We start from the raw sequence: 57,671 nt of genomic DNA on the forward strand, positions 1-57,671 counted from the left end.
CACGCCAGTTACGGGAGTGAACACTTGTACAGGTTACAATTAAATCACCTACACCACTTAAACCGATGAAAGTTAATGGATTAGCACCCATTGCGACTCCTAATCGACTAATTTCAGCTAAACCGCGGGTCATAATTGCAGCTTTTGCATCATCACCATAGCCTAGACCATGAATTGCGCCAGCTCCAATGGCAATAATATTTTTCAACGCAGCTCCAGTTTCTACCCCAATAACATCATCATTGGTATAAATTCTAAAATAATCATTCATAAATAAATCTTGAACATATTGTGCTGCTGCTTGATCCACACTAGCAGCCGTAATTGTTGTAATATCGTGACGCACCACTTCTTCAGCGTGACTTGGGCCAGATAAAACGACAACTGCTTTGCGATTTTCAGCAGGAATTTCTTCGGTTAAAATTTCAGAAATGCGCTTGTGACTTTCTTGTTCTAAACCTTTAGAAGCGTGAATAATGACAGGTTGATGTTTTACATTTTTAGCAAACTCTTTTGCAACAATTCGCATTGCTTTGGTTGGTACGACAAAAAGGGCTGCGTCACAGTTGTCTATTGCTTCATTAATATCTTTTACTGCGACAATATTTTCCGGTAACTTCACATCAGGCAAATAATGACGATTGGTGTGATAAGTGTTAATCTCATCAATTTGTGCCGGATTGTTCCCCCAAATTCTTACTTCGTGACCATTTTCAGATAAAACTTGCGCTAACGCCGTTCCCCATGAACCCGGTCCTAAGACAGCAATTTTTTGTTTCAAAATAAACCCTCCTTGATTGTAAAGTTCTCTATAACAAAACGTCATAAAAAACTATTTTTCCATAATGGAAAGGTACTACACAAACTTCATTTTAGCACAATTTGACTAACAGCTGTTAGTTAAATTAAAAAGCGGTTACTGCCGTGACTGCGGTCATAATCTTTTAACTTTTGGTTATTTTTACGCCGATAAATTAAAATCCCCCAGGCACCAAAGAACAAGATAAAAGATAACGCCTGCGAAATGCGAATCGAACCAAATAGATAAAGACTATCACTGCGCATGCCTTCAATAAAGAAACGGCCTAAACTATACCAGATGATATAACTTAAGAAAACTTCGCCTTCTTTAAAGACATTTTTATTTCTTAAAAAAATTAAGATTAAAAAACCCAATACATTCCAAACAGATTCATATAAAAAGGTTGGTTGTCGGAAATGGCCTTCAATGTACATGTTATCAATAATAAATTGTGGCAAATGTAAATTTTGCAAAAAATCTTTAGTAGTAACAGCACCATATGCTTCATGGTTCATGAAGTTTCCCCAACGGCCAATGCCTTGCGCTAAGATAATACTTGGTGCTGCAATATCTAAAAATTTCCAAATTGGAATAAAGTGATGCCGACAAAAAATAACCAGCCAAATCCCACCAGCGATTAAGCCGCCATATATTGCAAGTCCGCCAGAACGCACGTTAAAAATTTGCAGGGGATCGTTTAAATAAGTCGGCAAATCAAACAATACATAGTAAAGTCTGGCACCAATTAATGCAACAGGCAACCCAACTAACATGAAATCTGTCACATCATCAGCCTTTAAACCAACCCGGACAGCTTCTCGTGAACTTAAAAACATCGCAATAATGACGCCAGTAACAATAATAATGGCATACCAATAAATGGCTATCCCAAAAATTTCAAAAGCGACGCGATCAACTACTGCTAACATGAAAAAACTCCTATTCAATTAAATTATTACTACTGTAAACGACTTGTTTTCCCCAGTCTCATTAACTATCAGAATTTTCTTCAATCAGCTGACTTAAGCGTTGTTCAAAAGTTTTCGTTGCATCATACCCCATCGCCTTCGCCCGAAAATTCATCGCTGCAACTTCTACAATAATCGCCACATTTCGTCCTGTTTTTACTGGGATTTTAATTTGAGGTACATCTACTTCAGCAATTTGAATAGTTGTAGATGCTGAACCAAGGCGATCATAAGTTTTTTCTTTTGACCAACCTTCTAAATAAACAGCCAATTGTACTTGCATACTTCCGCGAACCGCACTCGCACCGAATAAATTCATGACATCGATAATCCCAATGCCGCGAATTTCAATTAAATGTTGTAAAATTCTTGGTGGTTCTCCCACAAGGGTCAATTCATCTTGCTGATAAACATCAACGCGATCATCTGCAATTAGCCGATGTCCTCTTTTAATTAATTCTAATGCGGTTTCACTTTTCCCGATACCACTATCACCTTGAATTAAAACACCTAAACCATAAACATCGACTAATACACCATGGACACTAGTTCGCGGGGCTAATAGACTACTTAAGTAGGTCGACATTTCGCCTAGAAGTCGGGATGTTGAAATTGGTGAACGTAAAATCGCAATATCAAATTCTTCACAGGCATCAGTCATTTCCTTTGGTATTGGCAATCCCCTTGAAACGATAAAAGCTGGTGTTTCTTCATTACACATGCGACGTAATACCATTAAACGTTCTTCTGGCATCATTCGCTCTGCAAAAGTAATTTCCTTACTTCCAAATAATTGCAACCGATCATAAGAATAATAATTAAAATAGCCCGTTAATTCTAAACCGGGGCGTGATATATCAGCAGTTTTAATTAATCGATTTAACGCTTTTTCCGAACCTGTCACTACTTCCAAATTTAATTTTTCAACCATTTGGATGACTTTGACAACTTCTGCCATATAATTCCCTCATTTCTAAAAGTATAATCTGCCTCATTTTACCATTGTATCCCTAAAGTTACTAGGATAGGCGCACGAAAAAAACAGTGACAAGTCGATTTTTACTTCTATTATAAAGTCTAAAAAAAAGACGACTTTGTAATAGATAATCTAACTTGCCACTGCTTACTTTTTTTACTCTCGGTTAAAAAGAGGCGTATAATTTTTGTCTTCGGTAATTTCCATATAAGCCGGACGCATAATTTTACTCGAATTAATCAACTCTTCTAGCCGGTGAGCTGACCAACCTACAATTCTGGCAACTGCAAACATCGGGGTGTACAATTCTTTTGGTAGCCCCAACATGTTGTAGACAAACCCACTAAAGAAATCAATATTGGCACTCACGCCTTTATATATTTTTCGCTTTTTAGCGATAACTTCTGGTGCTAGACGCTCCACTAGTGCATACAAATCAAATTCTGCTTTTTCTTCTGGCCCTTTTTCTTCGGCTAGCTTTTCTACATATCCTTTAAAAATGGAAGCACGGGGATCATTGTCACCATACACCGCATGACCAAAGCCATAAATTAATCCCTTTTGATCAAAGGCTTCTTTTTCTATAACAGCTTCTAAATAAGCTTTTACACAAGCTTCGTTTGTTAAATCTGCAACATTTGCTTTTAAGTCTTCCATCATGTTGGTAACTTTAATATTCGCACCGCCATGTTTTGGTCCTTTTAACGAACCAAGCGCAGCTGCAATCGTGGAATACGTATCGGTCCCACTAGAAGTCACGACCCTTGTGGTGAAAGTCGAATTGTTCCCGCCACCATGTTCCATGTGTAAAACTAAAGACATATCTAAAGTCTGAGCTTCTTGCTTGGTGTACTTTTTATTTGGTCGCAGCATCGTTAAAATCGTTTCTGCTGTACTTAAATTAGCTGCAGGACGATGAATGTACATGCTTTCTCCCAGAGTATAATGATTATAGGCATGGTAGGCATAAACGGCTAACAATGGAAAGACACTGATTAACATAATACTTTGTTTTAAAACATTTTCTATCGAGGTATCATCTGGCTGTTCATCATAACACGCTAAGGTCAAAATACTGCGGGATAAGTTGTTCATCAAATCACATGATGGTGCTTTCATCACCACGTCACGGACAAAATTTGTTGGCAATGTACGTTTATCTGCAAGCAATTGTTGAAATTCTGCTAATTCTTGTTCATTTGGCAGCGTTCCAAATAATAATAAGTATGTCACTTCTTCAAAACCAAAGCGACCTTCTGAAACAAAACCTGACACGAGCTGATTAATATCAATTCCCCGATAGCGTAATTCACCAATACCAGGAACTATTTTACCAGCGACTTTTTTTTCTGGATAAATCGTAGAGACTGTTGTTAAACCAGCTAAGACACCTTTTCCATCGACATCTCGCAACCCGATTTTAATGTTATATTTAGAATAATTATACATATCGATTTTATAAATATCCTGACATTGCTTTGCTAACTTTTGGTAATCGTCATTTTTAAAATCCTTTTTTCCATAAATAACATCACATCCTATAAAATTTATTGCGATTATCTGCTAAAAAATCGTTAAAAATGATTATAACACGCTTTTATTGAAAAAAACATAAATAATTTTATATTTACTTTCTTTTCAAAAAAACGTATAATTATGCTAATTATCGTGAATGGGGTGTTTTTATGAACTGGAAAAATAAGCTAAAGGTAGCAGAGAAAACGTATCGTTATTGTGATTTGAAAAAGGTTTGTGCAACATTTAATAGCGACCTAAAAAAACTACCTTATGCAATTCGCATCCTTTTAGAAAGTGTCGCCCGTAATGTAGACGAAGATATTACACAAACAGATGTAGCTGCTTTAGCCAATTGGCAAGCAGAAAAACCAACAGGAGTAATCCCCTTCAAAGCTGCCCGCGTCATTTTACAAGATTTTACCGGCGTTCCAGCTGTCGTAGACCTGGCCGCAATGCGAGATGCACTGGTAGCTCTTGGTGGCGATGCAAATCAAATTAATCCAGCCATTCCTGTTTCTCTTGTAGTGGATCATTCCCTTCAAGTAGATTGCGCAAAATCTGCAGAAGCACTGAGTTATAACACTGCAAAAGAATTTGAACGTAACACTGAACGCTATCAATTTTTGAAATGGGCACAAAGTTCTTTTCAAAATTTCGAAGTAGTTCCGCCAGAAACTGGTATTATTCATCAAGTCAACATCGAAGCCTTGTCGAATGTTGTTTTGGTAAAAAAAGAAAATGATGCTGAAGATGCGCTTATTTTTCCTGACACACTACAAGGGACAGATTCCCACACCACTATGATCAATGGCTTAGGTGTTTTAGGTTGGGGCGTGGGGGGAATTGAAGCAGAAGCAGCAATCTTAGGAGAAGCTTCTTATTTTCCAGCCCCAGAAGTTATTGGTGTAAATCTTTCTGGCACTTTAGCAGCCGGAACAACTGCAACTGATTTAGCATTGACGGTTACAGAAAAACTACGAAAAGAAAATGTGGTCGGAAAATTTGTTGAATTTTTTGGCAGTGGTTACAAAACGCTAAGTTTATCCGATCGCGCGACCATTGCCAACATGGCGCCAGAATACGGTGCCACTTGTGGCTATTGCCCCATTGATGAAGAAACTTTAGCTTATTTAGCTCTAACCGGTCGTAACGAGAATTTAATTGCGCTAGTAAAAGACTATGCCATAGCTAACGGACTTTTTTTAAACGATGCAGATAAAATAAACTACACCAAAGTAGTTGACTTAGATTTAAGCCAAGTTGAGCCATCATTAGCCGGACCTAAACGACCGCAAGACCGCATTGTCCTATCTAAAGCAGCCACAGATTTTAAAGAAAGCGTCAGTAGTACAGTTGGACCTAAAGGCTTTGGCCTGCCAGAAATTACATTAAATAAATCAGTGCCACTTATGACCTGTGACAATCAAACAAAATCTTTGCAAACTGGGGCAGTCGTATTAGCTGCTATTACTAGTTGTACCAATACGAGTAATCCCTCCGTCATGTTAGCAGCTGGCTTGTTAGCTAAAAAAGCAGTTGAAAAGGGTTTAACAGTACCAGACTATGTCAAAACTTCTCTTGCCCCAGGTTCAAAAATTGTAACAGCCTATTTAACTAAAAGTGGTCTCTTACCTTATTTGGAAAAGTTAGGCTTTCACTTAGTAGGTTATGGCTGTACAACTTGCATCGGAAATTCAGGACCTTTACAAGAAAATGTTAGTCGCGCCATTGAGGAAAATGATCTTTTGACAGCTTCAGTCTTATCGGGAAATCGTAATTTTGAAGGACGTATTCACCCACTAATCAAAGCAAATTATCTGGCCTCTCCACCACTTGTCGTAGCCTATGCACTTGCAGGAACAATGCAAAAGGATTTGACGTGCGAACCATTAGGCTACGACGCTTGTGGAAATAATATTATGTTAAAAGATATTTGGCCAACAAGTGCAGAGATTAATCAAGCGATTGCTGATTTTATCAGTCCTAAAACTTTCAAGGCAGCCTATGGCAATCTTTTTGATGCAAACGAGCGTTGGAACGCTATTAAAACCTCTGCTAGTGATTGTTACACGTGGGAGGATGACTCAACTTATATCGCAAATCCACCATTTTTTGACAATCTCAAAAAAGAGTTATCTGATGTTAGCAGCTTAACCAATTTAGCCGTTTTGGCAAAACTGGGCGATTCGGTTACAACCGATCATATTTCTCCTGCTGGTGCCATAGCACTGGATACTCCAGCGGGTCGTTACTTACAGACGCTTGGCGTTGGTGTTGCTGATTTTAATTCTTATGGTGCGCGTCGTGGTAATCATGAAATTATGATGCGGGGAACATTTGCCAATATTCGTTTGCAAAACCAATTAATACCAGAAAAAAGTGGTGGTTACACGCGATTGCAACCCACAGGTGAAGCGATGTCTATTTATGATGCTGCCATGTATTACCAGGGCAAAAATCAAGGTACCATTGTTTTAGCAGGAAAAGATTACGGAATGGGCTCTTCTCGTGATTGGGCGGCTAAAGGACCACAACTATTAGGAGTTAAAGCTGTTTTAGCCGAAAGTTTTGAACGGATTCATCGCAGCAACTTAGTGATGATGGGAATTATTCCACTCGAATATCTTGCCAATCAAAATGCTTGTAGTCTGGGACTAGACGGTAGTGAGAATTTCAGTATTTTATTAAACAAAACACCACAAGTTGGCGCTATTGTTCCAATAGTCGCTAAAAAAAGTGATGGTAGCACAATCAATTTTTCTGCTAAATTACGTTTTGATGCACCAGCTGATATTCGTTATTGGCAAAACCAAGGAATTTTACCTATGGTGATTCGTAAAAAATTAGACGCTTAAAACATTTCATAGGAGGTATTCATGGAAAAAATTTCAGTAGTAAACAAAAAATTACAAATTCCAAATCATGTTGTTATTCCCTTTATAGAAGGCGATGGCATTGGTAAAGAGATCTGGCAGGCAACGTACCCTGTCATAGATGCCGCAGTCAATAAGGCCTATCAAGGGCGCAAAAAAATTATTTGGCAAGAAGTTTTAGCTGGTGAGAAAGCCTTTGAAAAAACCGGTGAATGGTTACCAAAAGAAACATTACACGCAATTTATGAAGCAAAAGTTGCACTAAAAGGTCCCTTAACAACACCCGTGGGAGGCGGCATCCGCTCTTTAAATGTCGCTTTACGCCAAGAACTGGATTTATTTGCTTGTGTGCGGCCAGTTCGCTACTTTACTGGCATACCAAGCCCGCTGAAAGAACCAGAAAAAACAGACATGGTGATTTTTCGTGAAAATACCGAAGATGTGTATGCTGGAATTGAATTTGAAAAAGATAGCCCTGAGGTTAAAGAATTAATTGAAATTTTAACAAACCAATTTGATGTAACAAAAATTCGTTTTCCCAAAACCAGTGCGATTGGAATTAAACCAATTTCAAAAGAAGGCAGTCAACGGTTAATTGGTGCAGCAATTGAGTATGCTATCACACAAAAATTACCAACCGTTACTTTAGTTCATAAAGGAAACATCATGAAATTTACCGAAGGCGGTTTTAAAAAATGGGGCTACGAACTGGCGGAAACAAAATATGCTGATTATTGTTTTACAATGAATCAATACCAAAGTATCTTATTAAAAGATGGCAAAAAAGCAGCCACAAACGCGTTAAATGAAGCGATGACACATAAAATTATCGTCAACGATGTTATCGCTGATAATTTTTTACAACAAATTTTACTAAATCCCGCTAATTTTTCTGTTATCGCTACCTGCAATTTAAATGGTGACTACATTTCTGACGCACTAGCAGCGCAAGTGGGCGGGATTGGAATTGCCCCAGGTGCTAACATTAACTGCAATACCGGGCATGCTATTTTTGAAGCGACCCACGGGACTGCGCCAGATATTGCGGGCTTAGGAAAAGCCAATCCTTGTTCATTATTACTTTCTGCTGTCATGCTGCTCGATTATTTAGACTGCTCTAAAGCGGGTGCTTTAATCACAGCTGCCATTGAAAAAGCTCTGGCACAAGGTTACGTAACTGCTGATTTTGCTGCGATGTTACCTGCAGCAACTTTACAAACGACAGCACAATTCGGTGCTCATTTGCACAAGCTTATTGAAGAAGCATAATACAGCAAAATTTTGATAAAACAAAAACCCCGACCAAAAAGGTCGGGATTTTTTAATCATCTTGATATTTTTGCATATTGTGTTCCGTTACGATCATATTTACCAACGACATAATTACAGCCACCATAATCGCAGCGCCAAAAGATGAAAAACCAAAGTTCATTTCACCAACAAAAGTTGACGTTAACTTTAACATTGCTGCATTTATGACAAAACTGAAAAGGCCCAGTGTCAAAAACGTCAAAGGTAGTGACAATAGCGAAAGAATCGGCTTTACAAAGCCATTTAAAATGGACAAAACGAAACTCGCGACTAAAGCCATGAGCCAACTACTAACATGAACCATCCCTGGCAGTAAAACTGCCAGGGCAATAAACGTCAATGTATTCACTACTAAACGTTGGAAGTAAGTCATTAGAAATCACTCCAATCGTCATCGTCAATTTTTTCAGCTGGTTTTCTTGGACGTTCTTTAGGCTCACTGTAATTTGGATGATAGTTGCGTTTTGATTGTCCATAACCACTTTGATTACTACGCCCAGAAGGCATGATAATCGCCAGGATAATATATAAAGGAATTGTTGAGCCAACACCAAACAAAGTGAAGAACACAAAGATTACACGTACGATGGTTGGATCAATGCCGAAGAATTCAGCAATTCCTCCCAAAGTTCCTGTCAACACAACATTATTACTTGATTTTGTCAGTCTTTTTTTCATCATTCTCACCTCTATCCTCTATATAATACACTAGCATGTTTTGATTTGTCTTTTGTTTTAATCGGCATCTTTCAAGAAGATATTGCCAGTTGTAGTCGTTAATTCTACATGGGCAACTTCATCTTCACTGATACGACGAAATTGTAGCATTTGATTCATTTTTTCTTTTTTCTCTCTGACAACATCATAAGCTGACATTCGTGAATTAATACTCCCCAAACTTGTTCTGGCATTTCCTTCCACACCCAGTGTTGGTGGTAAAGCAATTTTAACATTGCCATTTACAGAGCTGGCATTCGCTTTTTTCAAATTATTTTCTTTAAAAGTTAAGCGAACATCACCATTAACCAAGGAGACTCCTAATGTTTGCGGTGTAGTCGTCATCGTTACAGTCCCGTTGACTGTTTCAATAATACTATCTAGAATGCTACCTTTAAATACATCAATTGCGCCATTGACGCCTTCAATTTCCAGCATTGTGGCATTAACCGTTTGAAATTCAATGTTTCCGTTAGTTGATTTCGTATAAACATCTTTTGCATCCAATTCTTTAACGGTCACATCCCCATTTAATAAACGGATTGAAACATGATCGTAAATTCGTTTTGGTAAATAGAAGACTAAATCAGCCCGTACTCGTTTATTGGGCACTTGAAAAGAGATATGTTCATCATCCACATCAATTTTACTGCGAGCTTCAAACGCTTCAAAAGGTGTTGCTTCATTCATTTTGCCGTAGAGTTTAATTTTAGCATCTACTTTGACGCTGTCTTCTTCCCACATTTCAAAACGAATATTTCCGTTTGCAACTTTAACATCCAAAATGCTAGCTGCTGTTTCAGGGTATTCAAATGTGTGTTCAAATTTTGTAGTCGCCACACCAGGAACTTTTAAATTGATATCTTTCCACTCCACGTTATCATTCACAGTTTCTGAAACGGTTTGGAAAGTTTGCTTTAAAAATCGACCTAAGTGGGTTCCTGCTTCAGCCATTTTTTCTCCAGCTTGATTGATTGCATCAGTTGCTTGTTCTTTCCAATCATCTGGTAAATCAATTTTAGCCGAAATCTTATCTTTGGCTTCTTGCCATTGATCTTTTTTAATGTCTTTTAATTGTGCTTCTAACGCAACTTTTTCCGCAATCAAATCATCTAAAGAAGATTCTAAATCTTTAATATCTTCTTCTAGCAATTGACGTTCGGCTACTTCTGCCTCACTTAATATTTCCAACTCTTCTTTTGTGTTGTACTCCATTAAAGCGTGGCGAACTTCGGTTAGTTGGTCTTTGACACCCGCAATTTCTACATTTAGTTCATCTAGTTCAGCCGAAGCTTTGCCCGCTTCTGTGGCTAAATTATCTAAAATATCTTCAACTTCTTTTTCGGCAGCTGATTTTTCATCAGCAGTATCATGGTTATCTTCTACAGTATTGGCATTATCGGCATGAATTGTTTTACTAGCCTGCTTGATTTGTTTTTCGTCTCTGGCAGTTGCCATGCTTTCCAGCAAATCCAAGGCTTCTTCCGTTGAAAGCACACCTTTTTTCACTAAATCCAAAATTCGTTCTCTTTCATTCATGGAAATTGCCTCCTTAATTATTATTTGCAAGTTTTCCTTACACGTATATTATGCCTTCTTTACGCCAACTTGTCATAGGACTTAAGACGTAACTTTTTCTCCACCTCAAGCCAAAGTTTCTTACACTACTAAAAACACTTGAAAAAAGCTATCAAAAGATTGTAACTGGGATTCAAACAGGATAAAATAACGGTAAACAAAGAAAATGAGGGAATTTTAATGGCTAATAAATCATCACCAAACGCCAGTTTAAACTGGCAAAAAAACATTATCTTCTTTTTATCTGGGCAATTTTTATCAGGGATTACCAGTATGGTCGTACAATACGCCATTATCTGGTATTTAACTGAAAAAACCGGTTCCGCAACAGTATTAAGTTTTGCGACTTTACTAGGGATGCTACCAATGGTTTTATTGAGTCCTTTTGTTGGCCCTTTTGTCGATCGCTTAAATAAGAAAAAATTACTCATTGTAACCGACTTAATCGTAGCCATGTTTGCCTTACTTTTATCTTTTGTTGGCACCTTTACCAAAGAGTTTCCTTTGTGGCTGGTTTTTGTTTCTTTATTTATCCGTTCTGTCGCACAAACCTTTCAAATGCCTACAATTCAATCTATTTTGCCAACTATGGTACCAGAAACAGAGCTTACCCGAGTCAACGGGCAACTTGGGATGGTCAGTTCAGCTAATATGATTATTGCCCCTGCCTTAGGCGCTTATTTATTTGCTGTTATCCCGATGAATTTTTTAATTTTATTAGATGTTTTAGGTGCTGTTTTAGGGATTAGTCTACTGTTACAAGTTACAATTCCTAAAATTAAAACGCAAGGAGAAGCGGTCCATCTTTTAACTGACAATAAGTTGGGGTTTAAACTTTTAATTGAAAATAAAGGTTTGTGGGCCATTACTTTAATCGGTACATTTTTTACTCTGCTTTTTATGCCGGCTGTAAGTATGTATCCTCTCATGACGTTAAACTATTTTCAAGGAACAATTCAACAAGCTGGTTTAATTGAAGTCATTTATTCTGTCGGAATGTTAGCTGGTGGGATTGTAATCGGGATTTTTGGCAAATGGCAAGATCGCATGAAGCCAATCTTACTAGCTTATTTTATTATCGGAATTAGCTACATTATCTGTGGTTATCTCCCAGGAAATCAAAAGGGCTTCTTTTACTTCATTTTATTAAACGCTCTTTGTGGTCTAGCCACACCTTTTTTCAACACTTTATTAATGGCCATGATTCAACAAAGTTATAAACCGCAATATTTAGGTCGGGTTTTAGGCGTGCTAAACGCCATTATGAGTATCACTGGACCGGTGGGTTTAATTTTTGCTGGCCCTTTAGCCGATCAATTGGGCGTTGAAAAATTATTTTTAATCGCTGGAGTTGGTACGGTGCTGTGTGGTTTGATAAACTTGTTTTTACCTGTAGCCCGCAATTATGATCAGACTTTAAAGGCCGCCCTTGCTAATGAAAAACAGCCAGAAGTTGACGGTGATTAAAACGAGCACCGCTACTTAGCTTTCATACTTACAAAATAAAAACACCAACAAATCATCGCCAAGCAAAATTACCTGCAAAGCTGAATTGTGGTGTTTTTAGTATGGTTAGAAATTCAAGTTACTAAAATCAAAAAATTCTAAAACTGACGTCATGACAGCAAGAAAAGTTTAGCTTAGTATTTTTATTTAGAAGCTCTCATCATGATTGGAATTTAATTCGGTGATTTTCCCGGTCGCAAGATAAACAATCCATTCACAAATATTGGTTACATAATCCCCAATTCGTTCCAAATATTGGGCAACTGACAAATAGTCGGTACCACTGATGACAGTTTCAGGATTTTCTTTCATGCTGATGATGGTTTTTTCATAAATCGAAGCATAGTAATCGTTGATCCGCTGATCCATTTGTGCAATCATACGGGCATCTTTTTCATTGGTTTTAACGTAGGCAACTAAAACATTATCTACCATTTTCTTGACGTAGTCAGACATGTCAGAAATATCTTTTTCAATTTCCGCAATCCGTGTTTCACCTTTTACGCGAATCGTTGATTTTGCAATTGAAACAGCATGGTCAGCCATTCTTTCTAAATCAGAACTTGCTTTCATGACCGTGATGATCATACGCAAATCGGTAGTTACTGGTTGTTGTAAGGCAATCATTTCAAAACTTTTTTTCTCTAGTTTTACTTCCATGTCGTTGATGGCTTCATCATTGTCGATTACTTCATTTGCCAGCTCTTTATCGTGCTTAATAAAAGCTCGCACGGATTTATGAACAGCAGAACTCACCATCATTCCCATTTCATAAAACTGGTTATGCAAGTTTAATAATTCTTCTTCAAATTGTGTCCGTAACATGTTTTCCCTCCTAGCCAAATCTTCCTGAGATATAGTCTTCTGTTTCTTTTTTACCCGGTTGTAAAAAGATTTTCTTTGTATCGTCAAATTCGATTAAATTACCATCTAAGAAAAAGGCTGTCTTATCTGAAATTCGCGATGCCTGTGACATGTTATGAGTAACCATAATCATAGTATAGTTTTCTTTTAGTTCTAACAACGTATTTTCAATCTTCCCTGAAGAAATTGGATCTAGTGCACTAGTAGGCTCATCCAATAAAATAATTTCAGGATTTACAGCTAATACGCGGGCGATACAAACCCGTTGTTGTTGACCGCCAGACAAAGATAAAGCACTGGTATGTAGTTTATCTTTGACATCATCCCATACAGAAGCCGCTTTTAAACTTTCCTCAACTACTTGATCGAGTTTTTGTTTATCTTTTTCACCCTTTAATTTTAACCCATAAATAACGTTTTCGTAAATCGAAAAAGGAAAAGGATTAGGTTGTTGGAAAACCATGCCGATTTCTTTTCTCAATTCAACCGTATCTTGTTTTGGCGCATAAATATCTTTTCCTTTATAGATGACATTACCAGTAATCGTCACGTTTGGAATTAGATCATTCATCCGGTTTAAAGAACGCAGATATGTTGACTTGCCGCAACCGGAAGGTCCGATCATCGCAGTAATTTCACCTTTATTAATTGCAAGGGATATCCCTTTTAAAGCTTCTTTTTCACCGTAGTACAAGTGTAAATCTTTTGACTGGATTATTACATCTGACATTTTATTCCTCCATAATCCTATTAAACTTGCTGTTAACCAAAGTGCCCGGAAACATAATCTTCGGTAGCTTTAATTTTCGGCCGCGTAAAGATTTTACGGGTTTCATCGTATTCAATCGCTTTGCCCAAGTAGAAAAATGATGTGTAATCACTAATTCGGGCAGCTTGTTGCATATTGTGTGTCACGATAATAATCGTATAGTTTTCTTTTAAGTTTACTAACGTTTCTTCAACCGTACCGGTTGAAATTGGATCTAGGGCACTGGCAGGTTCATCCAACAATAAAATGTCTGGTTTCATCGCAATCGCTCTTGCAATACACAAGCGTTGTTGTTGGCCCCCAGATAACGCCAAGGCACTTTTATTCAAACTATCCTTAACTTGATCCCATAAAGCGGCTTGTTTCAAACTAGTTTCTACAATTTCATCTAATTTTTTCTTGTCTTTTTCACCATGACGCTTTAAGGCAAAGGTAATATTTTCATAAATAGATTTTGAAAAAGGGTTGGGACGTTGAAATACCATGCCAATCCTTTTACGCATTTCATACACATCAACGTTTGGTTGATTAACATCTACGCCTTTATACATAATTTTACCGGTAACTTTCGTATTGGCAATACCGTCATTCATCCGATTTAATGAGCGTAGATAGGTTGATTTACCGCAACCAGAAGGTCCGATTAAAGCAGTAATCTTATTTTTTTCAAATTCTAAATCGACACCTTTAATCGCTTCGTTTTGACCATACCAAACATGTAAGTCATCTGTATATAAAGCTTTTTCTTGGTTTTCATTTAATGTAATAATGTGGCGATCTTCTAAATTATAGGCACTCATAACATTTCTCCTTGTTTAAAATGTAAGGATTTTTTCTGTCTTATTGTTAATTGGACACATTTTATGCTGAAGTCATTTTTTTGTATAGTCGTTTACCCGCTGCCCGCGCGCCGAAGTTAAAGAGCAATACCGCGATAATTAATACCGCAGAAGCTCCCGCCGAAACGGCCGCGCCGTCAGGCATAGTACCTTCTGTATTGATTTTCCAAATATGGACAGCCAATGTTTCAGCTTGCCGGAAAATACTAATCGGACTGGAAACACTTAAAGGATTCCAGTTGGTAAAGTCAAGGGCAGGGGCGCTTTGTCCAGCTGTGTAAATCAAAGCCGCCGCTTCACCAAAGATTCTGCCTGAGCTCAAAATCACCCCAGTTAAAATTCCCGTTGTTGCCTCAGGTACAACAATACGTGTCACGGTTTCCCAACGAGACAGACCTAAAGCTAGCCCTGCTTCTCGTTGCGTATAATGAACCGCTTGTAAAGATTCTTCGACGTTTCTGGTTAAAAGTGGTAAGTTAAAGAAAGTTAATGCCAACGCACCTGATAAAATCGAAAAGCCATATTCAAACTGGATAACAAAAACTAAGAAGCCAAATAAACCAACTACAACTGAAGGTAGTGAGCTTAAAATCTCAATTGACGTCCGAATCACATCTGTAATCCAATTTTTTTGGGCATATTCAGATAAATAAATTCCTGCGCCAAGAGAAATCGGAAAACTAATCAGCATCGTAATAAAAAGTAAATAAAACGAGTTAAACAACTGAATACCAATCCCACCACCAACTTGGTAGGCTTTAGAAGGTTGTGTTAAAAAATCCCATGAAATATGGGGGACGCCCCTGACTAAAATATATAAAAGTAAAGAGGCTAAAATCAAAACGATAATACCAGAAATTGCGTATAAAACGCCAGTTGCAATTTTATCAGAACGTTTTGCATTCATTATTTCAAGGCCCCTTTCTTCCCGATTAAACGAATAACAATATTAAAGATTAATGACATTAATAATAAGATGAGTGCTAATGACCATAAGACGTTATTTTCCACTGTTCCCATAATCGTATTCCCAATTCCCATCGTTAAAATCGATGTCAAAGTGGAAGCAGGCGTTACTAAACTGTTTGGCATTAAAGCCGCATTACCAATTACCATTTGAATGGCTAGTGCTTCTCCAAAAGCTCGCGCCATACCAAAAACTACGGCCGTTAAAATTCCCGGCACAGCTGCACGTAAAACCACTTTATAAATCGTTTGCCAACGCGTTGCCCCTAATGCCAGAGATGCTTCCCGATAATGTCTTGGGACTGCTTTTAACGCATCAACGGTCATCGTTGTTACGGTCGGTAAAATCATAATAAATAAGACAAATGTTCCCGCCAAAATACCAAAACCTGTGCCACCAAAGACCGAACGGACGGCCGGTACGATGACAGACAAGCCGATAAAACCATAAACAACCGAAGGAATCCCGACAAGTAATTCAATAACTGGCTGTAATATCTTTTGTCCTTGCTTTGGAGAAATTTCAGTCATAAAAACTGCTGCCCCAATGGCAAAAGGCGTTGCAACAATTGCGGATAAAAAAGTAACGATAAAAGAGCCTGCAATCATTGGAAGTGCTCCTACCATTGGTTTTCCATCTGCCCCTAATTGACTTGGATTCCACTGGGTTCCAAATAAAAAGTCAAATAGATTAATTTTATCGGTGAAAAAAGTTGCCAAACCTTTACTGGCGACAAAATAAAAAATTGATAAAACCACTAGAACAATTAAAGCGATACATAAAAAACTAATTATTTTACCTCGCGTTTCCATTTTAGCCCGTTTCGATTTGGTTAGTAGTGCTTTTTTTACATCTTCCAAAAAGAATTCCTCCTTAATACTTCACGTATTATACTCATTTATTTTTTTGTTAGAGGTTTTGTGACATACTTTCACACTTGTACAGTCTACCTCGTCAAAGTCAATTTGCTTTTAACTTATTGTAAATTTTGTGTAAACTTTACGATTTTTGCTTTTTAAATTTTTTGAGTCAAAAAAATCCTTTTCTTTTTCATTCTTCCAAATAGGCAAATATGCTGACAAATTGATAAAAAGCTTCGCAGACTCTTACTTACAATCGACAAAAGTTTGTAGCTAAAGCCTGCTTGAAGTAGTCTGCTGTAAAGCGATTTATTCTTAGGAAAATGTTATCCTATCCCTATAAAAAAAACACCTTGTCTCATAGACAAAGTGTTTTGTAAAAACTCCTTAATTAATCACATTACCTTCCCAGTCTCGTTCAACTTTCATACCTGAAACAGGAAGATAGCCTAATTTTCCGACAATATTTTTTTGGACATCATCTGATAAAATATAAGCTAAAAAGTCCTCGGTTAACTTGGTTGGTTTTCCTTTTGTATACATGTGTTCATAGGCCCAAATTTTCCAATCATTGGTTGTAACATTTTCATCAGTTGGTGTGATACCGTCAATTTTTATAGTCGCCACATCTTTTGTTACATAAGAAAAGGCCACATAGCTAATTGCCCCCGGAGTATCTGCAACAATTTGACGTACCATTCCGCTAGAGTCTTGTTCTTGAGCGCGAATAGCAGTTTTTCTATCCAACACCCACTTTTCAAAAGTTCCCCGCGTGCCACTACCAGCAGCTCGGTTTAAAATGACAATCTTTTGATTTTTACCGCCAACTTCTTGCCAATTGGTAATTTTCCCTAAAAAGATATCCCGCAATTGCGTCATCGTCAACGCATCAACACCCACACCTTTATTTACAATCGGTGTAATTCCCACCACTGCAACTTTGTGGTCAACTAAATCTTTAGCTTTAATGCCGGATTTTTCTTCAGCGAATAAATCCGAATTTCCAATTTCAACGGCACCTGATTGTACTTGGCTTAAACCAGTCCCGCTGCCGCCCCCTTGAACGTTTACAAATTTACCTGGATATTTATTTTGATATTCTTCGGCGACCGTTTCCACTAAAGGTTGTAACGCCGATGATCCTACGGCGGTAATTGACTCACCACGATCAATCCATTTTGCACAACCCGTCAGAGCCAATAATAGGCTACAAGATGCTACAAATAATAATGCTTTTTTCATCATCTGCTCCTTGTCTTTCATCCTTGTAATTTACATTACGTATTCAAGTCTTTTATCGATAGTCATTATTTTAACATTAAGTGACAGCCATTTAAATGAAAAATTTTTAGCTGCCCTTGGCAAGGGTTACAAAAATACTACCCAGTTATTTTTTACTATGCTATACTATTTTGTGAAAAGTGTCATTTGATAATTGATTCTTTCTTACTTCCCCAAAATAAGAAATACCCCAAATCAAGATTAACTTCACTTTTCACCATTTCAACAGCATTCTCCCCATATGCAGTGAAATGAAAGCAAAGACTGGCCGACTGCCGGTCTTTTTTTATCTAGAAACAAAGGATAAATTTTTACAAGAAAAAATTGGTTGGCTGCTTTAGCCCTGTCCAGCTTTTCTAACTAACTCCCTGAGCCATAAATCAAAAATTGCGCCAATGAAAAAAATTCCAGCAAATCCTGGTTTTACGGCTCAAGGCTAAATGATTCCTCAGCTTTTTTATAGCAAGGGGGAAATCAAGCGTGCCAAACCTTCTTTAAATTTCACTATCACGCTTCGTTTGTTGTACAATTCTTTTGTCACAAGCTTGGATTTTAAGGAATCATTATAGAAAGCCTGTCGTACTTTAGCCGCCATTTTCTCATCATATAATAAAGCGTTCACTTCAAAATCCAGTCGAAAAGAACGCACATCAATATTGGCTGACCCAACGGAAACAATCCCAGCATCAATAATCATTGTTTTAGCGTGCATAAAACCATTTTCATAAGTTTCAATCACCGCCCCATATTCCAATAATTCCGCAGCAAAAGAATAAGTTGCCCAATACACGAGGGGATGATCTGGTTTATTGGGAATTTGAATTTGCACATGAACCCCAGATAACAACGCTAATTTTAAGGCTTCGTGAATAGATTCGTCGGGAATATAATACGGTGTTTGAATGAGAATTTCTTTTTTTGCCATACCAATCATTTTCAAATATGTCATTTTGATTTGCTCATATTCTGAGTCAGGGCCACTGGTAATAATTTGAATTGGCACGTTTCCACTGGCTTCAACTACAGGAAAATAATCTTCTGCAAATAACACTTCATTTTTATGTTGTGAGTTCCAATCCATTAAAAATCGGTTTTGCAAAGAATAGACCGCTGGACCAAAGATGCGCAAATGATTATCCCGCCAATAGCCAAATTTCTCTACAATTCCTAAATATTCATCTCCCACATTAAAGCCACCTGTATAGCCGATCGTTCCATCTATCACCACAATTTTGCGGTGATTTCGGTAATTAATACGGGGATTGATGTAGGGGACAAAAAGAGGAAAGAATAAAGAGACCTCGCCTCCGACTTCTTTTAACTCACTAAAAAAATTCAAGCTGACTTGGGTAGACCCCCATGCATCCAACAAAACTCTTACTTTTACTCCTCTTTTGGCTGCCCTCGTTAGTGCATCTCGAACTTCTACGCCGAGATTATCACTTCGATAAATGTAGTATTGCATATGAATATGATTTTTAGCCGCATCGATATCTTGAATCAAACGATCAAATTTCTGCCGGCCATCGGTAAACAATTGTACATCATTCGTTGTTGTATATAAGGACCGTTCAAAAACAGTGAGCATATAAACAATTTGCTTAACATCCACTTGCGCAGTATTAGGATGGGGAAATAAATTCCGCATTAAGGCTTGTCGCTGCTCCTCAATTTCAACATTCATCCCAACTTTTCCTTGCATTTTCAAGTCAAAGATTTTCTCTTTGGAAATTCCCCGCCCAAAGAAAATATACAAAATGAAACCTAACACGGGAATAAACATCAAAACCAAAAGCCATGCCCATGTTTGCGCTGTTTGTTTTCGTTCTCGAAAAATGATAATAAAAGACAAAAGCATATTGGCGATTACTAAAATAGTCGATATGTTTTGGGTAAGATAATCCAACACCTTTTTTCTCCTTACTTCATTTGAATTCTCCTTATAAAGGATAGCGGACTTAGCAAACAAAGTAAAGAACAACACAATACAACTGATTTTTATACCTTATCTGAAAATTTTATACTTGCCTTATGGTCAAAAAAAAACGACCGGCTAAAAACCGGTCGTAAAGAGTTTTTAAACTTTTAGGAAACGGCGCATAGACATCACCGAACCAATTGAACCAATAACCACACCGACAACCACCATTAAAAGACAAATTTGCCAAGTAAAAGTGTCCGGTGCTAATAAACTATAGTTTGAACGTAATAAAGACGGGTTAACCCAACGGTAAACTTGATTGTAACCAAATACCATAATCAATACGGGTACGACTGAACCAAGTAAGCCAATCCAACCACCTTCTAAAAAGAATGGCCAACGGATATAACCGTTTTTTGCGCCTACTAGACGCATAATTTGAATTTCTCTTTGACGGGATAAAATGGTAATTCGAATCGTATTGGAAATTAAGAACATTGCGACAAAAACTAGCAAGACTGCTGCAGCCAAGCCCCATGTTTTAATTGCATCGGCAATTTTAAAGATTCGATCTGAGTTGGTACCACCATAATCTGCCCGGAAAACATTGCTTAAATTTCCAGCTTCTTTTGAAATTGTCTTTGTATATTTAGGATTTTCTGCACTCACAACATAAACATCATAAAGCGGATTACTATCCCCTTCAAATTGTTGCCACGCATCCCCCATCGCGTCTTGAATTTTTTTCAATTCATCAGCTTTACTAGAAAAATGTACCCCTTTAACATGATCCAATCCTTCTAGTTCGGTTTTTAATTTATCCATATCAGGTTGTTTGGTTCCAATATCAACAAAGACAGAAACGTCCACATTTTTTTCAATATCTTGTGCCAATTTCGTAGCATTCATAATAACACCCATAAAGACACCAACTAAGGTCAGTGTAATGGTAACCGCACTGACAGAAGCAATTGTCATCCAGCCGTTACGTTTTAAGCTTTTAATACTTTCCAATAAGTGGCGGAAAAAAGTTCTAATCATCGTAGCCGTATTCTCCTTCCGCTTGGTCACGAATAATGCGTCCATTTTCAATTGCAATAACCCGATGTCTAATCGTATTTACAATTGTACTATTATGGGTAGCCATTACAATTGTCGTTCCTTGTCCATTAATCCGATCCAATAGTTTCATAATTTCCCATGAATTTTCTGGATCCAAGTTACCAGTTGGTTCATCGGCGATTAATACTTTAGGTGTATTCACAATTGCCCGCGCGATGGAAACCCGTTGTTGTTCCCCACCAGATAACTCACTTGGGAAAACACGGACTTTATGTTTTAAACCAACTAAATCCAAAACTTCCATTACCCGTTTTTTGATATCTCGTGGCTTACGTCCAATTACTTGCATTGCATAGGCAACATTTTCATAGACTGTTTTTTTTGGCAATAATTTATAATCTTGGAAAACTACTCCGATTTCTCGGCGCAACAAAGGAACTTCTTTGTTTTTGATGTTTAATAAATCATAACCAGCAACGTTTAAAACGCCCTTGGTAGCTTTTTCTTCCCGATACATCAATTTAATAAAGGTTGATTTCCCAGCGCCGGAAGGTCCGACCACATAGACAAATTCACCTTGATCAATATCGATAGTGATATTACGGATGGCAGTCGTACCGTTGGAGTACTTCTTCATTACATCCTTCATTTCAATCATGGCTATCTCTCCATCTCATTTTTTTCATACCCGCTCATTATAACATGTCAATATTGCAGTAATCTTTCACAAGTTTACATTTTGATTTCATTTAAAAGAAAATTAATCCTCACCTTGACGTAGTTTCATTTTCAAGAAGGCATCAATGAAACCATCCAAATCACCATCCATTACAGCTGTGACATTTCCGGTTTCGTAATTATTACGGTGATCTTTAACCATTGAATAAGGATGAAAAACATAAGAACGAATTTGCGAACCCCAGCCAATTTCTAATTGTTCGCCTCTTAATGCAGCTGCTTCTTGTTCTTTTTTCTCAACTTCTAGTTGATACAATTTTGCTTTTAACATGCCCATTGCTTGTTCTCTATTTTTTAACTGGGAACGTTGCGCTTGACTAGCCACTACAACACCTGTTGGAATATGGGTAATACGTACAGCAGATTCAGTTTTATTGATATGCTGTCCACCAGCACCGCTAGCCCGATACGTGTCAATTTTTAAATCATCGGGATTAATTGCGATATCAATCGTATCATCTAATTCCGGCATTACATCCACCGAACAAAAAGAAGTATGTCGTCTTGCATTTGAGTCAAAAGGTGAAATCCGAACTAGGCGATGTACGCCACGCTCTGATTTTAAATAACCAAAAGCATTATGGCCTTTAATTAACAAGGTTACACTTTTAATTCCTGCTTCATCACCGGCTTGGTAATCCAATGTCTCTACCTGATAACCATGCTTTTCTGCCCAGCGGGTGTACATTCTTAAAAGCATACTTCCCCAGTCTTGGGATTCTGTCCCGCCAGCACCAGGGTGTAGTTCTAAAATGGCATTATTATGATCATAAGGTTCATCTAATAGTAAAGAAAGTTCATAAGTTTGTAATTTTTCTTTTAGCGCAGGTAATCTGGTTGCCAGTTCTGCGTTCATTTCTGAATCGTCTTCTTCTTCTAACATTTCTACCATTACCGCTAATTCTTCTTCTTCTGCTGCTAATTGATTAAACTGATCATAAGTTGCTTTATTAGCATTATTTTCATTAATAACTTTTTGCGCTTTTTTTGTATTATCCCAAAAACCTGGCTCAGCCATTTGATGTTCAGCTTGAGCAATCGCCTCTTCCAACTCGTCTAAGTCAAAGAGACCTCCTAAATGATTGAATTTGGTCTTTCATGGTACTTAACTGTTGTTTCATCTCACTTAATTCCATTGAAGATTCCTCCTGTTAAAAACAGCTTTTTGCTTTTTCTTTTTATAGTAGAGATATTTTTATGGTTCTATCATAACCAAAAGATAAGGCTGGTACAAGTCGCGTACCAGCCTTAGTCTATGAATGATTTTAACTATGCGTTTTTGCCGTGGCAATTTTTATACTTTTTACCGCTGCCGCAAGGACATGGATCGTTACGTCCAACTTTTTTAACTTGTTGTGGTTTTTGCGGTTTTACTTCTTCTTGTTCCGCTTGACCTTGTGCAACTTGCTCTCGTTGCACATTTTGACGAATCTCAGCCTTCATAAACAGACGTGTCACTTCGTATTCAATTGCCCCCACCATATCTTCAAACATCGTATAGCCTTCAGTTTGATATTCTACGAGTGGATTGTTTTGTCCGTAAGCCCGCAGGCCAATTGATTGACGCAATTGATCCATCGCATCGATATGGTCTGTCCATTTAGAGTCAACTACCCGCAAGATAACAACTTTTTCAAACTCCAATAATTGTTCTTGACTATTTAATTGCTCTTTCTTTTGATCAAAAATAGCTTGTGCTTTCTCCATTAAGAAAGTTTTCATTTCTTCGGGTGATTTATTTTCCAGATCAGCCACTGCGATACTATCTTCGTGAACAATGGCGTTACCTGCAAAATCAACAATCCCAGCTAAATTCCATTGACTCTTATCTTCAACTTGAGTATGCGCATCTACGACACGGCTAATCGTACGTTTCACCATGTTCATTAGCGTTTGTGACAAATCCTTTTCTTCCATAATTACTTCTTGTCGTTGACCGTAAATAACTTCACGTTGTTCCCGCATTACATCGTCATATTGCAAGACATTTTTACGAGTATCGTAGTTATTACCTTCAACCCGTTTTTGTGCTGATTCCACTTGTTTAGTCAACATTTTACTTTGAATAACTTGATCTTCTTCATCCAAATTCATACGTTCCATAAAGGCCTTAATTCGTTCAGAACCAAAACGTTTCATCAAATCATCTTCAAGGGATAAATAAAATTGTGAAACCCCTGGATCCCCTTGACGACCTGAACGGCCACGTAATTGGTTATCAATCCGGCGTGATTCATGGCGTTCAGTACCGACAACAGCTAAACCGCCTAATTCTGCCACACCTAAACCTAATTTAATATCCGTACCACGACCAGCCATGTTGGTTGCAATTGTGACGGCACCTTTTTGTCCGGCATTTAAAATAATTTCCGCTTCTTTAAAGTGGTTCTTAGCGTTCAAGACTTCATGGGGAACTTTTTCTTTATCTAACATGTTAGATAACAATTCTGATGTTTCAACGGCAACGGTACCAACTAATACAGGTTGTCCCTTACGGTAACGTTCTTTAATGTCTTTAACAACTGCATCGAATTTAGAATGTAGCGTTGGATAAAGCAAATCAGCTCGATCATCACGAATTACCGGTTGGTTAGTTGGAATTTGGATAACTTGCATGTTGTAGATTTCCCGGAATTCTTCTTCTTCGGTTTTGGCTGTACCTGTCATCCCGGCTAATTTTTTATACATCCGGAAATAGTTTTGGAAGGTAATGGTTGCCATTGTTTTTGTTTCATCTTCAATTTCAACGCCTTCTTTAGCTTCAATCGCTTGGTGTAAGCCATCAGAATACCGACGTCCATCCATAATCCGCCCTGTAAATTGGTCAACGATTAAAACTTTTCCTTCTTGTACCACATAATCAAAGTCGCGAATCATAATGAAATTAGCGCGTAATGCATTATCTAAGTGATGTGTTAAGGCTGTATTTTCAATATCATAAAGATTTTTTAGACCAAAGTTTTCTTCAGCTTTTTCAATCCCAGCTTCTGTTAACCCAATTGTCTTAGACTGAATATCAATCTTATAATCTTCCTCTTCTTTCAAGCGTTTGACAAAGTTATCAGCGCGCGTATAAAGTGCGGTTGATTTTTCAGCTTGTCCAGAAATAATCAACGGTGTTCTAGCTTCATCGACTAAAATCGAGTCCACTTCATCGACAACAGCATAATTTAGTGGTCGTTGCACCATTTGATTGCGATAAACTACCATATTGTCTCGCAAATAGTCAAAACCTAATTCATTATTCGTTGAGTACGTGATATCACAAGCATAGGCAGCCCGTTTTTCCTCTGGTGTTTTAGAGTTGATGTTTAAACCAACCGTCATCCCAAGAAAATTGTACAATTCGCCCATTTCTTGCGAGTCACGAGTGGCTAAGTATTCGTTAACTGTTACCACATGTACCCCTTCGCCGCTTAGGGCGTTTAGGTAGACGGGCATTGTTGCAGTCAATGTTTTCCCTTCACCAGTTCGCATTTCAGAAATATTACCATCGTGTAAAACAATCCCCCCCATTAATTGAACATGGTAAGGATAAAGCCCCAAGACCCGTTTTGCAGCTTCACGTACAACTGCAAACGCCTCTGGTAATAGCTGATCTAGCGTTTCACCTTTTTGATAGCGTCCGCGAAATTCATCGGTTTTTTCTTTTAACTGAAGATCGGATAATGCCGCCATTTTTTCAGCAAACGTTTCGACCTCATTGGCAATTTTATCCAACCGTTTTAAATCTTTTTTATCATTTTCAATTAACTTACGTATAAAGTTGGCCATTAGTGAATAATTCCCCTTCTTTGCATCAATTCTCGTTTCAATTAGAAACTCTCCCATATATTTTAGCATTAAGTTCAAACAAATGAAATACTTAGCATTAGAATCAAGAAGCTTTACTCTAATTTATTATTTTATCTTTTTTAAATAAGGGAAATAAGACAAAATATGAGAAGATATTTAACCTTTTATTTTTCGTAATCAAGCTTTTAGGTGAAATTTATTTTTATTTCACGCTATAATAAAGTTCGTGAAAGCCCATTTTGCTTATTTTACAAAAATAAGCTTACGTGCTAAAACCAAACCAAAAGGAGTGAATTGTTGTGGCTGAAAAAATTTACGCTATCTTAACGTTTTGCGGAGTTTGGTTACTTTATGTTTTTCCTTTGTACCAAGGAGCCTTAGAGTTATCTGAACCTAACAAAATGCTAAAGAGATTTCAAAAAAGCGGGCATAAATATCCCAAAGTATCCCCTTGGTATTGGCTTTTTCCCCCTTTAAAAATTCACAAAGAAAAAATCCGAGGCATAAAAATGTTGCGGGATAATATCAGCAGCAAAAAAGAAATGGATCGACTTTTTCGTTATTTCAACAAGGCGGTAGCTTGGTATTACATCGCTATTGCTGGGGTGCTAAATGGGATTGTTGCGACCCATGAACTATTCGCTGTGTTTTCTTTACAAGAGCATTTCATCTCCATGATTGTCTTTGACTGTATTTTAATTTTAGCAGGTCTTTACCATGTTCATTATCGTTTAAATGATGCCCGGAAAAATCGGCTATTAACCAAAATTTTTCAAAGTGAAAAATATAACGAATAAAAAAGCGAGTAACGAAAGTTCCCCAAAAAGCAAAAATAAAAAAAGGTTCAAGCTAGACGACTTAAGACGCCCGGCTTGAACCTTTTTATCTTTTTTTAGTTTGTTTCAATTAAACCGTATTTACCATCTTTACGGCGGTAAACGATGCTAGTGCCATTGGTTTCAGCATCTTCAAAAATAAAGAAGTTATGTCCCAACATATTCATTTGTAAAACAGCTTCTTCACTGTCCATTGGTTTTAATGATAAGCGTTTGGTGCGGACGATATCTAATGCTGCTTCTGTTTCATCGTCACCTGCTTCATTGTTAAATAAAACCGCTGCTTCTGCTGCAGGAACTGCTGTTTCACGAGATTTACGATTGATTTTTGTTTTGAATTTACGAATTTGACGTTCTAGTTTATCAACGACCAAATCGATACTTGCATATAAATCTGGTGAAGTTTCTTCTGCGCGCAATACCAAATATGGTAGTGGGATTGTCACTTCCACTTTCGCTGTTTTTTCAGTATAAACCTTTAAGTTCACATGAGCCGTTGCATCGGGCGCATCTGTAAAGTAACGCTCCAACTTACCGACTTTTTTCTCTACATAATCGCGAATAGCTTCTGTAACTTCAATATTTTCTCCGCGTACATTGTATCTAAACATAACAATTGCCCCTTTCGTCTACCACTAAAGAAGGTAAAAGGACCACTCTTTTGCCTTCTTCTTACTATTATTATAGCGAACTCTAACCTATTTGCAAAGTTAAACGCTAACAAATTCATGAATTTCTCAAATCTATTCATGACGCCTAACATAAGGCTTTAACGTGCCAATGTAAAAGTTGCAACGGCCTTTGCATTGTGGGCGTATAAAAGTGCTACGCCATGGTAAAGCGTACGTCCTGTCGTATAAACATCGTCTACTAACAAAAATTTACGTCCTGAAATTATCACATCTTTTTTGATAATGTAAGGTTGTTTTAAACCCAGCCGTTCCGTTCTTTTTTTACTTGCTTGCGGAGGATCGTGTTGTTTACGAATTAAAATATTTTCATAAGTAATCCCAGCAGCCTTCAATAGTTCTTCTACTTGATTAAAGCCACGCTCTTTTTGACGTTCTTTCGATAACGGCAACGGAACAATAATAAAGTCACGATACCTCTTTAGTGCTTGCTTTACCGATAAAGAAAACGTGTGACACAATGGATAATCCCCTTCAAATTTATAGCGATACAACCATTCTTTAAAAGCATCATTATAGTGATAAAGTGCTTGGTGATAAAGAACAAAGTCAGGATACATTTTTCGCCATTTTTGACAATCTTGGCAAAGTTCATCGCAATTTGGACGCATGCACCCTTCACAGGCGCGCTTAGCTTCAATTTTTTGAAAGCGAGCCAGACAGTCTTCGCATAATTCTTCATTTGCAAGTAACCAAGGAAAGATGATTTCTTGTATCAAAAGATTACGGCTAATTTTTTGCTGACAATTACTACATTTCATTAAGCAACCCTGCCTTTTTTGCTTGCTGATTCAAGTTTTTAGTTGTTTGAAGCGTTTTTCTGATTGCGTTTGTCATTTGCGTAAAATAAAAAACAACCTCGCTATTTGAAAAATCACCTTTACGATCCGCTCTTCTAGCAATCTGTAAGAGGGTAGCTTGGGTAAAAATTAGATGATCTGCACCAAAAACCAAAACAGAAACATTGGCAAAGGTCACACCGCGTTCCATGACAGTCGAACAGCAAAAAATTTGAAATTTATTTTGTCGCATACGTTTTACTTTTGTTTGGCGCTCACAATCTGCCGCATGCACACTGCCAACAGCGACGTCGCCTAATTCCATTTTGAGAAATTTTTCCATGGCCAACACTTGCTGTACTGTGGCGCAAAATAAGAGTAAATGATTGTGTTGTAATAATTGCATCACTTGACTTAAAAACTTCTTTTTAATTCGGTAGGATAGTGGTAATTTTTGTGTCTTGATTCTTATTAGTTTTGGAAGAGGTAACTGGCGACGATGAAATCGTGCAGGTAGACAAAATAACCCCCCTGTCTTTTGAGCAGCTTTAATTTCAGTTTCACTAGGGGTCGCACTTAAAAAGACACAAGAACCTGTTTTGTGTAAGGCATTGTTTACAGCAAAATGTAGTCTCTGATCACCAGCGTAAGGAAAGGCATCAATTTCATCAACGACAATCAAATGAAATGCTGCTTTAAAATAGAGTAATTGGTGGGTCGTACAAACCAAAAGCGAAGTTGGCTGATAGGGTTTAGCACCATAATGACGCAACCCGATTTCAAGCTTTGGAAATACAGCTTGCAAACGAGGCTGAATTTCACAACAGACATCAACACGCGGACTACAAAATGCCACACTCAGGCCTTTAGCTAAACAATAATGAAGTAAGTCAAATAACATTTCGGTTTTACCGGCTCCAGTGACTGCATAAACTAAACTGGCTCGCTGTTGTTTAAAATTTTCTACTAATCCTTGACTGATTTTTTTCTGCGCAGCAGTCAGTTGTCCGCAAAAAATCAAGTCTACTGTCTTTTTTTTCGGGTTTGCTAGTGGCAGCACACCTAAATAATGGCTAGAAGTAACGCGACCAAATGCCATACACGCACGGCAGTAATGACGGCCATCGGGCAATTGATTTTCTGATTTTAAAAATTTAGTATTGCAGCGACGACAACGTAAAAAAACTCCATCAACTGTAATCGCCTTTTGAAAAGACAGTGCTGAGTTTTTTCTTACTTCTGCTTTTGTTACCAAGTACTGATAGCCAGGATAAAATTCCATTTTTTTCACCTCAAAAATAGGTACGCAGAAAGGATAAAAAAAGGTGAACCAAACGTTAAATTTAACGTTTGGTTCACCTTTTTATACTATTATTTATTTTCGATTAACGTCATGGCTTGTTTTAAAACATTTTCGCCATTCATCATGCCATAATCGGCCATATTGATGACATCAAGTGGAATTCCTTTTGGTGCTAAGCGTTTTTCAAAGTCGCCTTTCATAAAGCGAACTTGTGGTCCTAATAACATAACGTCAACGGGTTTGCTTTCAATTGAATTATCCGCATCTGAGGCAGATACCGCAAAGACATCTGCTTCAACACCTTGTGCTTCTGCTGCTTTTTGCATTTTTGTAACTAATAAACTGGTACTCATCCCAGCCGAACAAACTAACATAATTGTTTTTTTAGCCATTTTATTTCCTCCTTATGTAATCTTTAAGCTTAACTTAGGCTTACGTCAATTATAAGATAACAATATTTTTTGTCAACGCTTACTACTTGTCCCCCGCCAGCAACCACTTGGCTTTGACGAGTTTATTAAAAACGCTAAATTCTTTATCCAAATTAACATAAACGACTTCATAGCCGGCATTTAACCATGCATACGCCCCTTTTTCAGGGTAATGATAATCATTGGCCCACCATTCTTTGGTTTTACGAGCACTTTTGGGCAGACCACTAGCAGGAAATAATAGTTCATCAAATTGAGTAAAGGTCAGTGTTACTTGCGACCCGCCATTTGTTTTCAAATAATGTGTAATAACGTCATATTTTCGTGCCATGCTGATCACCTCTCCTAATTATCGCTTAAATAAGGTTAAAAGTGCAACCAATAGCTATTTGCAACTTGTTGGTATTTTTTTTATACTAAAAATAAAAGTCAAGCTAAGGAGTACCTTCATGATAGATCACTATTTAACGATTCAAAAAGACGGGGTAGCCGAAATTGAAATTAAAAAATCTCGTTTTATTTGCTCATTAAAACGAGTGGAAACAGAAGATGAAGCTAAACTATTTATTCAACGTGTAAAAAAAGAACATTGGAAAGCTACCCATAATTGCAGCGCTTTTGTAGTCGGGGACAAAAGTGAAATCAAACGTAGTAATGATGATGGTGAACCTAGTGGAACTGCTGGCATCCCCATGTTAGAAGTGTTAGTCAAAAAAGATTTAATCAACGTTGCAGCGGTTGTTACTCGCTACTTTGGCGGGACAAAATTAGGAGCGGGGGGATTAATTCGCGCTTATTCTCATGCTGTTTCTCATGGAATTGATGAAATTGGTATCGTTGAAGGAAAACTCCAGCAAGAAGTTTCACTAACAATTGCTTATCCCTTACTAGGAAAGTTGCAAAACTACTTGGAAAACAACCAGCTAGCGATAAAAGAGACACTCTTTACCGATGAGGTAGTGGTTGTCTGCTCAATCGATGAAGAAAGTGTGGCCGCCTTTGAAGCAAGTATCACTGAATTGTTAAGCGGTCAAGTACAGTTTTTTTATGGTCAAAAAACTTATAACGAAATTTTGCTAGCATAAAAAGCCTTCGTTTATGCCAAAAAGTACGCTGTAAAAACAGCTGTACTTTTTGGCTACAAACTTAGGCTTTTATTTTTCTAAATAAAATTCAAATCGATTGCCAACATACTGGGTTCTCACATATTCAAAAGGAGCACCGTCATCTAGATACGAAACTTGACGCATCCGCAAAATTGCATCCCCACGTTTAATCTTCAAAAATTCGGCAATTTGCTCTGAAGCTAACATGGCAGAAACCGTTTGATTTGCACCGCCAATTTTTAAACCGCCTTTTTCTTCTAAAGTTTTATAAAAAGAAGTCGTAATTTCGGCTTTACTATATTCTTTAATTAAATGCTCTGGAATGCTGGCAACTTCAAAACAGATTGGAACATCATCAGCATAACGAATTCGCTCCATTCGTAAAATACCTTCTTCTGGGGCCAATTTTAATTTCTCCATTTCTGAAGAACTTGGCGCCGTCATAAAATAAGAAACTACTTTACTAGAAGGCTTTCTGCCTTGAGATAGCATAATTTCAGTAAAACTAGTCGTGCCAGTCATTTTTTCTTGGACTTTTTGTCGTGCCACATAAGTTCCAGATCCGATTTTTCTTTCCAAAATCCCTTCATCTGCCAAAGTTTGGATTGCTTGGCGCAAGGTCATCCGACTAACACTAAATTGAGTAGCCAACTCCCGTTCTGATGGCAAGCGGTCTCCGATTTGCCAGACCCCTTTTTCAATTTTAGTTTTGATTTGGTCGTGAATCTGAATATAAATTGGTAAACTATCAGACATTCATTATTTCTCCTTCAATTAAGATCACATTTGATGTAATATTTCCACTCAAATCGTATCATCATTATAACTGGTATATACCTAATTAGCAAACTTTTCAGCTGTTTTTCTTCTCCTTTATCACAAAAAAGCCTTGGAAATTAGCTATCTTTCCAAGACTTTTTTCACTATTTACTTTTACACTTTTATTTTGGTACAGATATTTACTGTCATTTTTAAACCGAAAGTTCTTCTTCTGTTAACATTTTATTGGCTGTGGCCATCATTAAACGAATTCGATTTAATTGATTTACTAAAGACACACCTGGATCATAATCAATCGCAGCGATGTTAGCTTTTGGATATTGATGACGCAATTCTTTAATAACGCCTTTACCAACTACATGGTTTGGCAAACAGCCAAAAGGTTGCATACAAACAATATTATTAACACCCGTTTTTAACAACTCAATCATTTCCCCAGTTAAAAACCAGCCCTCACCCGTGTGATTTCCAATGGATAAAACTTTGCTGGCATCTGCTGCTAAATCGTAAATAGACTGAATACCATCAAAGCGCTCTGAAGCTCGCAGTGCTTTATCCATCGGACGTTCAACCATTTCGATTAAACGAATCCCAAATTCAGCTAAAACTTTCCCTTTTTTGGCCATTCCCAAATTCTCATACTTCCAAATTTGATTGTATAAAGAATAATTCATAAAACCAATAATATCTGGAACTACGGCTTCAGCCCCTTCTGCTTCTAGTAAGCGCACAATATCATTATTGGCCGTTGGTGAATATTTCACTAAGATTTCCCCAACTACACCGACTTTGGGTTTCACGGCATCAGACAAAGGGACAGTATCAAAATCAGCGATAATTTTTTTCATATTGCGATTAAACTGGGTCAATGAACCATTGCGTACATTTTTAGCTACTTTTTTCAACCAATCTGCGTGCATTTGATCAATTTGACCTTTTTTAAGTTCGTAAGGACGAGTGCGATAAACCACCCGTTCAAATAAATCACCATATAAAAAGGCAACTACAATTCGTTTTAACATCGGCAGGGTAAATTTGAAACCTGGATTTGATTCGACTCCTTTATTTCCCATCGACACTGAAACGACTGGCACTTGTGGGAAGCCAGCATCATTTAAAGCTTTGCGTAAGAGCGGAATATAATTTGTCGCACGACATCCCCCACCAGTTTGTGTCATCATCACACTAGTATTGTTTAAATCGTAAGCACCACTTTCTAATGCCTCCACTAATTGACCAATTGAGATAATGGCAGGGTAACATGCATCGTTATTCACGTATTTCAAGCCAACATTTACAGCATCTTTATCTTCTGCAGGTAAACAAACCACATTATACCCCGAAGCTTTTAAGGCTTCATCAACTAGTCCATCTTGATGGATCGGACTAAGCATCGGCAATAGTAAAGTATGTTTTTTACGCATATCTTTAGTAAAGACGATTTTTTCTGGCTCATCGTAGCGTTTTGTTGGCGTGAAGTCTTGTTTATCCCGTTCCTTCACTGCTGCTTTTAATGAACGCAAGCGAATCCGAATCGCACCTAAATTCGAGCCTTCATCAATTTTTAGCACCGTATAAATTTTCCCATACTGGTCCATGATTTCTTCGACTTGGTCAGTTGTCACCGCATCCAAACCACAGCCAAAGGAATTCAATTGCACTAATTCAAGATTTTTAGATTTTGCCACCACACGTGCTGCCGCGTAGAGGCGGGAATGATAAACCCATTGATTTACCACGCGCAAATTACCAACATCACTTAGATGAGAAATACTATCTTCGGTTAAAACATGGAAACCTTCTTGGGTAATAACTTCACTGATACCATGATTAATTTCAGGATCCAAATGATACGGACGGCCAGAAATAACGATACCACGTTCTCCTTTGGCTTGTAACATGGCCAAAGTTTCTTCACCTTTATTGCGAATGTCTTGTTTAAAGTTTTCCAATTCTGCAAAACCATGGTGAACAGCAGCAGCCATTTCTTCTTTTGTGATCCCCAAATCTGCAAAGGTTTTGCTCAAGACCTCAATTACCGCAGCCTCATTTGCTAAGTTCAAGAAAGGATTGCGGTAATCAACTTTACCTTCGCGAATATCATCAACATTGTTGCGAATAACATCGGGATAACTTTGCACAATGGGACAATTAAAATGATTGTCTGCTTCTGGACTTTCTTGCCGTTCAAAAACCACACCAGGGTAAAAAATCAGTGGTACTTCTTTGTCAATCAAAGCTTGAATATGACCGTGAGTAATTTTAGCTGGATAACAAGCGGTATCACTTGGAATCGTTTCCATTCCTTGTTCATACAACGCTTTATTTGATCGGGGTGAAAGTTGGACTCTAAAACCTAAATCTGTAAATAACGTATGCCATAGAGGATAATTTTCATACATATTCAAGACTCGAGGAATCCCCACCACACCTCTTAGCGCATCTTTTTTCCGCAATGGACGGTATTTGAAAAGACGTTTGTATTTATAATCTATTAAATTGACGCGACGATCTTCTTTTTTAATTTTGATTTTTGCTCCGCGTTCACAGCGATTTCCTGTTATAAATTGACGTCCATCAGAAAAAATCGTGACCGTTAATTGACATTTATTTTCACACAAATTGCAATGGGTGAATTCTTTTTCAGCAGTAAACGTCGCTAATTCTTCGGCATCTAAAATCGTGCTTTCTTCAGCAATATCATAATTTTCTAATGCGATTAATGCGGCACCATAAGCACCCATTAACCCTGCAATAGAAGGTCTGACAACTTGACGCCCAGAAATTTCTTCAAAAGCACGTAAAACCGCTTCGTTGTAAAATGTTCCTCCTTGGCAGACAATTTTTTCTCCCAATTCATCAGGGCGACGAATCTTAATTACTTTATAAATGGCATTTTTGATGACCGAATAAGAAAGTCCTGCTGAAATATCGCCAACACTGGCACCTTCTTTTTGGACTTGTTTTACCTTTGAATTCATGAAAACCGTACAACGAGAACCTAAATCTACCGGCGCTTGTGATTGTGTGGCTGCAAGGGCAAAATCTTTTACATCGTAATTTAGCGATTTAGCAAACGTTTCGATGAAAGAACCGCAACCAGATGAGCACGCTTCATTTAACTGAATGGAAGATAAAACACCATCTTTAATCGTCATAGCTTTCATATCTTGGCCACCAATATCCAAGATAAAGTCTACACCTGGTTGAAAATGATTGGCTGCTTTGTAGTGAGCCATGGTTTCGACTTCGCCAATATCGACTTTCAACGCATTTTTGATGAGATGTTCTCCGTAACCTGTTACTGCTGCTTTTCCGACAAAAACATCAGCTGGCATTTTCTGATAAAGATCGGTTAAAACTGCCATGGTTGTTTCGAGTGGCTGGCCTTCATTGTTACCGTAAAAAGAAAATAATATCCGACCCGCATCATCAATTAACACCACTTTTGTTGTGGTTGAACCTGCATCGATTCCTAAAAATGCTGCGCCTTGATGTGTAGTCAAATCTTTTTCTTCTGCTGTTGCTTGGCCGTGACGTGTTCTAAATTCTGTTAACTCCGCATCACTACTAAATAAGGGTTGTAATGTATCGGTAGGCTTTAATTGGTCTTGTTGTCCATTTTCTAAGCGGTCCAATAAATTTGCTAACGTGGTAGCCTCACCTTCTTTAGCAAACAAAGCTGCCCCCATCGCCACAAATAGTTGTGGATTTTCAGGAAAAACAATATCTTCTGGGGCGATATTTAACGTCTCAACAAACCGTTTTCTTAGTTCAGACATAAAATACAAAGGACCACCTAAAAAGGCAACTTTCCCTTTGATTTTTCGTCCTGCTGCAAGGCCTGCAATTGTCTGATTAACCACTGCTTGAAAAATACTCGCTGCAATATCTGCTTTATCAGCGCCTTCATTAATTAAAGGCTGAACATCGGTTTTAGCAAAGACACCACACCGAGAAGCAATAGGATAAATTGTTTGATAATTTTTTGCCAATTCATTAACCCCATTGGCATCCGTTTTTAAAAGTACCGCCATCTGATCGATAAAAGCACCGGTACCACCGGCACAACTACCATTCATGCGTTGCTCTAATGCCCCTTCAAAAAAGGTGATTTTAGCATCCTCACCACCTAATTCAATGACGACATCTGTTTGAGGGATAATTGTTTCAACCGTTTTGGTACAAGCAATTACTTCTTGCACGAAGGGAATTTCTAAAACTTCTGCCAGACCCATCCCACCAGAACCGGTAATTTGTAAAGATACGGGAGTATCTTTGATTACTGCTTGACCTTCAGACAAAATTTTATTTGTCGCTTTTTTCACATCCGAAAAGTGACGTTCGTATTTTGCGAAAATTGTTTCATTTTTTTCATTTAAAATGACTAATTTAACCGTCGTAGAACCGACATCAATACCTGCTTTTAATTTCATATGTATCACCCTTTTTATACAACAGCTTGTTGATTAACTTACAACCCGTCTGATATAATACTCATGTCTATTTTAAATTCTTGCTCACTTTTTGACAATACACAAACAAAAGCAGTTTGTGACATAAGCAACAAACTTACGTTTTTTGTTGCTTATCTAGAAAGGAAATTTCAATGAAAAAAACTGACTTACGCGTTAAACGCACAAATAAAATGATTATTGAAGCGTTTATTCATTTGGTGGAAAAAAATGGGTATGAACAAGTTACCGTACAAGATATTGCCGATCAGGCAATGATCAACCGTGCGACTTTTTATGCCCACTACAAAGACAAGCAAGACCTGTACGAAACAATTTTCGATTATGCGCTAACCGCCTTTACCTCAGTTTTAAATCCTGCCGAATTGGTAAAAGGCAATCGGATTAAAGTCAAACAAATCGAAGTCGTTATGACTAAAATTTATCGGAATATCCATGAAAATCGCAAATTCTATCTGACGATTATGGACGCTTCGGCAAATGAAATTTTACGTAAAAAAATTGCCGACATATTAAATGAACAATATGCCGACGTCTTTAACCGTTTAAAAATTACCGAAAATGAAATTGAAGTGCCCATGGACTTTATTATCGAATATATGACCTCCATTTTTATCGGCACTTTACATTGGTGGCTAACAACAGATTCACAAATGACACCAGAACATCTGGCCAAATTGGTTATTAAACTAGTTGGTAACGGCCATTTAACTGTTTTAGGTATTGAAATTGAGAAATAAAAGGCTCTGGAGAAAATTTTTACAACTTTTTCGCCAGAGCCTTTTTTAATCAGATACTTTTCATTTTTTTAATAGTTTTTAGCCCGCCATTTAATTGTGTGCTTGGTTGGACGTGCTTTTTTTACGTCTAGTCCCTTTTTAGAAACGTTGATAAAGTAATCATCATTTTTTAACATATAACGAACTTTTTCAGCTGTTTCAGTTACAGTTTCAGCAATTTTTTCTTTGATTTTCATATGAACTCCTCCTACTTATACCTATTTTCATTGTACAAAACAATAATGAAAATAGGCGATCTTCTTTTTCATTTTAGATGAATGTAGGACTAAGAGCAAATGAAACGAGCCCATAACTTATTTTAAAGCTTTGGTGTTTTTAAACAGCGCATCGCATTTAAAACTGCAATTAAAGTGACCCCCACATCAGCAAAGACAGCCCATCCCATTGCAACAAAACCGGCAGCACCTAAAATCAAAAAGAAAATTTTGATAGTGAGGGCAAAAATAATATTTTGCTTTACAATTTTTAATGTTTTACGGGCTATTTTGATTGCCGTAGCAATTTTAACCGGGTTATCATCCATGATTACAGCATCTGCTGCTTCGATGGCTGCATCACTTCCTAAGCCACCCATTGCAATCCCAATATCAGCTGTTGCTAAAACCGGCGCATCATTAATTCCATCTCCCACAAAGGCAACCTTATTATCATTTTCACGCAATTTTTCTACATGGCTAACTTTATCTTGTGGTAAAAGACGGGCATAAACTTGATCTAAACCTAATGTTTCGCCTACACTTGCGGCAACTGCTTTGCGGTCACCGGTTAACATAACTGTTTGTTTGACCCCAAGTGCTTTTAATTTGTTGACTGCACCTTTAGCTTCTGGTTTAATCTGATCGTTTACTACCAAATAGCCAGCCAATTGGCCGTTGACTACTAAGTAAACAACGGTGCCTAAACTGCTTACTTTGGGTAAAGCAATATGATGCTCTTTTAAATATTTATCATTTCCAGCAAAAACTTCTTTTCCCTCAATTATGCCGCTGACACCAAAGCCGGCAATCTCTTTACTTGCACTTACAGCAGGTATTTTTTCATCTTTTGCCGCTAAAACTATTGAACGTGCAATGGGATGACTTGAATTTTGTTCTAAAGCACTGGCATAGGCTAAAACAGGAATTTCACTTTTTTCAACCACTACTTTAGTAACAGCAAATTCACCTTTAGTTAAAGTACCTGTTTTATCAAAAACAACTGTGTTAACTTTTGCTAAGGTTTCTAAATAATTTGATCCTTTGATTAAAATTCCGGCACGGCTAGCACCTCCGATACCACCAAAGAAACTGAGCGGCACTGAAATAACCAACGCACAAGGACAAGAAATAACTAAGAAAGTTAAGGCTCGGTATAACCATTCTTGAAAATCACCGACAAATAGCGTTGGAACTATGGCTAATAGGAGCGCTAAAACTACAACAATTGGCGTGTAGACACGTGCAAATTTTGTAATAAATCGTTCTGCTGGTGCTTTTTGACTACTGGCATTCTCTACTAAATCTAAAATTTTGCTGACCGTTGACTGACCAAAATTTTTCGTTACTTCCACGATTAAAGTAGTATCTTTGTTAATACAACCACTCAACACCTGATCACCGACGGCTACGGCTTGTGGCATGGACTCACCTGTCAAAGCAGAAGTATCCAAATAGCCACTCCCTGTTTTTACAATCCCATCCAAAGGAATCTTCTCACCAGGATTGACCTGAACCAGCTCTCCTATCTTAACTGTTTCAGGTTTCACCATTACCGACTCATTTTTTGTAACTAAACGTGCAACGTCTGGACGTACATCCATTAAGGCTTTAATATTTTTGCGAGATTTTCCCACCGCATAGTCTTGGAAACACTCACCGATTTGATATAAGAGCATAACCAATACCGCTTCTGTGTGATCTCCAATAAAAAAAGCGCCAATTGTTGCAATGGTCATCAAAAAGTTTTCATCAAAAACTTGACCAGAAAATAAATTTGTAACTGCCGTTTTCACAATGTCATAGCCGATTAAAAGATAGACGGCTGCGTACAAAATTGTATTCCAAGGATCTGTAAGTTGCAAAAAAAGTAGTAATGACAGTGCTAGCGTTGTAAGTAAAATTCTTGTCACTAATACTTTTGCGTTTTTGTTTCCATGATCGTGATGATGTTTTTGGCTAACTGTATCTTTTTTTATCATCGTTACATCTGGCTCAATTTTTTTTATAAGTTGCTTACTTGTTATCTCAATGGCTTCTGCATTTTTTTCATCGCAATCAATCGCTAAGCTTGCTTGCATAAAATCCACTTGTGCCTTACTCACTCCATCTACTTTTGCTATTGCGCGTTCGATTTTAGCGGCACAATTTGCACAATCCAAACCATTTAATTGATATTTTAATTCCATTTTAACCACTCCTTTACAATCGTTTACATGAATATATTTTCATATGTATTATAAATGAATGCAAATTCATATGTCAAGCGTAAAAAAAAGAAGTTTCGCAACTAAGCAAAACTCCTTATTATTTATCCTCTTTATCTTCTGGATGTTTGTTTAAAACATCTTGCCGAAAACGGCGATTGCCTAAAAATTTCAAAGCACACATTAACGGTTGTCGATTTTCTCCCACCAAACCAATTAATTCAATAAATAATTCTAAACCAATAGCAGTAAAGAGAATTAGCAAAACCGTCGCCCAGGTACTCGCATAATTCATTAATAAAGCAATAAAAGAAAAAACTAAGGCTAACGCATAAATTGTCAGCACTGCCCCGCGATGGGTAAAACCTAAAGAAAGCAGGCGATGATGTAAATGCATTTTATCAGCCGAAGAAATAGGTTGTTTATTAAACTTACGGCGAATCATCGCGTAAACAGTGTCTGTAATTGGCACGCCCAAAATAAACATTGGTGTTAAAATCGTGATAAATGTGGCATTTTTCAATCCTTGTAAAGATAAAATCGCAATCATATAACCTAAAAAAAGTGCTCCTGTATCGCCTAGATAAATTGTCGCTGGATGAAAATTATACGGAAAAAAACCAAGGATAGCAGCTACCAGGCTAAAGATAATAATTGCTAAAAAAACACCCGTACGCGGTAAGAAAAAGTAACTAATCAACCCGATTGTCGTTAATCCAATAATGGAAATCCCAGCCGCTAAACCATCCAAACCATCAATAAGATTGACAGCATTGGTTATTGCTAAAATCCACAATAATGTTACCGGTAAACTCAACCAACCTAATTCAAAGCGACCAAAAAATGGCAAACTAAAGGTATTAATTTCAATGCCCCCAATGAAGTAAGCCTCCAAAGCGGCTAACGTTATCCCTAGTGTCTTTTGCAGTGGGGTTAATTCAAAAACATCATCAATTAAGCCGGTAATAACAATGATTAATGCACCTAAAATCATTGGCCAAACTTTTCCAATCGGTAACGTATCATTAAATTCCCAAAGCACTGCAATCGAAAATGAAATAAAAATACTCAAGCCACCAGCTGTTGGCATCGTTTTGGTGTTAATTCTTCTCGCCCCAGGTTTATCCACTGATCCAATTTTAAAAGCCAAAAGTTTAATAATAGGTGTCAAAACCAAAGAGATAATCATTGTTAAAAAGAGCCTTATAATAAAACGAAAGGTAAAGGTCATCGTGTTTTCTCGCTTTCTTTACTTAGAAGAGTTCTTGGAATCATCTTTGCCAATTTTAGCTTCAATTTTTTTGCTAAGCTTGGTTAATGGTCCTTTCCGATCTTGAACTTCTTGTCCGGTAATATACTCTGCAATAATTGCATTGGTAATACCGCCTAAAATAATTATCGTTGCAGCCATATTCAACCACAACATTAAGACGATAAAGCTACCAATAATTTGATAACCGCTGACTTTGGCAGCGAAAAATTGCGCATACAAACCAAATGCTTGTCCCAAGACCATCCAGCCAATCGTCGCCACCACAGCTCCTGGCCAAGTGGTCATTAACTTGACTTTAGCGTTTGGTACAATCCAATAAATAATCATCATAATCGCTAGTAAAGCAACAATTGTTAGGGGCCACTTGAAGCGCTGGAAGGTGTCGATAATCTGGCCTGAAAAACCAAGTATTGGTTGTAAGCCATCTAACAACATGCGACCAAGACCTAATACGACTGTTACACCAACCATGGCGACTAAAAGTAAGACAATTACAATTACAGAAACAATTCGTACAGCAATAAAATTTTTACGATCATTCACGCCATAGGCACTGTTCATAGCCGTTTGCAGACCATTAATACTTTTACTAGCTGACCATAAGGCAGCTAGTGCTGAAATCGACAAGACACCACCAGAACCTTGGGTCAAAAGGCTTTTGATTGCTGGACCAATAAAAGTATAAACCTCTTGGGGAATAATATCTTTAACATAAGGCAAGATAGAATTTGGATCAATTTTTAGAAAAGGTAATAAATTCCCCACCGCAATTAAGAGGGGAAAAAGTGACAATAGTAAATAATACGCAACAATGACTGCGTTATTTCCGATTTGAGCATCACTAAACCGATTTTTTACAATGGTGAAAAACCGCATTAATTTTTCGTTGTTCTTTATTTTTTCAACAAACTTCATCTGGCACTCCTTTAATTTTTTTGCAAAAGAAATGTCGCTAACTAGGTAAATGAAACACTTGATAGTAAGAAAGTAATTAACAATCACGACAAACCTATCGCTTATCGAGATTGTTAATTATTTTCTTAAATTAAATTTCAGAATAAGCAAGCACCAAAAGGCACTTGCCTACTCCGTTACTCAAATTAATACGTACCTTCTTCGCCTTGGGAAGTCAAAATTTGTGGTCCTGCTTTTGTGATGGCAATTGTATGTTCATACTGACAACTCAAACCACCGTCTAATGTATAAGCCGTCCAGCCATTCGGATCCATTTTCATTTTCCAAGTACCAGTATTTACCATTGGTTCAATGGTAATCACCATTCCTTCTTTTAAGCGCAACCCTTTACCGGCTTCACCAAAATGAGGAACAGCTGGTGCTTCATGAATGGTTGGCCCAATGCCATGACCGATAAAGTCTCGCACAACACCGAAGCCTTCTTTTTCTACATAGGTTTGAATAGCATGGCCGATATCGCCAATCCGATTTCCTACTTGTGCTTGGTCAATGCCTAAATACAAAGCCTTTTTCGTAACAGCCATTAATTTTTCAACTTCTGGCGTTGCACTGCCAACCACATAAGCCCAACAAGAGTCTGACATTGCGCCTTTTAAGTCCACACACATATCTACCTTAACTAAATCTCCTGTGTGTAAAGGCTTCTTACGAGGGAAACCATGACAAATTTCTGAGTTAATGCTGACACAAGTTGCGTATTTGTAGCCTTCAAAACCAATTTGCGCGGCTACGCCACCATGGCTTTCAATAAAATCACGAACAAAAACCTCAATATCCCAACTTGTGATACCTGGTTTAATAAAATCACGTAAATGTTTGTGAACATCTGCCAACAACGCACCAGATTCTCGCATTGCTTCAATTTCTCTAGCAGATTTTAATGTAATCATACTGTCGTCTCCTTTTAAATAAAGATTCCTTTTAAACTAATCGTACAAATAAAAGATGATAAAAAAAGATTTTTTTATCTTTAAACCTTTATTATTCTACCACAGGCACCGGTTTTCGCCAAATATTCAAATAACACAATAGTAGGCAAGGTACCTTACTTTTGTTATAATCGTTACGAACTTCAGGAAAATCATGAGAAACGATAGTTTAATTTTTACTTAAAGGAGTGGCTGAAATGACCTTAGCAAAAATTGTCTACGCCAGTTTAACCGGCAATACCGAAGAGATTGCCGATGTTGTGGCAGAAGCATTAGAAAATTTAAATATTGATGTTACAGTTGATGAGTGTACACAAGTTGACGCAACCGAGTTTGAAGAAGCAGATATTTGTGTTGTCGCAACTTATACTTATGGCGATGGCGAACTTCCTGATGAGATTGTTGATTTCTACGAAGAACTGCAAGAATTGGACTTAGCTGGAAAAATTTATGGTGTCTGCGGTTCTGGGGATACTTTTTATGACGACTTTGCCAAGTCAGTTGATGATTTTGAGCAAGCTTTTGAAAAAAGCGGTGCAACAAAAGGCGCTGACTCAATTAAAGTGGACCTAAATGTTGAAGCAGAAGATATCGACAATTTAGAAGACTTCGCTAAAAAACTCGTCACAGCTTTGGGATAACTAGCTCTATTATTAGAGAAGCCTACAAACTGCCCTCAGTTCTCAAAAAATTAGCATAGGATTTTTTGAAATTGTTTCTTGTATTTTTGAAAATTTCGCATACTTTGACGAACTATTTTTTAAAGCTACACACCAAGATGATATTTGCTTGATTTCGTCAAAAAAGAACCAAAAGATTTGCTCGTGTTCTAACCAAATACTAGGTTACAAAGAACACAACTTGCATGAGGAGCTAATCTTTTGGTTTTTTTATTTTTACGCTCTAATTAATAATTAATTTCTAGTGGCTCTTTTCTTTCCACAATTTGTTTGATTGTGTCCCGCATTAAGGCAATAATTTGCTCTTCTGTTGGGTTAATAATTCCGGATGATTTCAAGGCCGCAATTCCAGTTGCGACAATCCAACAACCAGTATGCAACGATTCAATTTCACTGTCTGCCAAATCTTTAAAGGCCAAATCAGCTTTTACCGCATTAGAAAAATATTGGAAAGAAAATTCCTGCATCTCTTTTCCACCACCGTACTCTTCTAAATACATCGCCCGATACAAGCGCTTATGTTCTGTCGCAAAACCAATATAATTCAAAGCTAAATCAACAATATTTTCTCCAGTGTGTTCTACTGGAAAAATCTCAGTTGCTAAGTAATCGTGTAGTTTTTTGATCAACGCCATTTTAAGATCTTCCATGTTTTTAAATTCCAAATAAATTGGCTGTGTTGAACACTTCATTTTTGCCGCAATATTTCGGGCAGTGAAACGGGAAAAACCATCAGTAGCAACGACATCATAGGCCGCATTCAAAATCTGATCACGGGTGATTGTTTTCTTTCTTGCCATTATTTTTTAACTCCCTTTTCCTTTAGTCTTATCGTTTTTTTGTTATATTAATATTGTACCATGTTTTTTGTCTTTGCAAAAAGAAAACGACAACTATTTTTGCTTTATAAAAAATATTTTTTAAAAAAGACGATAAAACGGAAAACAAGCCCTTTCATTGTCTTTAATTTTGTAAAATGATATTATTTAAATAGTTTGAAAATTGACAATTAGAGCTATATTTTGTCACTTCTTAAAAGAATTTGGAGGTTTTTTTTATGACAGATTTTAATACCAATTTAGCAAAATACGCTGAGCTAATTGTGGCAGTGGGCGTGAATGTTTCAAAAGGCCATACCGTCGTTTTACAAATTAGTGTCGACCAAGCGCCTTTAGCTCGCCTAATCACGCAAAAAGCTTACGCGTTAGGTGCAGCAGAAGTTTTAGTCCAGTGGACAGATGATCAAATTCAACGGGAATTCTTACTTCATGCTGATGAAGAACGTTTAGAAAATATTCCTGCTTATAAAGTCGAGCAAACAGAAGACTGGCTAAAAAAAGGAGCAAGCCGCATTAGTGTTGTTTCTTCTGATCCAGGGGCATTAGCTGGTGTCGACGCCAATCGCGTAGCAACTTATCAAGCTGCTAGTGGCAAAGCAATGATGGGCCTACGAAAAGCAACACAAGCCAATAAAGTTAGTTGGACAGTTGTCGCAGCCGCTGGAAAAGAATGGGCGCAAAAAGTCTTTCCTGAACTTGAAGCTGAAAAAGCGCAAGCAAAATTGTGGGATGAAATCTTTAAAACAACGCGAATTGATACAAAAGATCCCATTGCTGCTTGGAAAAAACACGATGAAACATTACGCAATAAAGCAGAAGAACTAAACAAAGAGCAATTTTCTGCCCTGCATTATACAGCCCCTGGTACGGATCTAATTATCGGTCTGCCAGAAAATCACCTTTGGGAAGGTGCAGGTAGCTTTAACGCTCGTGGAGAAGAATTTATGGCCAACATGCCGACTGAGGAAGTTTTCACTGCCCCAGATTTCCGCCGTATTGACGGTGTAATCTCCAGTACGAAACCATTAAGTTACGCTGGTTCAATTATTTCTGGGATGAAATTCACCTTTAAAGATGGGAAAGTCGTTGATTTTTCCGCTGAAGAAGGTCAAGAAGTTTTAGCTAAATTACTAGCTACCGATGAAGGGGCTAAAAGTTTAGGGGAAGTTGCATTAGTGCCGGATCCATCGCCGATTTCACAATCGGGTATTATTTTCTTCAATACACTTTTTGATGAAAATGCCTCCAACCACTTAGCCTTGGGCTCGGCTTATGCCTTTAGTTTACAGGGCGGAACTGAAATGAGCGAAGAGGAATTAGCAGCTCATGGTTTAAATCGTAGTCAAACTCACGTAGATTTTATGGTGGGCTCTGATAAAATGAATATCGACGGGATAAAAAAAGACGGCAGCAAAGTTCCTATTTTCCGCAATGGTGACTGGGCTTAAATTTTGTAATTTTAGTTTAATAACTAAGAACTGACACTGACAAAATTATCCAGCAATCGCGATGAACCGTCATAAAAAAAGACTTTAACCAAATTGAGTAAATAAAAAGGCCGAAAAAGGTCTTTTTATTTACTCAATTTTAGCTTTAAAAAAAATCATACGAAACATTTGTCTATCTGTACTAACTTCAAGCTGAAAACATAGTAAATCAAGCCGTTTTTTGGTAAAATTTATAGTGATAGCCTACTGACTAACAGTTAGCGAGCCATTGTGAATGAGACATTCACCAGAAAGGATTGACTCCTGTGACACCTAATCGTGAAGATTATTTAAAATTAATTTTAGAACTTGGTGGCGACGAAGAAAAAATCAGCAATAAGCAGATTGTCGCCGGACTAAGTGTTTCACCTGCTTCTGTTAGCGAAATGCTATCTAAGCTGGTAAAAGAAGGTTTAGTCGAACATACAGCCTACCAAGGTGTGCAATTGACTGAAACTGGTAAAAAAAGTGCGAGTGATTTAGTCCGTAAACATCGCTTATGGGAAGTTTTTCTCGTGGAACACCTCCACTACTCTTGGAATGAGGTCCATGATGATGCCGAAGTTTTAGAGCACGTTACATCTAGCAAATTAGCCAAACGTTTAGAAGATTATTTAAACCATCCGCCATATTGCCCCCACGGAGGACAAATTCCGGCTGAAAACGCCTTGGTTACAGAGAAAAAACGGCAAACATTAGCAGATTTTCCAGTCGGGACAAAAATTAAAATCGCTCGAGTATTAGACGAGCGAGAGTTGCTGGATTATCTCGTTAGTATTGACTTAGCCATCCACGAAGAATACACCATTACTGCTATTGCGCCTTATGAAGGTCCAATCACAATTGCCAATAAAGAAAAAAATATGGCGGTCAGTTATAAAGCTGCCAACACGATTTTTGTCGATAAATTGTAAGGAGAGATCACATGACTGAAAATACTAATGTATTGTTTACCATCTTCGGTGCTACCGGAGACCTTGCCAAACGAAAGCTTTACCCATCTTTATTCCGCTTGTATAAAAAAGGAGAGTTAAGCGAATGCTTTGCAGTAATTGGCACTGCCCGCAGACCTTGGAGTGATGCACATTATCATGAAGTCGTTAAAGAGTCTATTGCTTCTTTAGAACCAACAAAAGAAGAAGCAGACAAATTTGCTAGTCATTTTTATTATCAGTCTCACGATGTTTCTGATACTAGTCACTATTCGGTTTTAAAAGAATTGACAGATACTTTAAATGAAAAATATCAACTTGGCGGCAATCGCTTATACTATCTGGCTATGTCTCCCCGCTTTTTTGGGACTATCGTTACCCAATTAAAGACAAGTGGTATGTTAGCTACCGATGGCTACCATCGCGTTATCATTGAAAAACCATTTGGTTCTGACTTTACTTCTGCCAATGATTTGAATAATGAAATTAATGAAGTTTTTGCCGAAAAAGATATTTATCGAATTGATCACTATTTAGGTAAAGAAATGGTACAAAATATCTCAGCTATTCGTTTTGCCAACAATTTGTTTGAATCTATGTGGAATCAACGCTACATTGACAATGTTCAAATTAGTTTAGCAGAAAATTTAGGTGTTGAAGATCGCGGCGGCTACTACGATCAAAGTGGGGCATTAAAAGATATGGTACAAAACCACATCCTGCAAGTTTTATCTTTACTTGCGATGGAGCCACCGGTAGCTTTCACAGAAGAAGCAATCCGCAGCGAAAAAATAAAGGCCTTAAATGCCGTACGCCTTTATTCAGAAGAAGAAGTTTATACAAATTTCATCAGAGGACAATACACAACGGGTAAACTTGGGGATAAAGAATTTATCGATTATCGTCATGAGCCAAATGTCGCAAAAGATTCTACTACCGAAACTTTTGTTGCAGGCAAATTTTTAATTGATAACTTCCGTTGGTCTGGAGTACCTTTTTATGTCCGTACGGGTAAACGCCTAACGGAAAAAGGCACACGGATTAATATCGTCTTTAAACAAGTACCAATTAATGTCTTTCGTTCTAGCACGACTGAAGTTAATACCCAAAGCGAATTACCGCCAAATGTTTTGACAATTTATATTCAACCAACAGAAGGTTTTAGTATGACGTTGAATGGAAAAGAAATCGGTCAAGGTTATTCTACAAAACCCGTAAAATTGGACTACCGCAATACTGCTGAAATGGTAGAAAACTCACCAGAAGCTTACGAACGTTTGATCTTTGACGCTTTAAATGGCGATAGTACCAATTTTACCCATTGGGATGAAGTGGCACAATCTTGGCGCATCGTGGACCGCATTCGCGCTGCTTGGGATAAACAAAAACCTGATTTTCCTAATTATGCAGCTGGTACAATGGGGCCACAAGCTGCTTTTGATTTACTGGCAAAAGACGGTTTTACATGGATCTGGCAACCAGATGAATGGTATAAAGAACGGAATTTATTAGACTAAAATTCAAATCTTTATCGTTTTAACACCAAAAAACACTCCAGTACAAAGGTCATGTTGAACCTTTGTACTGGAGTTTTCTATTTTATTTACTGGTAAACTAATGCGCGCAAAGCTTCATCAACTTTTTCCGCTGTTTTACGGCCTTCAAAAATCGCCCAAATAACTAAACTTGGCCCACGTTTTGCATCCCCGGCTACTAAAACACGTTCGTTATTTGTCGTATAATCATCGTAAACTTCAGCAACTGAAAACTGTTCCAATAAACTTTTTTCTGCCCCTAAAAAGCCCATCGCAAGTAAAACCAAATCTGCTCGAACTACTTGATTGGTTTCAGGAATTGGCTGGAAGTTTTGATCAACAGCAACTGTTTCAACCCCAATCACTTGTCCTCTTTCAGCGCCAATAAAACCTGTAGTCGAAGTGCTATAAGTCGTAATTGTTTCCCCAAAAGTTTGCAGGGCTTCTTCTTGACCGTAGCCGATTTTTCCAGTTAATGGGTATTCTGGCCACGGGTTATCGCTTGCACGTTGTGTTGGCAATGCCGGTGTGATTTCTAATTGTTTGACAGAAGCGGCTCCTTGTCGAATGGCTACAGCAATACAATCATTTCCGGTATCACCACCACCAATCACCACCACATGTTTTCCAGCTAATTTTTTGCTGGTCGCATCTTTGCCATGCTTTAAAACATCCTTGGTCGCTTCGGTTAAATAATCTACTGCAAATTGAATTCCTTGAAAATGTCGTCCAGTTACATTTAAGTCTCGCGGCACACTGGCTCCTGTCGCTAAAATCACGCGATCGTATTTTTTTTCTAAATCAGCAGCGGTAATATCTACCCCAATCTCGGTATTTGCAATAAATTTAACTCCTAGCTCTTGCATCAGATTAATGCGGCGCATAACGATATCTTTGTCTAATTTCATATTCGGAATGCCATACATCAATAAACCACCAAAACGATCACTACGTTCATAAATCGTTACATTATGTCCCAATTGGTTTAAACGCCAAGCCGCCGCTAACCCAGCCGGACCACTGCCAACAATGGCAACCTTAAATTTTGTACGTGTAACAAAGAGACCACTTTCTTTTACCCAGCCTTCTTCAAAGGCTTTATCAATAATAAAACGTTCATTATCATGAATCGTTACACCATCACCATTTAATGATTCTGTGCACCCTTTTTCACATGGAGCTGGACAAACGCGACCGGTCATTTCCGGTAGTGGATTAGTTTTGGCAAGACGTTCAAAAGCTGCCTTAAATCGCCCTTGGTAAAGGAGATCATTCCACTCTGGAATTAAGTTATCATTGGGACAACCAGAGGCAACTTTTTGTGTACCGTAAAATGTTCCTGAATGACAAAAAGGAATACCGCAATTCATACAGCGGGCTGCTTGCTCTGTTCTTTGTTTCTCAGCAAGCGGTTCTTGCAGTTCATACCAGTCGGTAGTTCGCTCTGATACGGGGCGAAAAGGATTATCTTGACGTTGATATTTTAAAAAACCAAATGGATCTGCCAAATTAGCCACGCTCCTTTCCTGCAACTGAAATTGTTACTTCTTTTTTTGTGCCGATTACTTTTTCAAAAGCGGCATGTAGCAATTTATCGCCTGCCAGTCCTTGTGCTTGAAATTCTTTTAAGGCATCGTTGACAGCGTGAAATTCCTTTGGATAAACTTTAATGAAATCTGTTTTTGCTGTTTCCCAATTTGCTAAAATTTCGGCTGCTTTTGGTGAAGCAGTATATTCAAAATGATTTTCAATCAATTCTTTTAAGATATGGTCTTGTTCGTCAATTGGATACAGCTCTACCATTTCCATATTGCAGCAAGCAGGAAAACTCTTATCTGAATCGTAAATGTAAGCTAAGCCACCTGACATACCCGCAGCAAAGTTACGACCAGTTTTTCCTAGAATAACTGCAATACCACCAGTCATATACTCACAGCCATTATCACCTACACCTTCAACTACTACTTTGGCACCGCTATTGCGGACACAAAAACGTTCGCCCGCTAAACCACGGAAATAAGCTTCTCCTTTATTAGCGCCAAAACACGCAACGTTTCCAACAATTGGTGAATTTTTTGTATCATATGCTGCTTTTTGGGGAGGAACAATAATCAAGCGTCCACCACTTAATCCTTTTGCTACGTAGTCGTTAGCTTCTCCGATTAATTTTAACTCCATCCCTTGGGTTGTAAAGGCACCAAAACTTTGACCAGCAATTCCTTCGTACTCGTATTTCAATAAACCTGGCGTTAAGGCGTAATTGCCAAAACGTTCAGCAATCCAGCCTCCCATGCGTGCGCCCACAGAGCGTTTCACATTGTTGATATTTTCTTTTACTGTTACGGTTTGTTTGGCTTCAATTGCCGCTTTAGCATAATCATCTAGCAATGGCCATTGCCGTTTTTCCAAGAAAGGATCACTTACTTTTCGTTCAATACCGGCAGTTGTAGCTAACATTTTAGAAAAATCAAGGGATTTTGCTTTACCTTTTGCTACATAACGCGGTTTAATCACTTCGGTGTGACCTATCATTTCATCAATCGTTTTAAAACCTAATTGCGCCATAATCTCCCGTAAATCTTCGGCTAAGAACATCATTGCATTTATCACGTGTTCAGGTTTGCCCGCAAAGAATTGTCGGAGGGCAGGATTTTGGGTGGCGACACCGACAGGACAGGTATTTAAACTACATACCCGCATCATGACACAGCCAACTGCCACTAATGCTAAAGAAGCAAAACTGTATTCTTCTGCTCCTAATAAGGCGGCAACGGCAATGTCTTTTCCTGTCATAAGTTTGCCATCAGTTTCTAAAATAACCCGTTGGCGCAACTGATTTAGCGCCAATGTTTGATGGGCTTCAGTTAAACCCATTTCCCAAGGCAGACCAGCATCTCGCACTGAGTTTCTAGGAGATGCGCCGGTTCCGCCGTCATAGCCAGAGATTACCACAACATCTGCTCCAGCCTTTACTACTCCGGTTGCAATAGTACCCACACCAGTCGAAGAGACCAGCTTAACATTGATTTTGGCGTAAGGATTAATCGCTTTTAAGTCATAAATTAATTGCGCCAAATCTTCAATGGAATAAATATCGTGATGCGGTGGTGGTGAAATGAGCCTAACCCCTGGAGTAGAACCGCGAATTTCTGCAACCCAAGGAAAAACTTTATTGCCTGGCAATTGTCCGCCTTCGCCGGGTTTAGCCCCTTGTGCCACTTTAATCTGTAATTCTTCAGCGCTCATTAAGTATTCGGCGTTCACACCAAAACGGCCAGAGGCGACTTGTTTAATTTTACTATTAAAGTTTCGTCCATCTGGTAGTGGTTTGAAACGATCGCGATGTTCGCCACCTTCACCGCTATTAGATTTCGCACCAATAGCGTTCATAGCTTCTGCTAAACATTTATGGGCTTCTTCACTTAAAGAACCATAGGACATAGCACCAACTTTAAATCGCTTCACGATATCAGCAGCTGGTTCCACTTCAGCCAAGTCTACTGACGGTCGGACATTTTTAAACTCCCACATCGAACGCAAAGTCGCAGGTGTTGCTAATGCTTCTTCATTCATAGCTTTGGCGTATTCTTGATAGAGTTCATAACGCCCACTACGAACTGCTTTTTGGAAATTATAAATCGTTTTGGGATTAAACAAGTGATGTTCGCCATCAGCTTTGTACTGATAACTACCACCAGAAGGTAAATAATCATTGGCATTAGCACCAAAAGCTTGTTGATAACAAGCATAATATTCTGCTTCAATTTGGGTCAAACTTAAGCCGCCAATCCGGCTAGCCGTACCAGTAAAATATTGTTCTACTACTGTACTGGAAATTCCTACTGCTTCAAATAACTGTGCCCCGTGATAGCCTGCGACAGTGGAAATACCCATCCGCGACATCACTTTAATGAGACCTTTTTCACAAGCCTTGCGAAAATTTTCCACTTTATCATTTAAATTATAAGCTAGTAAAGAAGCATAGGCTAAATAAGGATGTACACCACTAGCACCATAACCGACTAACATGCCACAGTGATGTACTTCACAAACCTCAGCAGTATCAGCCACAATTGAAGCCAGTGATCCTTTTCCACGAGAAACTAAATAGTTATGCAACCCAGAAACTGCTAATAAAATTGGGATTGCCATTTCCCCTTTTTGGCGGTTGCGATCACTTAAAACGATAATCGTTCCGCCATTATCGATTTTTGTTTCCGCTTCTTTAAAGACATGTTCTAAAGCTTGCTGCAAACTGTTGGGATCATCTTCATTTACTGGATACAAAATAGATTGAACCACGGTTTTTTGTTGATCTTGATCGACCGTTAATAACTTTTCAAAGTCTGCTGTACTTAAAATTGGACTGTCAATTTTTACTTTACTACAATTTTCAGCCTGATCTTTGCGAATATCGCTATCTCTACCGAGGAAAAGTTCTGTCCCAATTACCATTTTTTCACGAATAGCATCAATGGGCGGATTGGTCACTTGGGCAAATTGTTGTTTGAAGTATGTGAATAAAGATTGTGGTTTTTCACTTAAAACTGCTAGCGGTGAGTCAAATCCCATCGAAATAACAGGTTCTTCTCCGTTTTCAGCCATTGGTACAATGACGGTACGTAAAATTTCATCAGTATACCCATTGAGTTGCCACAATTGTCGGATTTCTTTTTCTGACAAGGGGTTGCTTTTTTTCTTTGGTGTTTTTATTTCGTTTAATTTGATTCGCTTTTCTTTTAGCCATGTTTCATAAGGCTTAGCCGTAGCATATTTTTGACGAATTTCTTCGTTACGATAAATTTTTCCTTGTTTTGTATCGACTAAAAACAGATTAGCCGGTCCTAAAACACCTTTTTCAAGTACATCTTCTGGGGCTAAATCGACTACCCCGGATTCTGAAGCAACCACAATTAACCCATCTTTTGTAATAGAGTAACGAGAAGGCCGTAATCCATTTCGATCTAAAGCTGCCCCAACAATTTCACCATCGGTAAAACATAATGCAGCCGGTCCATCCCAAGGCGCCATAAAGCTCGCATTATATTCATTAAAGGCTTGTAGTTCCTTGGTTAAATTGGCTTCTTTTGACCAGGCTTCTGGTACCATCATCATTAATGCATGGGGAATATCGCGGCCGTTACGATACAAATACTCTAAACAGTTCTCTAGTTTTGCCGAATCTGAATTGTCTTTGTTGTAGACTTCAATTTTATGGCTATGCATCCAATTTTCCGCACCTCGAAGTGTGTTGATTTCCCCATTGTGGGCCAAAAAACGAAAAGGCTGTGCGCGGTCCCAACTTGGAAATGTGTTGGTAGAAAAACGAGAATGAGTCAAGGCAATGCTCGTCTCCATTGACGCATCTTTTAAATCTGGGTAAAAAAGGCCTACTTGGTAAGCATGTAACATCCCTTTATAAACAATTGTTTTGGCAGACATACTACAAATGACCAGCTCATCTGGATTGTATGATTTTTCAATTTTCCGGCGCAAACGAAATAATTGGTCTTCAAAAGCGCGGCCACTTTTCACATCCATCGGTTTTTCAATAAATAATTGTAAAAAATTCGGCATAACAGCTTGAGCGCCAGGGCCACATTCATAAAAGTTAAAGGGTACATCCCGCGCCCACAAAACATCATACCCCGCTTGTAAAATGTCCTGTATTAAAACATTAGTCATTTGTTCTTTTTGTATTTTATCCTTAGGTAAAAATAACATTGCTACTGCGTACTCGCCTTTTTTAGGCAATGTTACTCCAGCTTCTTGGGCTTTTTTTTGAAAGAAACGATCTGGTAAAGCCATTAAAATGCCTGCACCATCACCAGTGTCTGGTTCAGCACCAGTCCCACCACGGTGATTCATTCGCTCTAACATCGTTAAGGCATGTTCAACTAATTGGTGAGAGGGCTTGCCATCTTTTTGTGCGATAAAGCCCATCCCACACGCATCTTTTTCAAACTTGGGGTCATACATCAAGTTTTTTTCTGCAATTTTTTCCACGCAAGCACCTACTTTTTTATTTTCTGAAAATTCTAATTTTTACTAGTTTACATTGTTTTTCACGACACTGCAATTACTTTCAAAAATTTTCATCGTTTTTTTTTAGAAACGTTCGTAAAATATAACATCTGCTTAAAAAAACAGAGACGAAATAAGGACTTGAAATGTAAGACATTCCAGGTCCTTATTTATAACATGAAAAGCCGGGATTGGCGACTTTAAATTTTTATTCGATTCCTTCAGCTACTTCATTAGGGTAATTTTCTTTGACGATTTGTGTACAGTGGTGACATAAGGTTGGTAAGGCACTATCACTGCCGACTTCTTTTCTAACTTGACGGCAACGATCACAGACATGACCATCTGCTTTTTCAACTAAAATCGCAACGTCTTCAAATTTCATAGCATTTTCTGGAACAAGGCTACCAACTTGTTCAACTTTAAAGTAATCTTCCGCAACAATTAGTAATTGCGCCAAATTGCTATCGACTGCAGTTAAAAGGGCAGCAACTTGTTCATTGGGATAAATCGTTACTTTTGCTTCTAGTGGTTTACCGATTAATTTTTCATTTCGGGCTTGCTCTAAAGCTTTTAATACATTATCTCTAAAGTCTAAAAAGGCACTCCACAGATCAAGTAATTCATCTTGGTTGGCAAATTCTTTATAGCCGGGCATTTCTGCTAATTGAACGTAATCTTCTTCTTCTGGTAAGTAAGACCAGATCTCTTCAGCTGTGTGCGGGATGATTGGTGTCAAAAGTTTTGTCAAAGCAACGACTGCTTGATAAAAGACTGTCTGCATCGCGCGACGCGCATGGTCATTTTCAGCTTCAATATAGACGACATCTTTAGCAAAGTCTAAATAGAAAGAAGATAAGTCTACTGTTAAGAAATTCATCACGGTACGATAGATGTGTAAGAAATTATATTTTTCATAGCCATCTTCTAAGATTGTCTTTATAACTTGGTTTAACCGTACTGTCATATATTTATCAACCGAGCGTAATTCTTCAAAAGGCACAGCGTCAGCTTTTGGATCAAAGTCATTTGTATTAGCCAACAAGAAGCGCATCGTGTTACGGATTTTACGGTAAACTTCTGAAACTTGATTCAAAATATCCATTGAAACCCGTACATCAGCTTCATAATCCACACTTGCTACCCACAGGCGTAAAATATCTGCGCCCATTTGATTGATAACTTTTTCAGGAGCGATGGTATTGCCTAAAGATTTACTCATCTTCCGACCTTCGCCATCTAACGTGAAGCCTTGTGATAAGACCGCTTTATAAGGTGCCACCCCATTGATGGCAACACTGGTAGTGATACTTGAGTTAAACCAGCCACGGTATTGGTCAGAGCCTTCCAAATACATATCCGCAGGAAAGCTTAATTCGGGACGTTGACGTAAGACTGCTTCATGGGATGAACCTGAGTCAAACCAAACATCCATAATATCATTTTCTTTCGTAAATTCTCCGTTTGGTGAACCAGGATGTGTAAAGCCTGCAGGTAATAATTCCTTGGCTTCTTTTTCAAACCAGATATTTGAACCATGAGCGGCAAATAATTCAGCAACATGTTCAATTGTTTCCGGTGTGATGATTGCTTCCCCATTTTCCGCATAAAAAATTGGCAATGGTACACCCCATGCTCGTTGACGGGAAATCACCCAATCACCACGGTCACGAATCATGTTGTAAAGACGTGTTTTTCCCCAAGGAATAATCCAATCCACTTTTTCGATTTCAGTTAAAATATCGCTTCTAAATTTATCAATTGAAGCAAACCATTGTGGTGTTGCGCGATAAATAACTGGTTTTTTTGTTCGCCAGTCATGAGGATAGCTATGGGTAAAGAAGTCTAGTTTTAATAATGCACCTTTATCTTCTAATAACTTGGTAACTTCTGGGTTTGCTTTGTCGTAAAACATCCCTTCAAAACCAGGTGCTTCAGCCGTAAACATACCACGGTTATCAACTGGTGATAAAACTTCTAGTCCGTATTTTTTACCAACGATGTAGTCATCTTCACCATGTCCTGGAGCAGTGTGAACTAAACCAGTTCCGGCATCTAGCGTAACATGATCTCCACACATTACAAGTGAGGTCCGATCGTAAAATGGATGTTTTGCCGTCATATACTCCATTGCTGTACCTGGAAATTCCTGTAAAACTTTGACATTTTCCCAACCAATTTGATCTTTAACGGTATCTAATAGGTCTTTGGCAACGACATATTTTTTTCCATCGGCTTCAATTTGTACGTAAGTATAGGTTGGATTAACAGAAATACCAAGATTTGCTGGTAAGGTCCAAGGGGTTGTTGTCCAAATTACAAATGAAGTGTCCGTATCTAGCAAATCTTTGCCATCTACTACTTTAAAGGCAACATAAATTGATGGTGATTTCACATCTTTATATTCAATTTCGGCTTCAGCTAAAGAAGATTCACTTGATGGTGACCAGTAAATTGGTTTTAAACCTTTATAGATATAGCCTTTTTCTGCCATTTTACCAAAAACGCGAATTTCGGCTGCTTCATAGGCTGGGTCTAAGGTAACATAGGGGTTATCCCAATCACCAGCAACACCTAGTCGTTTGAAGTCATTACGTTGTTTATCAACTTGTGACATCGCATATTCCCGACATTTTTCCCGGTACTCTGCCATTGTCATTTCTTTACGTTTAATCCCTTTATTGGTTAAAACTTGTTCGATTGGTAAACCATGTGTATCCCAACCAGGAACATATGGCGCCCGAAAACCAGACATTGATTTGAAGCGGACGATAATATCTTTACTAATTTTATTTAATGAATGACCAATATGAATATTCCCATTGGCATATGGCGGACCGTCGTGTAAAACAAAAGAAGGTTTGCCTTCGTTTAATTTTTGGCGTTGCCCATACAAGTCAGCTTCTTCCCAATTTTTTTGCCATTCTTTTTCCCGGTTTGGCAAATTGCCTCGCATTGGAAAACCGGTTTTACCTAGATGTAATGTTTCTTTCATCTTCATGAATATCCGCTCCTGTCCTTTATTTTTACAGTTAGCAACTGTGAAAAAGTGTATAAAAAAACGCTCATCCCCAAAAAGGGACGAACGTTGTCGTGGTACCACCCAAATTTGTACAAAACTGTACTTCTTTGTGATTGTTAACGTGAATCACACGTCAATGTTTACTTCATTCAACATTAAAACCAATAGAGGATCTTTTTTTTAGTAGGGTTCATCGGTCTTTCACTGTCACCGACTCGCTTTAGAAATGCTAAAAACTTTTCTGTTCTATTTTTGGTCTTTTTCTTCAATTTTATTTAATAATTCTTTGGCATCATCTAATGTGTTGACCGCAGGAATTTCTTGACTTGGTGTAATGATTTTTTCACTAGCTTCTACGATATCGACTTGATTTTCAGTCATATCACTGTTTGAGTTTACTTCATCTGGATTTTCTTTGTCAAGTTCTTTTTCCATTAGTTGTTGGAAAGCTTCGTGGCCATCTTGAACGTAGCTTGCAAATGGCTTCAAAATTTCATCCCATTCTGGACTTTTCACTTGTTCTAATTGAGATTGCAACATTAATGTTAAGTTTTGGTGGAAAACGCGTGTTTTGGTTTTCAAATCATTGGTTTCTGTTGCAAGTTGACGCGCACTTTCGCTAGCATCATTTAAAATTTCTTTAGCTTTTTGTTCTGCAGCGGTGGTTAATTCATGAGCGTGTTTTTCAGCACTTGAAACTAACTCATCGGCACGATTTTGCGCTGAGGTAACAATTACTTCAGATTCTTTGCTGGCACTCGTTTTTACTTTATCAGCAGTATCTTGGGCTACAATGATGGACTGGTTTAAGGCGTCTTTTAATTCATTGAAATATTCCAGTTTTTCTTCTGCATGTTTTAAAGCTTTTTCCATTTCACGATTCTTTTGAAGTAATTCTTCATAATCACGACCAACTAAATCCAAGAAGTCGTCTACTTCATCTTGATTATATCCCCGCATTTTTACTGCGAAGGTCTTATTATTAATGTCTAATGGAGTTAATGCCATTTTTTCTACCACCTTTACTTAT

Annotated in this window: 46 protein-coding genes and 1 other annotated feature (2 of these 47 only partly in view); of the genes, 10 read left to right on the forward strand and 36 right to left on the reverse strand. The window is 37.9% G+C overall.

The window, feature by feature from the left end:
• From P3T75_RS08800 to P3T75_RS08815, 4 genes are all read right to left on the reverse strand, one after another.
• Positions 1–781: the 5' portion of an NAD(P)H-dependent glycerol-3-phosphate dehydrogenase gene (locus tag P3T75_RS08800; protein ID WP_277988639.1), read on the reverse strand. Its footprint begins 239 nt before the window's first position; 781 of the gene's 1,020 nt are visible here — the first part of the coding sequence; the start codon lies at positions 779–781; its stop codon lies beyond the left edge, outside the window.
• A gap of 119 nt (positions 782–900) precedes the next feature.
• A complete protein-coding gene (gene lgt / locus P3T75_RS08805) occupies positions 901–1,731 on the reverse strand; it encodes a prolipoprotein diacylglyceryl transferase (protein WP_328517236.1) in 831 nt (276 codons plus the stop codon).
• Positions 1,732–1,792: 61 nt separating this feature from the next.
• Entirely contained in the window at positions 1,793–2,728 is a 936-nt protein-coding gene (hprK, locus tag P3T75_RS08810; RefSeq protein ID WP_206903142.1) for an HPr(Ser) kinase/phosphatase, read from the reverse strand.
• A gap of 174 nt (positions 2,729–2,902) precedes the next feature.
• Positions 2,903–4,195, reverse strand: a complete 1,293-nt coding sequence (locus tag P3T75_RS08815; RefSeq protein ID WP_282461370.1) for a citrate/2-methylcitrate synthase — start codon at positions 4,193–4,195, stop codon at positions 2,903–2,905.
• A gap of 236 nt (positions 4,196–4,431) precedes the next feature.
• On the opposite strand from P3T75_RS08815, the gene acnA reads away from it, so the two are divergent.
• On the forward strand, positions 4,432–7,119 hold the full coding sequence (acnA, locus tag P3T75_RS08820) for an aconitate hydratase AcnA (RefSeq protein WP_282461371.1): 2,688 nt from the start codon (positions 4,432–4,434) through the stop codon (positions 7,117–7,119).
• 21 nt (positions 7,120–7,140) lie between these two features.
• Positions 7,141–8,406 carry an NADP-dependent isocitrate dehydrogenase gene (gene icd, locus P3T75_RS08825; protein WP_282461372.1) on the forward strand — a complete coding sequence of 422 codons (1,266 nt, stop codon included), beginning with the start codon at positions 7,141–7,143 and terminating at the stop codon, positions 8,404–8,406.
• A 52-nt stretch (positions 8,407–8,458) separates the two neighbouring features.
• Here icd and P3T75_RS08830 read toward each other — a convergent pair whose 3' ends face one another.
• The 3 genes from P3T75_RS08830 to liaX are packed head-to-tail and all read right to left on the reverse strand — an operon-like array spanning position 8,459 to position 10,704.
• On the reverse strand, positions 8,459–8,821 hold the full coding sequence (locus P3T75_RS08830; RefSeq protein WP_206903146.1) for a phage holin family protein: 363 nt from the start codon (positions 8,819–8,821) through the stop codon (positions 8,459–8,461).
• Positions 8,821–9,126, reverse strand: a complete 306-nt coding sequence (locus P3T75_RS08835) for a PspC domain-containing protein (protein ID WP_206903147.1) — start codon at positions 9,124–9,126, stop codon at positions 8,821–8,823. The genes P3T75_RS08830 and P3T75_RS08835 overlap by 1 nt, the downstream gene beginning before the upstream one ends.
• A gap of 57 nt (positions 9,127–9,183) precedes the next feature.
• Positions 9,184–10,704, reverse strand: a complete 1,521-nt coding sequence (liaX, locus tag P3T75_RS08840; protein WP_206903148.1) for a daptomycin-sensing surface protein LiaX — start codon at positions 10,702–10,704, stop codon at positions 9,184–9,186.
• A 219-nt stretch (positions 10,705–10,923) separates the two neighbouring features.
• On the opposite strand from liaX, the gene P3T75_RS08845 reads away from it, so the two are divergent.
• On the forward strand, positions 10,924–12,210 hold the full coding sequence (locus tag P3T75_RS08845) for an MFS transporter (RefSeq protein ID WP_282461373.1): 1,287 nt from the start codon (positions 10,924–10,926) through the stop codon (positions 12,208–12,210).
• 186 nt (positions 12,211–12,396) lie between these two features.
• On the opposite strand, the gene phoU is transcribed toward P3T75_RS08845, so the two are convergent.
• The 11 genes from phoU to secA all read right to left on the reverse strand — a co-directional run bounded on the left by phoU (position 12,397) and on the right by secA (position 25,324).
• Positions 12,397–13,074, reverse strand: coding sequence for a phosphate signaling complex protein PhoU (gene phoU, locus P3T75_RS08850; protein WP_206903150.1), 678 nt, complete (start codon positions 13,072–13,074; stop codon positions 12,397–12,399).
• A gap of 10 nt (positions 13,075–13,084) precedes the next feature.
• Positions 13,085–13,843: a phosphate ABC transporter ATP-binding protein PstB gene (gene pstB / locus P3T75_RS08855; RefSeq protein WP_206903151.1), complete on the reverse strand. Its 759-nt coding sequence runs from the start codon at positions 13,841–13,843 to the stop codon at positions 13,085–13,087.
• 32 nt (positions 13,844–13,875) lie between these two features.
• Entirely contained in the window at positions 13,876–14,682 is an 807-nt protein-coding gene (gene pstB / locus P3T75_RS08860) for a phosphate ABC transporter ATP-binding protein PstB (RefSeq protein ID WP_206903152.1), read from the reverse strand.
• A 61-nt stretch (positions 14,683–14,743) separates the two neighbouring features.
• A complete protein-coding gene (pstA, locus tag P3T75_RS08865) occupies positions 14,744–15,628 on the reverse strand; it encodes a phosphate ABC transporter permease PstA (RefSeq protein WP_282461374.1) in 885 nt (294 codons plus the stop codon).
• Complete coding sequence (gene pstC, locus P3T75_RS08870; protein ID WP_206903154.1) at positions 15,628–16,548, reverse strand: phosphate ABC transporter permease subunit PstC; 921 nt, start codon at positions 16,546–16,548, stop codon at positions 15,628–15,630. Before pstC ends, pstA begins: the two co-directional genes overlap by 1 nt.
• Before the next feature lie 387 nt (positions 16,549–16,935).
• The gene (locus P3T75_RS08875) at positions 16,936–17,790 is read right to left on the reverse strand and encodes a phosphate ABC transporter substrate-binding protein PstS (RefSeq protein WP_282461375.1); all 855 of its coding nucleotides are present in this window, start codon (positions 17,788–17,790) and stop codon (positions 16,936–16,938) included.
• Between the two features lie 496 nt (positions 17,791–18,286).
• Positions 18,287–19,687: a cardiolipin synthase gene (cls, locus tag P3T75_RS08880; protein ID WP_230709007.1), complete on the reverse strand. Its 1,401-nt coding sequence runs from the start codon at positions 19,685–19,687 to the stop codon at positions 18,287–18,289.
• Between the two features lie 219 nt (positions 19,688–19,906).
• Positions 19,907–20,791, reverse strand: a complete 885-nt coding sequence (ftsX, locus tag P3T75_RS08885) for a permease-like cell division protein FtsX (protein ID WP_206903156.1) — start codon at positions 20,789–20,791, stop codon at positions 19,907–19,909.
• Positions 20,784–21,470, reverse strand: coding sequence for a cell division ATP-binding protein FtsE (gene ftsE, locus P3T75_RS08890; RefSeq protein ID WP_206903157.1), 687 nt, complete (start codon positions 21,468–21,470; stop codon positions 20,784–20,786). The genes ftsX and ftsE overlap by 8 nt, the downstream gene beginning before the upstream one ends.
• Positions 21,471–21,572: 102 nt before the next feature.
• A protein-coding gene (prfB, locus tag P3T75_RS08895) for a peptide chain release factor 2 (protein WP_282461376.1) occupies positions 21,573–22,686 on the reverse strand; the annotation gives its coding sequence in 2 pieces (ribosomal slippage) (positions 21,573–22,613 and positions 22,615–22,686; 1,113 coding nt in all).
• 133 nt (positions 22,687–22,819) lie between these two features.
• Entirely contained in the window at positions 22,820–25,324 is a 2,505-nt protein-coding gene (gene secA / locus P3T75_RS08900) for a preprotein translocase subunit SecA (protein WP_282462589.1), read from the reverse strand.
• A 320-nt stretch (positions 25,325–25,644) separates the two neighbouring features.
• Between secA and P3T75_RS08905 the strand changes: the two genes are divergently transcribed.
• Complete coding sequence (locus P3T75_RS08905; RefSeq protein ID WP_206903159.1) at positions 25,645–26,142, forward strand: hypothetical protein; 498 nt, start codon at positions 25,645–25,647, stop codon at positions 26,140–26,142.
• Positions 26,143–26,237: 95 nt separating this feature from the next.
• On the opposite strand, the gene hpf is transcribed toward P3T75_RS08905, so the two are convergent.
• From hpf to P3T75_RS08930, 5 genes are all read right to left on the reverse strand, one after another.
• Positions 26,238–26,792: a ribosome hibernation-promoting factor, HPF/YfiA family gene (hpf, locus tag P3T75_RS08910; protein ID WP_206903160.1), complete on the reverse strand. Its 555-nt coding sequence runs from the start codon at positions 26,790–26,792 to the stop codon at positions 26,238–26,240.
• 158 nt (positions 26,793–26,950) lie between these two features.
• Positions 26,951–27,631 carry a ComF family protein gene (locus P3T75_RS08915; protein WP_282461377.1) on the reverse strand — a complete coding sequence of 227 codons (681 nt, stop codon included), beginning with the start codon at positions 27,629–27,631 and terminating at the stop codon, positions 26,951–26,953.
• Entirely contained in the window at positions 27,621–28,931 is a 1,311-nt protein-coding gene (locus tag P3T75_RS08920; RefSeq protein WP_282461378.1) for a DEAD/DEAH box helicase, read from the reverse strand. The genes P3T75_RS08915 and P3T75_RS08920 overlap by 11 nt, the downstream gene beginning before the upstream one ends.
• 89 nt (positions 28,932–29,020) lie before the next feature.
• Positions 29,021–29,344 carry a PTS sugar transporter subunit IIB gene (locus P3T75_RS08925; protein WP_230708872.1) on the reverse strand — a complete coding sequence of 108 codons (324 nt, stop codon included), beginning with the start codon at positions 29,342–29,344 and terminating at the stop codon, positions 29,021–29,023.
• An 82-nt stretch (positions 29,345–29,426) separates the two neighbouring features.
• Positions 29,427–29,714: a DUF7662 domain-containing protein gene (locus P3T75_RS08930; protein WP_282461379.1), complete on the reverse strand. Its 288-nt coding sequence runs from the start codon at positions 29,712–29,714 to the stop codon at positions 29,427–29,429.
• A gap of 118 nt (positions 29,715–29,832) precedes the next feature.
• Between P3T75_RS08930 and P3T75_RS08935 the strand changes: the two genes are divergently transcribed.
• Complete coding sequence (locus P3T75_RS08935) at positions 29,833–30,468, forward strand: YigZ family protein (RefSeq protein ID WP_282461380.1); 636 nt, start codon at positions 29,833–29,835, stop codon at positions 30,466–30,468.
• 69 nt (positions 30,469–30,537) lie between these two features.
• On the opposite strand, the gene P3T75_RS08940 is transcribed toward P3T75_RS08935, so the two are convergent.
• A complete protein-coding gene (locus tag P3T75_RS08940; RefSeq protein ID WP_206903907.1) occupies positions 30,538–31,245 on the reverse strand; it encodes a GntR family transcriptional regulator in 708 nt (235 codons plus the stop codon).
• A gap of 215 nt (positions 31,246–31,460) precedes the next feature.
• Complete coding sequence (locus tag P3T75_RS08945) at positions 31,461–35,705, reverse strand: 2-hydroxyacyl-CoA dehydratase (protein WP_282461381.1); 4,245 nt, start codon at positions 35,703–35,705, stop codon at positions 31,461–31,463.
• A 173-nt stretch (positions 35,706–35,878) separates the two neighbouring features.
• Between P3T75_RS08945 and P3T75_RS08950 the strand changes: the two genes are divergently transcribed.
• Positions 35,879–36,484, forward strand: coding sequence for a TetR/AcrR family transcriptional regulator (locus P3T75_RS08950; protein WP_230708877.1), 606 nt, complete (start codon positions 35,879–35,881; stop codon positions 36,482–36,484).
• A gap of 68 nt (positions 36,485–36,552) precedes the next feature.
• Here the strand turns inward: P3T75_RS08950 and P3T75_RS08955 are convergent, their stop codons facing one another.
• From P3T75_RS08955 to map, 5 genes are all read right to left on the reverse strand, one after another.
• Positions 36,553–36,720, reverse strand: coding sequence for a hypothetical protein (locus tag P3T75_RS08955; RefSeq protein ID WP_206903904.1), 168 nt, complete (start codon positions 36,718–36,720; stop codon positions 36,553–36,555).
• Positions 36,721–36,842: 122 nt separating this feature from the next.
• Positions 36,843–38,927, reverse strand: a complete 2,085-nt coding sequence (locus P3T75_RS08960; protein ID WP_282461382.1) for a heavy metal translocating P-type ATPase — start codon at positions 38,925–38,927, stop codon at positions 36,843–36,845.
• 118 nt (positions 38,928–39,045) lie between these two features.
• Entirely contained in the window at positions 39,046–40,176 is a 1,131-nt protein-coding gene (locus tag P3T75_RS08965) for a glycosyltransferase family 4 protein (protein WP_282461383.1), read from the reverse strand.
• 18 nt (positions 40,177–40,194) lie between these two features.
• On the reverse strand, positions 40,195–41,133 hold the full coding sequence (locus P3T75_RS08970; RefSeq protein WP_206903901.1) for a YihY/virulence factor BrkB family protein: 939 nt from the start codon (positions 41,131–41,133) through the stop codon (positions 40,195–40,197).
• A gap of 185 nt (positions 41,134–41,318) precedes the next feature.
• Positions 41,319–42,083, reverse strand: coding sequence for a type I methionyl aminopeptidase (map, locus tag P3T75_RS08975; protein WP_206903900.1), 765 nt, complete (start codon positions 42,081–42,083; stop codon positions 41,319–41,321).
• A 236-nt stretch (positions 42,084–42,319) separates the two neighbouring features.
• On the opposite strand from map, the gene P3T75_RS08980 reads away from it, so the two are divergent.
• A complete protein-coding gene (locus tag P3T75_RS08980; RefSeq protein ID WP_230708881.1) occupies positions 42,320–42,763 on the forward strand; it encodes a flavodoxin in 444 nt (147 codons plus the stop codon).
• A 266-nt stretch (positions 42,764–43,029) separates the two neighbouring features.
• Here P3T75_RS08980 and P3T75_RS08985 read toward each other — a convergent pair whose 3' ends face one another.
• Positions 43,030–43,602 carry a TetR/AcrR family transcriptional regulator gene (locus P3T75_RS08985; protein WP_206903898.1) on the reverse strand — a complete coding sequence of 191 codons (573 nt, stop codon included), beginning with the start codon at positions 43,600–43,602 and terminating at the stop codon, positions 43,030–43,032.
• Positions 43,603–43,859: 257 nt separating this feature from the next.
• Here P3T75_RS08985 and P3T75_RS08990 point away from each other — a divergent pair, with 257 nt between their 5' ends.
• From P3T75_RS08990 to zwf, 3 genes are all read left to right on the forward strand, one after another.
• The gene (locus P3T75_RS08990; protein WP_206903897.1) at positions 43,860–45,089 is read left to right on the forward strand and encodes an aminopeptidase; all 1,230 of its coding nucleotides are present in this window, start codon (positions 43,860–43,862) and stop codon (positions 45,087–45,089) included.
• A gap of 305 nt (positions 45,090–45,394) precedes the next feature.
• Complete coding sequence (locus P3T75_RS08995) at positions 45,395–46,042, forward strand: metal-dependent transcriptional regulator (RefSeq protein ID WP_206903896.1); 648 nt, start codon at positions 45,395–45,397, stop codon at positions 46,040–46,042.
• 11 nt (positions 46,043–46,053) lie between these two features.
• Positions 46,054–47,577 (forward strand): glucose-6-phosphate dehydrogenase, encoded by a 1,524-nt coding sequence (zwf, locus tag P3T75_RS09000; protein WP_206903895.1) that lies wholly within the window; start codon positions 46,054–46,056, stop codon positions 47,575–47,577.
• Positions 47,578–47,663: 86 nt separating this feature from the next.
• On the opposite strand, the gene P3T75_RS09005 is transcribed toward zwf, so the two are convergent.
• The 5 genes from P3T75_RS09005 to P3T75_RS09025 form a co-directional block, all read right to left on the reverse strand.
• Positions 47,664–49,103 carry a glutamate synthase subunit beta gene (locus tag P3T75_RS09005; RefSeq protein ID WP_282462590.1) on the reverse strand — a complete coding sequence of 480 codons (1,440 nt, stop codon included), beginning with the start codon at positions 49,101–49,103 and terminating at the stop codon, positions 47,664–47,666.
• A 1-nt stretch (position 49,104) separates the two neighbouring features.
• The gene (gltB, locus tag P3T75_RS09010) at positions 49,105–53,574 is read right to left on the reverse strand and encodes a glutamate synthase large subunit (protein WP_282462591.1); all 4,470 of its coding nucleotides are present in this window, start codon (positions 53,572–53,574) and stop codon (positions 49,105–49,107) included.
• 253 nt (positions 53,575–53,827) lie between these two features.
• Entirely contained in the window at positions 53,828–56,620 is a 2,793-nt protein-coding gene (gene ileS, locus P3T75_RS09015) for an isoleucine--tRNA ligase (RefSeq protein WP_230708889.1), read from the reverse strand.
• A gap of 73 nt (positions 56,621–56,693) precedes the next feature.
• Positions 56,694–56,904 (reverse strand) — a binding site (T-box leader).
• On the reverse strand, positions 56,888–57,649 hold the full coding sequence (locus P3T75_RS09020) for a DivIVA domain-containing protein (protein ID WP_206903892.1): 762 nt from the start codon (positions 57,647–57,649) through the stop codon (positions 56,888–56,890). Its footprint overlaps the feature before it by 17 nt.
• 18 nt (positions 57,650–57,667) lie before the next feature.
• Positions 57,668–57,671 carry the end of a YlmH family RNA-binding protein gene (locus tag P3T75_RS09025; RefSeq protein ID WP_282461384.1) on the reverse strand. It continues 779 nt past the right edge of the window, so only the last 4 of its 783 coding nucleotides appear in the window; its start codon lies beyond the right edge, outside the window; the stop codon is at positions 57,668–57,670.

The sequence above is a fragment of the Enterococcus montenegrensis genome (assembly GCF_029983095.1).
GTDB classification, from domain to species: Bacteria; Bacillota; Bacilli; order Lactobacillales; family Enterococcaceae; genus Enterococcus_C; species Enterococcus_C montenegrensis.

Coding starts and splice junctions, on each gene's coding strand:
- P3T75_RS08935 (WP_282461380.1), top strand. CDS start 29,833: ATGATAGATCACTATTTAACGATTCAAAAAGACGGGGTAGCCGAAATT.
- P3T75_RS08965 (WP_282461383.1), bottom strand. CDS start 40,176: ATGACCTTTACCTTTCGTTTTATTATAAGGCTCTTTTTAACAATGATT.
- P3T75_RS08960 (WP_282461382.1), bottom strand. CDS start 38,927: ATGGAATTAAAATATCAATTAAATGGTTTGGATTGTGCAAATTGTGCC.
- hprK (WP_206903142.1), bottom strand. CDS start 2,728: ATGGCAGAAGTTGTCAAAGTCATCCAAATGGTTGAAAAATTAAATTTG.
- P3T75_RS08875 (WP_282461375.1), bottom strand. CDS start 17,790: ATGAAAAAAGCATTATTATTTGTAGCATCTTGTAGCCTATTATTGGCT.
- zwf (WP_206903895.1), top strand. CDS start 46,054: ATGACTGAAAATACTAATGTATTGTTTACCATCTTCGGTGCTACCGGA.
- P3T75_RS08845 (WP_282461373.1), top strand. CDS start 10,924: ATGGCTAATAAATCATCACCAAACGCCAGTTTAAACTGGCAAAAAAAC.
- P3T75_RS08815 (WP_282461370.1), bottom strand. CDS start 4,195: ATGTATAATTATTCTAAATATAACATTAAAATCGGGTTGCGAGATGTC.
- cls (WP_230709007.1), bottom strand. CDS start 19,687: ATGCTTTTGTCTTTTATTATCATTTTTCGAGAACGAAAACAAACAGCG.
- P3T75_RS08930 (WP_282461379.1), bottom strand. CDS start 29,714: ATGGCACGAAAATATGACGTTATTACACATTATTTGAAAACAAATGGC.
- liaX (WP_206903148.1), bottom strand. CDS start 10,704: ATGAATGAAAGAGAACGAATTTTGGATTTAGTGAAAAAAGGTGTGCTT.
- P3T75_RS08950 (WP_230708877.1), top strand. CDS start 35,879: ATGAAAAAAACTGACTTACGCGTTAAACGCACAAATAAAATGATTATT.
- P3T75_RS08925 (WP_230708872.1), bottom strand. CDS start 29,344: ATGGCTAAAAAAACAATTATGTTAGTTTGTTCGGCTGGGATGAGTACC.
- pstB (WP_206903151.1), bottom strand. CDS start 13,843: ATGTCAGATGTAATAATCCAGTCAAAAGATTTACACTTGTACTACGGT.
- pstA (WP_282461374.1), bottom strand. CDS start 15,628: ATGAATGCAAAACGTTCTGATAAAATTGCAACTGGCGTTTTATACGCA.
- P3T75_RS08945 (WP_282461381.1), bottom strand. CDS start 35,705: ATGAAATTAAAAGCAGGTATTGATGTCGGTTCTACGACGGTTAAATTA.
- P3T75_RS08980 (WP_230708881.1), top strand. CDS start 42,320: ATGACCTTAGCAAAAATTGTCTACGCCAGTTTAACCGGCAATACCGAA.
- P3T75_RS08920 (WP_282461378.1), bottom strand. CDS start 28,931: ATGGAATTTTATCCTGGCTATCAGTACTTGGTAACAAAAGCAGAAGTA.
- gltB (WP_282462591.1), bottom strand. CDS start 53,574: ATGTATGACCCCAAGTTTGAAAAAGATGCGTGTGGGATGGGCTTTATC.
- P3T75_RS09020 (WP_206903892.1), bottom strand. CDS start 57,649: ATGGCATTAACTCCATTAGACATTAATAATAAGACCTTCGCAGTAAAA.
- P3T75_RS08915 (WP_282461377.1), bottom strand. CDS start 27,631: ATGAAATGTAGTAATTGTCAGCAAAAAATTAGCCGTAATCTTTTGATA.
- icd (WP_282461372.1), top strand. CDS start 7,141: ATGGAAAAAATTTCAGTAGTAAACAAAAAATTACAAATTCCAAATCAT.
- ftsX (WP_206903156.1), bottom strand. CDS start 20,791: ATGATTAGAACTTTTTTCCGCCACTTATTGGAAAGTATTAAAAGCTTA.
- P3T75_RS08970 (WP_206903901.1), bottom strand. CDS start 41,133: ATGAAGTTTGTTGAAAAAATAAAGAACAACGAAAAATTAATGCGGTTT.
- P3T75_RS08955 (WP_206903904.1), bottom strand. CDS start 36,720: ATGAAAATCAAAGAAAAAATTGCTGAAACTGTAACTGAAACAGCTGAA.
- P3T75_RS08830 (WP_206903146.1), bottom strand. CDS start 8,821: ATGACTTACTTCCAACGTTTAGTAGTGAATACATTGACGTTTATTGCC.
- P3T75_RS08940 (WP_206903907.1), bottom strand. CDS start 31,245: ATGTCTGATAGTTTACCAATTTATATTCAGATTCACGACCAAATCAAA.
- map (WP_206903900.1), bottom strand. CDS start 42,083: ATGATTACATTAAAATCTGCTAGAGAAATTGAAGCAATGCGAGAATCT.
- acnA (WP_282461371.1), top strand. CDS start 4,432: ATGAACTGGAAAAATAAGCTAAAGGTAGCAGAGAAAACGTATCGTTAT.
- lgt (WP_328517236.1), bottom strand. CDS start 1,731: ATGTTAGCAGTAGTTGATCGCGTCGCTTTTGAAATTTTTGGGATAGCC.
- ftsE (WP_206903157.1), bottom strand. CDS start 21,470: ATGATTGAAATGAAGGATGTAATGAAGAAGTACTCCAACGGTACGACT.
- hpf (WP_206903160.1), bottom strand. CDS start 26,792: ATGTTTAGATACAATGTACGCGGAGAAAATATTGAAGTTACAGAAGCT.
- P3T75_RS08985 (WP_206903898.1), bottom strand. CDS start 43,602: ATGGCAAGAAAGAAAACAATCACCCGTGATCAGATTTTGAATGCGGCC.
- secA (WP_282462589.1), bottom strand. CDS start 25,324: ATGGCCAACTTTATACGTAAGTTAATTGAAAATGATAAAAAAGATTTA.
- phoU (WP_206903150.1), bottom strand. CDS start 13,074: ATGTTACGGACACAATTTGAAGAAGAATTATTAAACTTGCATAACCAG.
- ileS (WP_230708889.1), bottom strand. CDS start 56,620: ATGAAGATGAAAGAAACATTACATCTAGGTAAAACCGGTTTTCCAATG.
- P3T75_RS08835 (WP_206903147.1), bottom strand. CDS start 9,126: ATGAAAAAAAGACTGACAAAATCAAGTAATAATGTTGTGTTGACAGGA.
- P3T75_RS08990 (WP_206903897.1), top strand. CDS start 43,860: ATGACAGATTTTAATACCAATTTAGCAAAATACGCTGAGCTAATTGTG.
- pstB (WP_206903152.1), bottom strand. CDS start 14,682: ATGAGTGCCTATAATTTAGAAGATCGCCACATTATTACATTAAATGAA.